This is a genomic window from Azorhizobium doebereinerae UFLA1-100 (genome assembly GCF_000473085.1).
GTDB classification, from domain to species: Bacteria; Pseudomonadota; Alphaproteobacteria; order Rhizobiales; family Xanthobacteraceae; genus Azorhizobium; species Azorhizobium doebereinerae.
This window is the reverse complement of the sequence record NZ_AXBA01000023.1, coordinates 1-56,092: the sequence shown is the minus strand read 5'-3', so window position 1 is coordinate 56,092 and position 56,092 is coordinate 1. Positions and strand designations below refer to the sequence as shown.

At 68.3% G+C, this 56,092-nt stretch carries 52 protein-coding genes (1 of these 52 cut by a window edge); 31 read left to right on the top strand and 21 right to left on the bottom strand.

The window, feature by feature from the left end:
- On the top strand, positions 1–93 hold the 3' portion of the coding sequence (locus YU1_RS34475; protein WP_051356957.1) for a hypothetical protein. Its footprint begins 1,014 nt before the window's first position; the window shows 93 of its 1,107 coding nt (coding positions 1,015–1,107); its start codon lies off the left edge, out of view; it ends in the stop codon at positions 91–93.
- Between the two features lie 41 nt (positions 94–134).
- On the opposite strand, the gene YU1_RS0116625 is transcribed toward YU1_RS34475, so the two are convergent.
- The 3 genes from YU1_RS0116625 to YU1_RS29895 form a co-directional block, all read right to left on the bottom strand.
- Entirely contained in the window at positions 135–2,315 is a 2,181-nt protein-coding gene (locus YU1_RS0116625; protein ID WP_029005030.1) for a xanthine dehydrogenase family protein molybdopterin-binding subunit, read from the bottom strand.
- A gap of 3 nt (positions 2,316–2,318) precedes the next feature.
- Entirely contained in the window at positions 2,319–2,780 is a 462-nt protein-coding gene (locus tag YU1_RS0116620) for a (2Fe-2S)-binding protein (RefSeq protein ID WP_029005029.1), read from the bottom strand.
- 124 nt (positions 2,781–2,904) lie between these two features.
- Positions 2,905–3,315 (bottom strand): winged helix-turn-helix transcriptional regulator, encoded by a 411-nt coding sequence (locus tag YU1_RS29895; protein WP_198018961.1) that lies wholly within the window; start codon positions 3,313–3,315, stop codon positions 2,905–2,907.
- Positions 3,316–3,434: 119 nt separating this feature from the next.
- On the opposite strand from YU1_RS29895, the gene YU1_RS0116610 reads away from it, so the two are divergent.
- Both YU1_RS0116610 and YU1_RS29890 read left to right on the top strand, forming a co-directional pair.
- Positions 3,435–4,046, top strand: a complete 612-nt coding sequence (locus YU1_RS0116610) for an NAD(P)-dependent oxidoreductase (protein ID WP_029005028.1) — start codon at positions 3,435–3,437, stop codon at positions 4,044–4,046.
- A gap of 21 nt (positions 4,047–4,067) precedes the next feature.
- Entirely contained in the window at positions 4,068–4,691 is a 624-nt protein-coding gene (locus YU1_RS29890) for a DsbA family protein (protein ID WP_035715634.1), read from the top strand.
- A 211-nt stretch (positions 4,692–4,902) separates the two neighbouring features.
- Here YU1_RS29890 and groL read toward each other — a convergent pair whose 3' ends face one another.
- Together groL and groES are read right to left on the bottom strand one after the other, a co-directional pair.
- A complete protein-coding gene (gene groL, locus YU1_RS0116600) occupies positions 4,903–6,537 on the bottom strand; it encodes a chaperonin GroEL (RefSeq protein ID WP_029005027.1) in 1,635 nt (544 codons plus the stop codon).
- 44 nt (positions 6,538–6,581) lie between these two features.
- Positions 6,582–6,869 (bottom strand): co-chaperone GroES, encoded by a 288-nt coding sequence (gene groES, locus YU1_RS0116595; RefSeq protein WP_029005026.1) that lies wholly within the window; start codon positions 6,867–6,869, stop codon positions 6,582–6,584.
- 346 nt (positions 6,870–7,215) lie between these two features.
- Here groES and YU1_RS0116590 point away from each other — a divergent pair, with 346 nt between their 5' ends.
- Together YU1_RS0116590 and cytX are read left to right on the top strand one after the other, a co-directional pair.
- Entirely contained in the window at positions 7,216–7,737 is a 522-nt protein-coding gene (locus YU1_RS0116590; RefSeq protein ID WP_245263359.1) for a hypothetical protein, read from the top strand.
- Between the two features lie 209 nt (positions 7,738–7,946).
- Positions 7,947–9,239 carry a putative hydroxymethylpyrimidine transporter CytX gene (gene cytX, locus YU1_RS0116585; protein WP_029005024.1) on the top strand — a complete coding sequence of 431 codons (1,293 nt, stop codon included), beginning with the start codon at positions 7,947–7,949 and terminating at the stop codon, positions 9,237–9,239.
- Positions 9,240–9,272: 33 nt separating this feature from the next.
- Here cytX and YU1_RS0116580 read toward each other — a convergent pair whose 3' ends face one another.
- Both YU1_RS0116580 and YU1_RS29885 read right to left on the bottom strand, forming a co-directional pair.
- Positions 9,273–9,731: a VOC family protein gene (locus YU1_RS0116580; protein ID WP_029005023.1), complete on the bottom strand. Its 459-nt coding sequence runs from the start codon at positions 9,729–9,731 to the stop codon at positions 9,273–9,275.
- Positions 9,732–9,739: 8 nt separating this feature from the next.
- Entirely contained in the window at positions 9,740–11,077 is a 1,338-nt protein-coding gene (locus YU1_RS29885; RefSeq protein ID WP_084539926.1) for a PA0069 family radical SAM protein, read from the bottom strand.
- A gap of 172 nt (positions 11,078–11,249) precedes the next feature.
- Between YU1_RS29885 and YU1_RS0116570 the strand changes: the two genes are divergently transcribed.
- The 4 genes from YU1_RS0116570 to YU1_RS0116555 are packed head-to-tail and all read left to right on the top strand — an operon-like array spanning position 11,250 to position 14,443.
- Entirely contained in the window at positions 11,250–11,402 is a 153-nt protein-coding gene (locus tag YU1_RS0116570) for an aa3-type cytochrome c oxidase subunit IV (protein WP_029005022.1), read from the top strand.
- Positions 11,403–11,431: 29 nt separating this feature from the next.
- Positions 11,432–12,583 (top strand): Re/Si-specific NAD(P)(+) transhydrogenase subunit alpha, encoded by a 1,152-nt coding sequence (locus YU1_RS0116565; RefSeq protein ID WP_029005021.1) that lies wholly within the window; start codon positions 11,432–11,434, stop codon positions 12,581–12,583.
- Positions 12,580–13,035 (top strand): proton-translocating transhydrogenase family protein, encoded by a 456-nt coding sequence (locus tag YU1_RS0116560; protein ID WP_029005020.1) that lies wholly within the window; start codon positions 12,580–12,582, stop codon positions 13,033–13,035. Before YU1_RS0116565 ends, YU1_RS0116560 begins: the two co-directional genes overlap by 4 nt.
- A 10-nt stretch (positions 13,036–13,045) precedes the next feature.
- On the top strand, positions 13,046–14,443 hold the full coding sequence (locus YU1_RS0116555) for an NAD(P)(+) transhydrogenase (Re/Si-specific) subunit beta (protein WP_029005019.1): 1,398 nt from the start codon (positions 13,046–13,048) through the stop codon (positions 14,441–14,443).
- A gap of 78 nt (positions 14,444–14,521) precedes the next feature.
- Here YU1_RS0116555 and YU1_RS32100 read toward each other — a convergent pair whose 3' ends face one another.
- Both YU1_RS32100 and YU1_RS0116545 read right to left on the bottom strand, forming a co-directional pair.
- Positions 14,522–14,914 (bottom strand): GIY-YIG nuclease family protein, encoded by a 393-nt coding sequence (locus YU1_RS32100; RefSeq protein ID WP_051356955.1) that lies wholly within the window; start codon positions 14,912–14,914, stop codon positions 14,522–14,524.
- Positions 14,911–16,746, bottom strand: coding sequence for a M3 family oligoendopeptidase (locus YU1_RS0116545; RefSeq protein ID WP_029005018.1), 1,836 nt, complete (start codon positions 16,744–16,746; stop codon positions 14,911–14,913). The genes YU1_RS32100 and YU1_RS0116545 overlap by 4 nt, the downstream gene beginning before the upstream one ends.
- A 222-nt stretch (positions 16,747–16,968) precedes the next feature.
- Between YU1_RS0116545 and YU1_RS0116540 the strand changes: the two genes are divergently transcribed.
- From YU1_RS0116540 to mepK, 3 genes are all read left to right on the top strand, one after another.
- Positions 16,969–17,682 (top strand): response regulator transcription factor, encoded by a 714-nt coding sequence (locus YU1_RS0116540; protein WP_029005017.1) that lies wholly within the window; start codon positions 16,969–16,971, stop codon positions 17,680–17,682.
- A gap of 171 nt (positions 17,683–17,853) precedes the next feature.
- Positions 17,854–19,797: a L,D-transpeptidase family protein gene (locus YU1_RS29875; protein WP_051356954.1), complete on the top strand. Its 1,944-nt coding sequence runs from the start codon at positions 17,854–17,856 to the stop codon at positions 19,795–19,797.
- 442 nt (positions 19,798–20,239) lie between these two features.
- Positions 20,240–21,679: a peptidoglycan L,D-endopeptidase MepK gene (gene mepK, locus YU1_RS29870; protein WP_051356953.1), complete on the top strand. Its 1,440-nt coding sequence runs from the start codon at positions 20,240–20,242 to the stop codon at positions 21,677–21,679.
- 96 nt (positions 21,680–21,775) lie between these two features.
- Here mepK and YU1_RS0116525 read toward each other — a convergent pair whose 3' ends face one another.
- Both YU1_RS0116525 and YU1_RS0116520 read right to left on the bottom strand, forming a co-directional pair.
- A complete protein-coding gene (locus YU1_RS0116525; RefSeq protein WP_029005016.1) occupies positions 21,776–22,030 on the bottom strand; it encodes a DUF2312 domain-containing protein in 255 nt (84 codons plus the stop codon).
- 286 nt (positions 22,031–22,316) lie between these two features.
- A complete protein-coding gene (locus tag YU1_RS0116520) occupies positions 22,317–22,622 on the bottom strand; it encodes a DUF1244 domain-containing protein (protein WP_029005015.1) in 306 nt (101 codons plus the stop codon).
- 210 nt (positions 22,623–22,832) lie between these two features.
- On the opposite strand from YU1_RS0116520, the gene YU1_RS0116515 reads away from it, so the two are divergent.
- Together YU1_RS0116515 and YU1_RS29865 are read left to right on the top strand one after the other, a co-directional pair.
- The gene (locus YU1_RS0116515; RefSeq protein ID WP_245263358.1) at positions 22,833–23,732 is read left to right on the top strand and encodes a DMT family transporter; all 900 of its coding nucleotides are present in this window, start codon (positions 22,833–22,835) and stop codon (positions 23,730–23,732) included.
- A 116-nt stretch (positions 23,733–23,848) separates the two neighbouring features.
- A complete protein-coding gene (locus tag YU1_RS29865; protein ID WP_084539922.1) occupies positions 23,849–24,412 on the top strand; it encodes a DUF1036 domain-containing protein in 564 nt (187 codons plus the stop codon).
- 55 nt (positions 24,413–24,467) lie between these two features.
- Here YU1_RS29865 and YU1_RS0116505 read toward each other — a convergent pair whose 3' ends face one another.
- The 4 genes from YU1_RS0116505 to YU1_RS0116490 all read right to left on the bottom strand — a co-directional run bounded on the left by YU1_RS0116505 (position 24,468) and on the right by YU1_RS0116490 (position 27,456).
- Positions 24,468–25,187, bottom strand: a complete 720-nt coding sequence (locus YU1_RS0116505) for a tetratricopeptide repeat protein (protein ID WP_245263363.1) — start codon at positions 25,185–25,187, stop codon at positions 24,468–24,470.
- 120 nt (positions 25,188–25,307) lie between these two features.
- Entirely contained in the window at positions 25,308–25,433 is a 126-nt protein-coding gene (gene ykgO, locus YU1_RS0116500; protein WP_029005012.1) for a type B 50S ribosomal protein L36, read from the bottom strand.
- A gap of 141 nt (positions 25,434–25,574) precedes the next feature.
- On the bottom strand, positions 25,575–26,933 hold the full coding sequence (locus YU1_RS0116495) for an ABC1 kinase family protein (RefSeq protein ID WP_029005011.1): 1,359 nt from the start codon (positions 26,931–26,933) through the stop codon (positions 25,575–25,577).
- Between the two features lie 34 nt (positions 26,934–26,967).
- Positions 26,968–27,456, bottom strand: a complete 489-nt coding sequence (locus YU1_RS0116490; protein ID WP_029005010.1) for a DUF6790 family protein — start codon at positions 27,454–27,456, stop codon at positions 26,968–26,970.
- A 197-nt stretch (positions 27,457–27,653) separates the two neighbouring features.
- On the opposite strand from YU1_RS0116490, the gene YU1_RS0116485 reads away from it, so the two are divergent.
- Together YU1_RS0116485 and YU1_RS0116480 are read left to right on the top strand one after the other, a co-directional pair.
- Positions 27,654–28,010, top strand: coding sequence for a hypothetical protein (locus tag YU1_RS0116485; protein WP_156922205.1), 357 nt, complete (start codon positions 27,654–27,656; stop codon positions 28,008–28,010).
- 47 nt (positions 28,011–28,057) lie between these two features.
- On the top strand, positions 28,058–29,032 hold the full coding sequence (locus tag YU1_RS0116480; protein ID WP_084539921.1) for a DUF1775 domain-containing protein: 975 nt from the start codon (positions 28,058–28,060) through the stop codon (positions 29,030–29,032).
- 17 nt (positions 29,033–29,049) lie between these two features.
- On the opposite strand, the gene YU1_RS0116475 is transcribed toward YU1_RS0116480, so the two are convergent.
- Complete coding sequence (locus tag YU1_RS0116475) at positions 29,050–29,928, bottom strand: LysR substrate-binding domain-containing protein (RefSeq protein ID WP_029005007.1); 879 nt, start codon at positions 29,926–29,928, stop codon at positions 29,050–29,052.
- Positions 29,929–30,022: 94 nt separating this feature from the next.
- On the opposite strand from YU1_RS0116475, the gene YU1_RS0116470 reads away from it, so the two are divergent.
- Positions 30,023–30,430, top strand: coding sequence for a tautomerase family protein (locus YU1_RS0116470; protein WP_029005006.1), 408 nt, complete (start codon positions 30,023–30,025; stop codon positions 30,428–30,430).
- A 100-nt stretch (positions 30,431–30,530) separates the two neighbouring features.
- Positions 30,531–31,709, top strand: a complete 1,179-nt coding sequence (locus YU1_RS0116465; protein WP_029005005.1) for a site-specific DNA-methyltransferase — start codon at positions 30,531–30,533, stop codon at positions 31,707–31,709.
- Between the two features lie 106 nt (positions 31,710–31,815).
- Here the strand turns inward: YU1_RS0116465 and YU1_RS0116460 are convergent, their stop codons facing one another.
- Positions 31,816–32,124 (bottom strand): hypothetical protein, encoded by a 309-nt coding sequence (locus YU1_RS0116460; protein WP_029005004.1) that lies wholly within the window; start codon positions 32,122–32,124, stop codon positions 31,816–31,818.
- A gap of 216 nt (positions 32,125–32,340) precedes the next feature.
- Positions 32,341–33,426 carry an A/G-specific adenine glycosylase gene (gene mutY / locus YU1_RS0116455; protein ID WP_029005003.1) on the bottom strand — a complete coding sequence of 362 codons (1,086 nt, stop codon included), beginning with the start codon at positions 33,424–33,426 and terminating at the stop codon, positions 32,341–32,343.
- Between the two features lie 130 nt (positions 33,427–33,556).
- Here mutY and YU1_RS0116450 point away from each other — a divergent pair, with 130 nt between their 5' ends.
- Positions 33,557–34,036, top strand: a complete 480-nt coding sequence (locus YU1_RS0116450) for a DUF721 domain-containing protein (protein ID WP_029005002.1) — start codon at positions 33,557–33,559, stop codon at positions 34,034–34,036.
- Between the two features lie 128 nt (positions 34,037–34,164).
- Complete coding sequence (locus tag YU1_RS0116445) at positions 34,165–34,851, top strand: DsbA family protein (protein WP_035715646.1); 687 nt, start codon at positions 34,165–34,167, stop codon at positions 34,849–34,851.
- A 58-nt stretch (positions 34,852–34,909) separates the two neighbouring features.
- Here the strand turns inward: YU1_RS0116445 and YU1_RS0116440 are convergent, their stop codons facing one another.
- On the bottom strand, positions 34,910–35,545 hold the full coding sequence (locus tag YU1_RS0116440; protein WP_029005000.1) for a hypothetical protein: 636 nt from the start codon (positions 35,543–35,545) through the stop codon (positions 34,910–34,912).
- 416 nt (positions 35,546–35,961) lie between these two features.
- Between YU1_RS0116440 and gltB the strand changes: the two genes are divergently transcribed.
- Together gltB and YU1_RS0116430 are read left to right on the top strand one after the other, a co-directional pair.
- Positions 35,962–40,659 (top strand): glutamate synthase large subunit, encoded by a 4,698-nt coding sequence (gene gltB, locus YU1_RS29860; RefSeq protein WP_035715630.1) that lies wholly within the window; start codon positions 35,962–35,964, stop codon positions 40,657–40,659.
- A gap of 225 nt (positions 40,660–40,884) precedes the next feature.
- Complete coding sequence (locus YU1_RS0116430; RefSeq protein ID WP_029004999.1) at positions 40,885–42,309, top strand: glutamate synthase subunit beta; 1,425 nt, start codon at positions 40,885–40,887, stop codon at positions 42,307–42,309.
- A gap of 85 nt (positions 42,310–42,394) precedes the next feature.
- Here the strand turns inward: YU1_RS0116430 and YU1_RS0116425 are convergent, their stop codons facing one another.
- Both YU1_RS0116425 and YU1_RS29855 read right to left on the bottom strand, forming a co-directional pair.
- A complete protein-coding gene (locus YU1_RS0116425; protein WP_029004998.1) occupies positions 42,395–42,976 on the bottom strand; it encodes a YqaA family protein in 582 nt (193 codons plus the stop codon).
- Between the two features lie 568 nt (positions 42,977–43,544).
- Entirely contained in the window at positions 43,545–44,606 is a 1,062-nt protein-coding gene (locus YU1_RS29855; RefSeq protein ID WP_051356951.1) for a 2-dehydropantoate 2-reductase, read from the bottom strand.
- A gap of 309 nt (positions 44,607–44,915) precedes the next feature.
- On the opposite strand from YU1_RS29855, the gene YU1_RS0116410 reads away from it, so the two are divergent.
- The 9 genes from YU1_RS0116410 to YU1_RS29850 form a co-directional block, all read left to right on the top strand.
- Positions 44,916–45,767: an IclR family transcriptional regulator gene (locus YU1_RS0116410; protein ID WP_029004997.1), complete on the top strand. Its 852-nt coding sequence runs from the start codon at positions 44,916–44,918 to the stop codon at positions 45,765–45,767.
- Between the two features lie 365 nt (positions 45,768–46,132).
- Positions 46,133–47,146: a Bug family tripartite tricarboxylate transporter substrate binding protein gene (locus YU1_RS0116405; protein WP_029004996.1), complete on the top strand. Its 1,014-nt coding sequence runs from the start codon at positions 46,133–46,135 to the stop codon at positions 47,144–47,146.
- A gap of 322 nt (positions 47,147–47,468) precedes the next feature.
- Positions 47,469–47,975, top strand: coding sequence for a tripartite tricarboxylate transporter TctB family protein (locus YU1_RS0116400; RefSeq protein WP_029004995.1), 507 nt, complete (start codon positions 47,469–47,471; stop codon positions 47,973–47,975).
- 105 nt (positions 47,976–48,080) lie between these two features.
- Positions 48,081–49,598, top strand: coding sequence for a tripartite tricarboxylate transporter permease (locus YU1_RS0116395; protein WP_029004994.1), 1,518 nt, complete (start codon positions 48,081–48,083; stop codon positions 49,596–49,598).
- 236 nt (positions 49,599–49,834) lie between these two features.
- Positions 49,835–50,536, top strand: coding sequence for a GntR family transcriptional regulator (locus YU1_RS0116390; protein WP_029004993.1), 702 nt, complete (start codon positions 49,835–49,837; stop codon positions 50,534–50,536).
- 113 nt (positions 50,537–50,649) lie between these two features.
- Positions 50,650–52,389: an oxalyl-CoA decarboxylase gene (gene oxc, locus YU1_RS0116385; protein WP_029004992.1), complete on the top strand. Its 1,740-nt coding sequence runs from the start codon at positions 50,650–50,652 to the stop codon at positions 52,387–52,389.
- 133 nt (positions 52,390–52,522) lie between these two features.
- Positions 52,523–53,803: a formyl-CoA transferase gene (frc, locus tag YU1_RS0116380; protein ID WP_029004991.1), complete on the top strand. Its 1,281-nt coding sequence runs from the start codon at positions 52,523–52,525 to the stop codon at positions 53,801–53,803.
- 437 nt (positions 53,804–54,240) lie between these two features.
- A complete protein-coding gene (gene frc / locus YU1_RS0116375) occupies positions 54,241–55,491 on the top strand; it encodes a formyl-CoA transferase (RefSeq protein WP_029004990.1) in 1,251 nt (416 codons plus the stop codon).
- Between the two features lie 311 nt (positions 55,492–55,802).
- A partial coding sequence (locus YU1_RS29850; protein WP_029005525.1) for an ATP-grasp domain-containing protein occupies positions 55,803–56,092 on the top strand: 290 nt, incomplete at its 3' end.

Below are 56,092 nucleotides of genomic sequence, written 5' to 3'. Positions count from 1 at the left end.
GTGAATACGTCGGTCCGCTTCCTGAACGGCTTCGACTATCTCTATGATGCCGACGCCGGCTACGTGGGCTTCCGCGCGCTCAACGCGAGATAGGCGGGGGCGTACCCCCGCCTTGATGCGTCTGCCGTCTTGCGTCAGGAGCCGATGGTCTGCCGGTTGAACGGCAGGTTGAGGATCGGCTTGCCGGTGGCGGCGAACAGGGCGTTCGCCACCGCCGGGGCGATGGGCGGCACGCCCGGCTCGCCGATGCCGGTGGGCGGCTGGGTGGAGGGCATGATGTGCACCTCCACCTTGGGCATCTGCGACATGCGCAGCGGCTCGTAGGTGTCGAAATTGGCCTGGTCCACCACGCCGTCGGTGAGGGTGATGGCGTCCTGCATGGCATGGCCGAGGCCGAAACCGACGCCGCCTTCCACCTGCGCCCGCACCACGTCGGGATTGACCACGAAGCCGCAGTCCACCGCCGCCACCACGCGGTCCACGCGGTAGCCCTTGTCCAGCAGGGTGATCTCCGCCACCTCCGCCACATAGGTGTTGAAGCTCTTGTGCGCGGCGACGCCCCGGAAGCGGCCGGGTTCCAGGCTGGTGCCCCAGCGGGCCTTCTCCGCCACCAGGGCGAGGACGGCCTTGAGGCGCGGGTCCTTGATGATGTCCATGCGGAAGGCGACCGGGTCCTTGCCCGCCGCCTTGGCGAGCTGGTCGATCATCGTCTCCACCGCATAGGCGGTGTGGGTGTGGCCCACCGAGCGCCACCACAGCACCGGAACGCCGGTCTTCGGGCTAGTCAGTTCCACGTGCCGGTTGGGAACCTCGTAGCCCATCTCGGTCGCACCCTCGACGGAGGTGGCGTCGATATTGTTCACCACCATCATCTTCTCGAAGAAGGTGCCGGAGAGGATGGACTGGCCGACCACATGGTGCTGCCAGGCGACGGGCTTACCGGCGGCATCCACCGCCGCCTTCACCCGGTGCAGGTACATGGGGCGGTAGTAGCCCGCCTTCATGTCATCCTCGCGGGTCCACACCAGCTTCACCGGCACGCCCTTGCCGTGGGCCTTGGCGATGCTCACCGCCTCCACCACGAAGTCGGCGGTGGCCACCGCGCGGCGGCCGAAGCTGCCGCCGGCCCAGAGCGAGTTGATGGTCACCTTGTCGGGGCTGGTGCCGGCAGCCGCCGCCGCCCCCGGCGCATCCGCCGAGGGGAATTGCGAGGCGGTCCACACCGTCACGCGGTCGCCGGTGATTTGCGCCACTGCGTTCATCGGCTCCATGGGGGCATGGGCGAGATAGGGGAATTCGAAATCCGCCTCCACCACCTTCACACCGGGGTGGGCGAAGGCGGCATCCACATTGCCCTCGCTCTCGGCCACATTTCCCTTCTGGCCCAGCAGCGCACGATATTCCGCGCGCAGGGCATCGGTGCCGCGCTTTTCCGCGCCGGCCTCGTTCCATTCCACCTTCAGGGCATCGCGGCCCTTCATGGCGGCGTGGGTGGTCCTGGCGAGCACGGCGACGCCCTGGGGCACCACCACCACCGCCTCGACGCCCTTCACCGCGCGGGCGGCGGCGTCATCCACCTTGCCCGCCTTGGCGCCGAAACGCGGCGGATGGGCCACCACCGCCACCAGCATGCCGGGCAGCTTGACGTCCTGGGTATAGGTGGCCGTGCCGCTGGTCTTGGCGACATTGTCCACCCGGTGCGTGCCGTCCTTTCCGACCAGGGCGTAATTGGCGGCCTGCTTCAGCGGCGGGTCCTGCGGCACCTTCTCCTTGGCGGCGGCTTCCGCCAGTTCGCCGAAGGTGACGCTCTTGGGGCCGGCGATCAGCGTGCCGGAGGTGATGGTGATGGCATCCGCAGGCACGTTCAGCGCCTTGGCGCCGGCCTCCAGCAGCATGGCCCGGGCGGTGGCACCGGCGCGGCGGTAGACGTCGAAGCTGGCGGCCATGGCGGTGGAGCCGCCGGTGCCCTGGGCGCCGCCGAAGATCTTGTTGCCGTAGAGCTGGGGATTGAGGGGCGCGAACTCGGTGCGGATCTTCGCCCAGTCGGCGTCCATCTCCTCCGCCACCAGGGTGGCAAGGCCGGTGGCCGTGCCCTGGCCGAGATCGAGATGCTTGATGATGACCGTCACCGTGCCGTCGGGGCCGATGCGGACGAAGGGATTGAAGGCGGCGGGCTCGGGCGTCGCGGCCAGCGCGGCCGAGCCGAGCGGGGCGAGGTCGGCGCCGATGACGAGGCCGATGCCGATGCCGCCCATGGCGCGCAGCAGCGAGCGGCGGGACAGGGCCGCGTCGGAGGCTTTGAAAATGGCGTTCATGGCTCAGGCCTCCAGTCGGCGGGCGGCATCGTGGATGGCGGCGCGGACGCGCTGGTAGGTGGCACAGCGGCAGACATTGCCGTCCATGGCGGCATCGATGTCGCTGTCGGACGGCTTCTTGTTGTCGGTGAGCAGGGCGACGGCGGACATGATCTGCCCGGACTGACAGTAGCCGCACTGCACCACGTCGAGCGCGCGCCACGCGGCCTGCACCGCCTGCGCCTCCCGGCTGTTGATGCCCTCGATGGTGGTGATCTTGCCGGCGCCCACGTCGCCGACCGCAGTTTGGCAGGAGCGCACGGCGGTGCCGTCCACATGCACGGTGCAGGCGCCGCAGAGCGCCTGGCCGCAGCCGAACTTGGTTCCAGTGAGGTCCAGTTCGTCGCGCAGCACCCACAGCAGGGGTGTGTCGGGATCGGCCTCCACCGCGCGCGGCTGGCCGTTGATGGAAAGAGTGATGGGCATGGAAGGGGCTCCCTGGCCCGCCGGCGGCCGGCAGGCGAAAAACCCCTTTCAGCTAATCATTCCTTTGAACCGTTACAGAGTGGAATCCGAAACGCTGTGTTCACGAAGCCAAGCTTATGCGGGTTCAGGCGAGGAACGCGCGGGCCCCGTCGGCGGCGACGCGCGGCGGGGTGGCGGCGCGGCCGTCGAATTGCGCGCGGGCGGCCTCAACCGCTTCCATGTGCGTCTCCGCCCAGTGGGTGAGCGGGCTGAGCGTCGCGGCCAGCGACCGGCCGAGCGGCGTGAGCGCATACTCCACGGTCACGGGCACGGTGGGAAAGGCCGAGCGGGTGACGAAGCCGTCCCGCTCAAGCGATTTCAGCGTCTGCGACAGCACCTTCTGCGACAGGCCCTGCACCTCGCGCCGCAAGGCGTTGAAGCGCCAGGGGCGCTCGCTGAGCAGGCCGAGGATGAGCACGGTCCATTTGTCGGCGATGCGGTCGAGGATCTGCCGGGTGGGGCAGTTCGCGGCATAGGTGTTGGGCTGCTGGTCCATGGGCCTTGCTTTCCATCCCGCCGGTTTCCAGGCGGTGACCTGATGAGTTCCAGGTGCGTTCTTTACAGCAGGTACTATAAAGAGCATCTGGTTTCTATCAGAAACTAGCAGGTGCCAAAATGAAGATCGCCGTCATCGGAGCCTCGGGCAACGCCGGGGCCTGCATCACCGCCGAACTGTCCCGCCGCGGCCACCAGGTCACCGCCGTCGCGCGCGACCCCGCGAAGATCGCCACGCTCCCCGGCGTGACCGCCAAGGCGGGCGACGCGGCCGACCCGGCCGCGCTCGCCGCGCTGATCTCCGGCCATGACGCCGTGGTCAGCGCCATCCATTTCACCGCCAGCGATCCCGATCTCCTGATCTCGGCGGTGAAGACGGCGGCCGTGCCGCGCTATCTGGTGGTGGGCGGCGCCGGCAGCCTGGAGGTCGCGCCCGGCCTCAAGGTGTTCGATACGCCGGACTTCCCGGCGGCCTATCTGGCGGAAGCCAAGGCCGGCGGCGTGTTCCTCGACAAGCTGAAGGCCGAGCCCACGCTGAACTGGACCTTCCTCTCGCCTTCGGCCCTGTTCTTCCACGGCCCCCGCACCGGCACCTTCCGGCTCGGCACCGATCAGCTTCTGGTGGCGGCGGGCGGCAGCAGCTCGATTTCGTTCGAGGACTATGCCATCGCGCTGGTGGACGAGATCGAAACCCCGCGCCATGTCCGGGCGCGCTTCACCGTCGGCTATTGAGCCGCGCAGCGAGGACCCGGCATGACCATCCGCCTCCATTACATCTACGATCCCCTGTGCGGATGGTGCTATGCGGCGGCCCCGCTGGTGGCCGCCGCGGCGGCGGCGCCGGACGTCGAGCTGGTGCCGCACGCGGGCGGCCTGTTTCCCGGCCCGCAGTCCCTGCCGCCCGGGATGCACCAGCATATCAAGGCCGCCGACGCGCGCATCGCGGTCATGACGGGGCAGGTGTTCGGCCCGGCCTATCTGGAGGGGCTGCTGCCCGACCCCGGCCTTGTGCTGAACTCCCTCCCGCCCATCGCCGCCATCCTCGCCGCCGAGGCGCTGGAGGCGGGCGGGGGGCTGCGCATGCTCGCCGCCATCCAGCGGGCGCATTATGTGGACGGGCGGCGGGTGGCCGAGGACGGCGTGCTGCGGGATCTGGCGCGGGAGATGGGGCTCGATACCGAGGCCTTCGGCGCGGCGATGGCAGCCCAGCCGGTGGCGGCGCATCTGGGCGACACCCGGCGGCGGATGGCGCAGTCCGGCATCGGCGGCTTTCCCGGCTTCGTGCGGGAGCAGGACGGGACCATGTCGGTGTTGCCCCACGCCGCATTCTATGGGCAGCCGGCCGCCTTCCTCGATCACCTGCGGGCGGCGGCCTGACGGCGGCCGCTTTCGCGCTCATTCAGCCAATAAAAAAGCGCGGCCTGGGCCGCGCTTTTCCTTTGCTATCCGTACCGCCACTGAAGCCGGCGCCGCCGGCTTCAGCTTTGAGGACGCGTTGGGCGACTGGATGTCCTCGGAAATCCATGCCGCCACTGAAGCCGGCGCCGCCGGTTTCAGCCTCAAGGACGTGTTGGGCGAATGGATTTCCTCAGAAATCCATGCCGCCCATGCCGCCGCCCGGCATCGGGGGCATCGGGGCGTCCTTCTTCGGCAGCTCGGCGATGAGCGCCTCGGTGGTCACCAGCAGGCCGGCCACGGAAGAGGCGTCCTGCAGGGCGGTGCGCACGACCTTCGCCGGATCCACGACGCCGGCGGCGACGAGGTCCACATACTGCTCGGTCTGGGCGTTGAAGCCGAAGTTGCCTTCGCTCTCCAGCACCTTGCCCACCACGATGGAGCCTTCCACGCCGGAGTTCTCGGCGATCTGGCGGATCGGGGCCTCAAGCGCGCGCAGCACGATCTTGATGCCGGCGGCGATGTCGGCATTGTCGGAGGAGAGGCCTTCGACCGCCTTCTTGGCGCGCAGCAGGGCCACGCCGCCGCCGGGGACGATGCCTTCTTCCACCGCGGCGCGGGTGGCGTTCAGGGCGTCGTCGACGCGATCCTTCTTCTCCTTGACTTCCACTTCCGTGGAGCCGCCGACGCGGATCACCGCGACGCCGCCGGCCAGCTTGGCCAGGCGCTCCTGGAGCTTCTCACGGTCGTAGTCCGAGGAGGTCTCCTCGATCTGCGCCTTGATCTGCGCCACGCGGGCTTCGATGTCGGCCTTCTCGCCGACGCCGTCCACGATGGTGGTCTTTTCCTTCTCGAGGATGACCTTCTTGGCGCGGCCGAGCTGGGCCAGCGTCACGTTCTCGAGCTTGATGCCGAGGTCTTCCGAGATCACCTGGCCGCCGGTGAGGATCGCGATGTCCTCCAGCATGGCCTTGCGGCGATCGCCGAAGCCGGGGGCCTTCACCGCCGCGACCTTCAGGCCGCCGCGCAGCTTGTTGACCACCAGGGTGGCGAGGGCCTCGCCTTCCACGTCCTCGGCCACGATCACCAGCGGCTTGCCGGACTGCACCACGGCCTCAAGGACCGGAAGGATCGGCTGGAGGCCGGAGAGCTTCTTCTCGAAGATCAGCAGGAAGGGATCTTCCAGGTCGGCGATCATCTTCTCCGCATTGGTGATGAAGTACGGGGAGAGATAGCCGCGGTCGAACTGCATGCCTTCGACCACTTCGAGCTCGGTCTCGGCGGTCTTGGCTTCCTCGACGGTGATGACGCCCTCGTTGCCGACCTTCTGCATGGCGGCGGCGATCATCTCGCCGATGGACGAATCGCCGTTGGCGGAGATGGTGCCGACCTGCGCCACTTCGGCGGAGGAGGAGACCTTCTTGGCGCGGCCCTGGATGTCGGCGATGGCGGAGGCCACGGCGAGGTCGATGCCGCGCTTCAGGTCCATCGGGTTCATGCCGGCGGCAACCGCCTTGGAGCCTTCCTTGACGATGGCCTGGGCCAGCACCGTGGCGGTGGTGGTGCCGTCGCCGGCGAGGTCATTGGTCTTGGAGGCGACTTCGCGCAGCAGCTGCGCGCCGAGGTTCTCGAACTTGTCCTCGAGCTCGATCTCCTTGGCGACGGTGACGCCGTCCTTGGTGATGCGCGGGGCGCCGAACGACTTCTCGATCACCACGTTGCGGCCCTTGGGACCGAGGGTGACCTTCACGGCGTTGGCGAGGATGTCGACGCCGCGCAGCAGCTTCTCGCGGGCGTCAGCGGAAAATTTTACGTCTTTGGCAGCCATGTGGCCTCTCCTGACTAGAAGAAATCTGCGGTCTTAAGGCGGGCTCAGCCGATCACGCCCAGGATGTCGCTCTCCTTCATGATGAGGAGATCCTGGCCGTCGACCTTCACTTCCGTGCCGGACCACTTGCCGAACAGCACGCGGTCGCCGGCCTTCACGTCGAGGGCCACGATCTTGCCGCTCTCGTCGCGGGCGCCGGGACCCACCGCCACGACCTCGCCCTCCTGGGGCTTTTCCTTGACGGTGTCGGGAATGATGATGCCGCCGGCAGTCTTCTGCTCGGCTTCGATGCGCTTCACGACCACGCGGTCATGCAGGGGACGGAAGGACATGGGACCTGATCCTCTCGGGCATTAAGAGCGAGCCGGGCTCGCAGACGCTGGCACTCCCTGAGCGAGAGTGCCAAACTCGCGCCGGAGATAAGATCGCGGCGGAGCGGCGTCAAGGCATGGGGGCCGCGTTTGCCGCCACGGCAGGAACCAAGTGGTAACCAGCAGCGTCTAATGTCCTTCCCCAGCCGCGCCGGGGCGCGGTGGCAGCCGTTCCCCTCACCCGTTCAAGCCAGGATCGACGCCGCGCCCTCCACGTTTTATGGTCCGCACGCTGTGGTCTCCGCCGGAGGCGGCAGGTGTCCGGCCCCGCGGCACGTCAGGGCCTATCCGCCTCGGAGTTATGTGCATGCCTCAGTCGTCCGTCCGTCCGGTTCCCGCGGATCTCTCGCCCAAGCGCTCTCGCGGTCCGATCGGCGCCGTGGCGGTCGCCAGCCTGGCCGGGCTGCTGCTGGCCGCCTGCGCGACGACGGAGCCCACCGCACCGCCGCCGCCCCCGCCGCCGCAGTACACCAGCCCCATTCCGGCCGCGAGCCTCGTCGGCCGCTACGGCCTTGCCGCCTACCACCGGCCCGAGGACGCCGGCCGCACCGAGGCCCAGGCGCGCGGCCAGTGCAGCAATCCCTACATCATCACCGCCGGCCCGAACGGCGGCGTGCTGATGTATCTGGCGGACGACAACAAGCTGACCGAGGTCATCTCCAAGGCGGCCGGAGGCCCGACCTTCATCGGCCCGGCGGAAGACCCGGCCGGCGGCGACCGCGACCGGCAGGTGCTGCGCTGGGACGGCAAGGTGCTGGTGCTGAAGTGGATGGATCCGGAAGTGAACAAGCGCTACGGCACCATGGTCTACGTGCGCTGCGGCTCCTGAGCGCCCGTTCCCTCGCCTGAACCGAGAGTTGCCGCCGGCCCGCTGCGGGCCGGCGCTGTTGCCGGGGCTTGGGCGCCGACGGGCGGCCCGCCGGCGTCGTTCCGGGCGCTTCCTCGGGCGGCGGCACAAAAGCGTTTCCCCTCACGGGCATTTGGCTCTAGAGGCAGCGCGATCCCCCTTGTGCCCACACCCGCCCCGTGGACCCCGACATGAGCTCGACCGACGCCCGTTACGATCCGCTGGTCCCGGTGCCGGCGGACCGCCGCGCCTTTGCCCCGCGCGATGCCTTCGCCCTGTGGTTCAGCCTGGGCATCGGCCTCCTGGTGCTCCAGGCCGGCGCGCTGCTGGTGCCGGCCCTGAGCCTGGGCGCGGCGTTCGCGGCCATCCTGGTCGGATCGCTCGTGGGCGTGCTGCTGCTGGCCAGCGTGGGGGTCATCGGCGCCGACACCGGCCTTGCCTCCATGGCGCTGCTGCGGCCGAGCCTCGGCCTGCGCGGCGCGGGCCTGCCCACCATCCTCAACGTCGTGCAGTTGGTGGGGTGGGGAGCGTTCGAGATCATCGTCATGGGCGAGGCGGCGGACGCGCTGGCGAAAGGCGCCTTCGGCGTCTCCTGGCCCTATGCCTGGACGTTGCTGTTCGGCGCGCTGGCCACCGCCATCGCCATGGCCGGGCCGGTCTCCTTCGTGCGCCGCTTCCTGCGCGCCTGGGGGCTCTATCTCATCCTCGCCGCCGCCCTCTGGCTCACCTGGCGGCTGCTGGCGGACCACGACCTGAAGGCGCTGTTCGCCCGCCCCGGCTCCGGCGACATGAGCTTCGGCGGCGCGGTGGACCTGGTGGCGGCCATGCCGTTGTCCTGGCTGCCGCTGATCTGCGACTACACCCGCTTCGGCCGCTCGTCCGGCGGCATGTTCCGGGGCACCGCGCTCGGCTATCTGCTGGCCAACATCTGGTTCTACGGACTGGGCGCCGCCTATGCGCTCGCCTCCAACGGCGAAGGCACGCTGGTGGTGGCGCTGGCTACGGCGGGCGGCGGGCTGGCGCTGCTGCTGATCCTGCTGGACGAGACCGACAACGCCTTCGCCGACATCCATTCCGCGGCGGTGTCGAGCGGCACGCTGGCGCGGGTGCCGGTGCGCGGGCTCTCGCTCGGCTTCGGCGCGCTCTGCACGCTGATCGCGCTGCTGGTGCCCATGGCGCGCTACGAGAACTTCCTGCTGCTGATCGGCTCGGTGTTCGCGCCGCTGTTCGGCGTGGTGCTGGCGGACCATTTCGTCGTCCGCCGCCGGGCCCTGAAGCTGGAGGAGATCGATCGCGCCGGCGGGGCCTATTGGTTCTCGGGCGGCTGGCGCGTCGGCGGCCTCGCGGCCTGGGCGGTGGGCATCGCCGCCTACCACCTTGTGGTCGCGTATCTGCCCGACCTCGGCGCCACGCTGCCGGCCCTGGTCGTGTCCGGCCTCGTCTTCATCGCTCTGGCGCGGGGAGCGGCGGCGCGGGCCGCCTGATCCGCCCGCGCCCGGCCGGCCAGGCGGCGCGGCTCAGTCCGGCAGGGTGGGGCGGCCCCTGTCGTCCAAGGGCCAGAACGGATTGTGCGCCACCTCCCAGATGTGGCCGTCGAGATCGGCGAAATAGCCGCTGTACCCACCCCAGAAGGCGCGCTGCGGGGCCTTGAGCACCTTGGCGCCCCGGTGCGCGGCGCTGGCGATGACATCTTCCACCGCCGCCTCCCCCGCCACGTTGAAGGCGAGCGCGATGCCGCAGCCGTCCCGTGCGGCGCCGTCCGGTGCAGTCCCGTCCGGGGCCGGCGGCAGCCCCGCGTCGGCGGTGAGTGCCGCGCGGGGAAAGAGCGACAGCACCACGCCTCCGGCATCGAAGAAGGCGACCGCGTCGCTCTGCGCGTCGCGCCGCTTGAGGCCCATGCCCTCATAGAAAGCGGTGGCGCGGGCAAGATCCGCCACGCCCAGCGTGACGAGGTGGAGGCCGAAGGCTGGCGTCATGGTGTCCCTCAGTCGAACAGGCTCAGTTGCTCGCCGGCCTTGGCGGGACGGCGGAAATGGGCGGTGGTGAGCTTCACGTTCCGCCCGTTGAGCCCGAGGCGGCGGGCGGCGATCTCGAAGCGGCGGCCGATGGTCCAGGCATAGGGCCCGTCGCCGCGCCCGCGCTTGCCGAAGGTGGAAACGTAATCCTTGCCGCCGTGCATCTCGCGCACCAGCGCCATGACGTGCCGGGCCTTGTCGGGGAAATGGGTCACCAGCCATTCCTTGAACAAATCGGAGATTTCCAGCGGCAGGCGCAGCGTGACATAGCCGGCCTCGGTCGCGCCCATGTGCTTGGCGGCATCGAGGATGCGCTCCACCTCATTATCGTTCAGCGCCGGGATCAGCGGCGCGGTGAGCACGGCGGTGGGGATGCCGGCGTCGGCGAGGCGCTGGATGGTGGCGAGGCGGCGGTGCGGCGCGGCGGCGCGCGGCTCCATCAGCCGCGCCAGATTGGGATCGAGCGTGGTGATCGAGATGGCCACCTTGGCGAGGCCGCGCGCGGCCATGGGGCCGAGGATGTCGATGTCGCGCGCCACCAGCGCCGACTTGGTGACGATGCCCACCGGATGGCCGAAGTCCGCCAGCACTTCGAGAATGCGCCGCGTCACCTCGTAGCGCCGCTCGATGGGCTGGTAGGGGTCGGTATTGGTGCCCATGGCGATGGTGCGCGGCTGGTAGCGCGGCTGCGCCAGTTCCCGCGCCAGCAGTTCCGGCGCGTCCGGCTTCACGAACAGCTTGGTCTCGAAGTCGAGCCCGGCGGAGAGCCCCTGGTAGGCGTGGGTGGGCCGGGCGAAGCAATAGATGCAGCCGTGCTCGCAGCCGCGATAGGCGTTGATCGAGCGGTCGAAGCCGATGTCGGGCGACTGGTTGCGGGTGATGATGGTGCGGGCGCGTTCCTCCGTCACCTCGGTGCGGAAGGGCGGCAAATCGTCCAGGCTCTGCCAGCCGTCGTCGAACAGGATGCGCGCGGCGGGCTCGTAGCGGCCGGCGGCGTTGGAGGTGGCGCCGCGGCCCCGGCGGGTGTCCGCATCCACCTGGGTGCCGGCTTCACCGGCCTGCCGGTCCTGCGCCGCGGCGCGCGGGGCGGGCAGCGGCGTCTCCCGCTCGGCCTTCAGCCGGCCGAGGATCCGTTCGCCCTTGGTCTTCCGTGGGGACTCATTGATCTTGCGCGCGTTTTCAACCGCCTCCGCGCCCCGCGCGCGCGCCGCCTCAAGGCGGCGATGGGCCTCAGTCCAGCGGTCGTCCGGGAGCGTGGGAAGGTCCTGGGGCAGGGCGGGCAGGTCTGTGTGGCGGTGCAGATCCATGCCGCAGAAGATAGGGAAGGGTGGAGAACAAATCAAGAACAAGAAAATACGGCGAGGCTGGGATTTCGCCTTGATCGCGCCTGATTCTGGTATATTGTCCACCACCACGAAGTTGCCATAGAAGCCCTTCTCAGCTAAAGGGCCAAGGCTACCATCCGCCAGGGGGAAACCGATGTCCGAGCACGGTGCGATTGAATACGCCACCGCTGACGGCAACGATTATGCCGAGCATCAGCGCACCTACGAGCTTTTCACTGGGCTGACGAAATGGGGCACCGTGGCTCTGGCCGTGCTCATGGTTGGCATGTGGATCTTCCTCCTCTGAGCGTGGCTCGGAACTCGTAGAGGTTTCAGATGAAAATCGCTGTCCCCGCCGAGGTGGATCTCGGCGAGCCGAGGGTCGCTGCGACCCCCGATACGGTCAAGCGCCTGGTCGGCCTTGGCGCGGAAGTGGCCGTGGAGGCCGGTGCCGGCGTGAAGTCGGGCATCGTGGATGCGGACTACCAGGCCGCCGGCGCCACCATCGCCGCGAGCGCGGCCGATGCCGCCAGCGGCGCCGACGTGGTGCTGAAGGTGCGCCGCCCGACGTCCGCGGAGATCGCCACCTACAAGCGCGGCGCGCTCGTCATCGGCGTCATGGACCCCTATGGCAATGACGACGCCCTGCGCCAGCTGGCCGAGGCCGGCCTTGCCGCCTTCTCCATGGAGCTGATGCCCCGCATCACCCGTGCGCAGGTGATGGACGTGCTGTCCTCGCAGGCCAACCTCGCCGGCTATCGCGCGGTGATCGACGCCGCGGCGGAGTTCGGCCGTGCGCTGCCGATGATGATGACCGCCGCCGGCACCGTCCCGGCCGCGCGCACCTTCGTCATGGGTGCCGGCGTCGCCGGCCTCCAGGCCATCGCCACCGCCCGCCGCCTCGGCGCCGTGGTGACGGCGACCGACGTGCGCCCTGCCTCCAAGGAACAGGTCGAATCCCTCGGCGCCAAGTTCGTGGCGGTGGAGGACGACGAGTTCAAGCAGGCCGAGACCTCGGGCGGCTATGCCAAGCCCATGTCGGCCGAATACCAGGCCAAGCAGGCCGCGCTCGTCGCCGAGCACATCAAGAAGCAGGACATCGTCATCACCACGGCGCTGATCCCCGGCCGGCCCGCGCCGCGCCTGATCACCGCCGCCATGGTGGCTTCCATGAAGCCGGGTTCCGTGCTCGTCGACCTCGCGGTTGAGCGCGGCGGCAACGTGGAAGGCGCGGTCGCCGGCCAGGTCGTCGACGTGAACGGCGTGAAGATCGTCGGCTATCTCAACGTGGCCGGCCGCATCGCCGCATCCGCCTCGCAACTCTATGCCAAGAACCTGTTCGCTTTCCTCGAGACCCTCGTGGACAAGCAGGCGAAGGCGCTGGCGGTGAAGTGGGACGACGAACTGGTCAAGGCCACGCTTCTCACCCGCGACGGCGCCGTGGTGCATCCCAATTTCGCCCCCAAGGTTGAGGGAGCCGCCCAATGAACCCGATCACCGCACAAGTCGCGGCGGATGCCGCCGCCCAGGCGCAGGCCGCCGCCGAGGTGGCGCGCCAGGCTGCGACCGCCGCCCAGCTCTATGCCGACCAGGCCGCCACCGCGCTCGGCGCGGCCGCCCATGCGGCCACCGGCGGGGCCATCGACCCCTTCGTGTTCCGCCTCTCCATCTTCGTGCTGGCGGTGTTCGTCGGCTATTACGTGGTGTGGTCGGTGACCCCGGCGCTGCACACCCCGCTCATGTCGGTCACCAATGCCATCTCGTCGGTGATCGTGGTCGGCGCGCTGCTCGCGGTCGGCGTGTCCACGGTGGGCGATCCCGGACACACCTGGTGGGCGCGCGGCTTCGGCTTCATCGCGCTGATCTTCGCCTCGGTGAACATCTTCGGCGGGTTCCTCGTGACCAGCCGGATGCTCGCCATGTACCAGAAGAAGAAGTGAGGGCGCACCGATGACTGCCAATCTGGCCGCCCTTCTGTACCTGGTCGCAGGTATTCTGTTCATCCTGGCGCTGCGTGGGCTTTCGCATCCCACCACCTCCCGCCAGGGCAATCTGTTCGGCATGGTGGGCATGGGCATCGCCGTGCTCACCACGCTGGCCCTCTCGCCCCCCGCCGACATCTTCGGCTGGGTGCTGGTGATCGCGGGCATCGCCATCGGCGGCGGCATCGGCGCCGTGGTCGCCCGCCGCATCGCCATGACGCAGATGCCGCAGCTCGTCGCCGCCTTCCATTCGCTGGTCGGCCTCGCGGCGGTGCTGGTCGCGGCCGCGGCGCTCTATGCGCCGGCCGCCTTCGGCATCGGTGACTACGGCCACATCCACGGGGCGAGCCTCGTGGAGATGGTGCTCGGCGTCGCCATCGGCGCCGTCACCTTCACCGGCTCGATCATCGCCTTCGCCAAGCTCAACGGCAACATGTCGGGCAAGCCGATCATGCTGCCGGGCCGGCACTTCATCAACGGCGGCCTCGCGCTTCTGCTGCTGGTGCTGATCGTCGCTTTCGTGATGACCGGCTCCTCGGTGCTGTTCTGGCTCATCACCATCCTGTCGCTGGTGCTCGGCGGCCTGCTGATCATCCCGATCGGCGGCGCCGACATGCCGGTGGTGGTGTCCATGCTCAACTCCTATTCGGGTTGGGCGGCGGCCGGCATCGGCTTCACGCTGGGCAACACGGCGCTGATCATCACCGGCGCGCTGGTGGGTTCTTCGGGCGCGATCCTGTCCTACATCATGTGCAAGGGCATGAACCGCTCCTTCATCTCGGTCATCCTCGGCGGCTTCGGCGGCGAGACGGCCGGCGGCCCCGCGGGCGTGGCGGAAACCCGCCCGGTAAAGCAGGGCTCGGCGGACGATGCCGCCTACATCATGAAGAACGCCCAGAAGGTCATCATCGTGCCGGGCTACGGCATGGCGGTGGCCCAGGCCCAGCACGCCCTGCGCGAGATGGCCGACAAGCTGAAGGAAGAGGGCGTCGAGGTGAAGTACGCCATCCATCCGGTGGCGGGCCGCATGCCGGGGCACATGAACGTGCTGCTGGCGGAAGCCCAGGTGCCCTACGACGAGGTGTTCGAGCTGGAGGACATCAACTCCGAGTTCGCGCAGGCGGACGTCGCCTTCGTCATCGGCGCCAACGACGTCACCAACCCGGCGGCGAAGACCGACCCCACATCGGCCATCTACGGCATGCCGATCCTGGACGTGGAGAAGGCCAAGACCGTTCTCTTCATCAAGCGCGGCATGGGCTCGGGCTATGCCGGCGTCGAGAACGAGCTGTTCTTCCGCGACAACACGATGATGCTGTTCGGCGACGCCAAGAAGGTCACCGAGGAGATCGTGAAGAACCTCTGAGGACCGATCGGCCCAGACGCAAAGCCGCGTACAAAAGGCCCCGGAGCGATGCTTCGGGGCCTTTTCATTTGGGGGGCCTCACACTGAACCGGGTCTGCGTGGAGCCGCGCCGGCCAGCCAAGCGGCCGGAAGCTCGGCGCGCTCCATAATGGCCAGCTTCTGTGCCCGGCTCGCCCGCTTCAGATGATATTCCACCCGCTGCGCCACGGTCCGCGAGGGCAGTTCAGCGGACCACAGCAGGCGGGCGACGCCGCCATGCCCGCGCACATAGCGCGAGCCTTTCGGCGTGGCGTGGTCCTGCATGCGGCGGGAGACGTCGACGGCGACACCGCAATAGAGCGTGCCGTCGCCGCATTCGAGGATATAGGCGCTCCACGGGACTGGCGCCTTCGGCCCACGCGCCTTGGGTGCCGGGGCGGCGTCAGGCGCCCCGGCCTCCGGTTCCGAAAGGCTGGCCGACGGCGCGGTCACGCCGCTTCCATCTGCTCCAGCTCGGTGATCATGCGGTCGATCAGGCCGAGGCCGGTCTGCCAGAAGGCGGGGTCGCGGGCATCGAGGCCGAAGGGCGCGAGCAGCTCCGCATGGTGCTTGGTGCCGCCGGCGGAGAGCATCTCCAGATAGCGCTCGGCGAAGCCGTCGGCGGCCTTCTCATAGACCGCGTAGAGCGAGTTCACGAGGCAGTCGCCGAAAGCGTAGGCGTAGACGTAGAACGGCGAATGGATGAAGTGCGGGATGTAGGTCCAGAAGGTCTCGTAGCCGGCGCCGAGATTGATCGCCGGGCCGAGGCTTTCCGCCTGCACCTCCATCCAGATGCCGCCGATGCGCTCGGCGGTCAGTTCGCCCTGGCGCCGCTCGGTGTGGACCTTGCGCTCGAACGTGTAGAAGGCGGTCTGGCGGACCACGGTGTTGATCATGTCCTCCACCTTCTGGGCGAGCATGATCTTGCGGGCCTGCAGGGTCTCTGCCGCCGCCAGCAGCCGGCGGAAGGTCAGCATCTCGCCGAACACGGAGGCGGTCTCCGCCAGCGTCAGCGGGGTCGGCGCCATCAGCGCGCCCTGGCCGCCGGCCAGCACCTGGTGGACGCCGTGGCCGAGCTCGTGGGCGAGCGTCATCACGTCCCGCGGCTTGCCCTGGTAGTTCAGCAGCACATAGGGGTGCGCGGAGGGCACGGTGGGGTGGGCGAAGGCGCCCGGCGACTTGCCCGGCCGCACCGGCGCGTCGATCCAGTTCTTGTCGAAGAACACCTTCGCGATGTCGGCCATCCGGGGAGAGAAGGTGCCATAGGCGCCGAGGACGGTATCGCGCGCCTCGTCCCAGCCGATGTCGCGGGTCGCGACCTTGGGCAGCGGCGCGTTGCGATCCCAGAACTCCAGCTTCTCGCGGCCGAACCAGCGGGCTTTGAGGGCATAATAGCGATGCGACAGGCGCGGGTAGGCGCCCTGGATCGCAGCCACCATGGCATCCACCACCTCGCGCTCGACGCGGTTGGCGAGGTGGCGGCTGTCGGCCACATCCTCGAAGCCGCGCCAGCGGTCGGAGATTTCCTTGTCCTTGGCCAGCGTGTTGGTGATGAGGCTGAACAGCCGCAGGTTTTCCGAGAAGGTCTCGGCCAGCGCGAGGCCCGCGCCCTTGCGCACGTCCTCGCTCGGATCCTGCATCAGGTTCAGCGTCGGCTCGATGGCCAGTTCCTTGCCGTCCACCTTGAAGCGCAGCGAGGACATGGTCTCGTCGAACAGCCGGCTCCAGGCGCCGCGCGAGGGACTGGACTTCTCATGGAACAGCTGCTCCACGCGGTCTTCGAGCTGGTAGGGCTTGTCCTTGCGCAGGTCCTCCACCCAGGGGCGGTAGTGGCCAAACGCCGGGTCGGCCAGGGCCGCCTCCACCTGGGCGTCCTCCAGCCGGTTCATCTCCAGGGTGAAGAACAGCAGATGGGTGGAGCTGTCGGTCAGCTTCTCCTGGATGTCGCTGAAGAATTTCGCCCGCGCCGGGTCCGCGGTATCGCCCGCATAGACCAGGCTGCCATAGGAGGCGCTCCGGCCCATCAGGTCGTCGATGGCCTCGTAGCGCTTCACCGCCGCGCCAAGTTTGGCACCTGCGTCGGGGCCGGCGGCGATGTCGGCGAGCTTGCCCTTGTAGTCCGCTTCGAACGCCTTGGAGAGGACGTCCGCCTCTTCCAGATCGGCGGTGAGCCGCGGGTCGTCCATGCCGGCATAGAGATCGGCGAGGTTCCACTCGGGCAGGCGTTCGGGACCGGCGGTCGTGGTCGCGGCTTCGGGGGTCAGGAACGAGACGGGACCGAACATGGAGCCTCCAAAGCGTCGGATGCGACTGTGCCGGTCATACCGCGCAATCACCCGCCGCTTCAACGGTTCTGCACGGGCTTCGGCGGGCGTTGGTATCGAACGCTCGCAAAAGTTGCGTTGCGGGCAAGGGCCTGCGGCGTGGTCGAGTACCGCGCCGCGAGGTGCCCCTTTCGTTAACCTCATCTGGCGAAGCTTGTGGGATTCGTGCGTGACCGGATTCCCATGACAGCCCGTATCCTCCTGGTAGAAGACGATTTTCTGGAACGCAGCCGGCTCGAATCGGCGCTCGTCCATCTCGGCTACGAGGTGGTGGGCGTGGGTGACGGCGACGGCGCGCTCGCCCGTCTGGCGAGCGAGCGGTTCGACCTGATGCTGCTCGACCTGGTGCTGCCCGGTCTCGACGGCATGGGCGTGCTCGGCGCGCTGAAGGCGCGAGGAGAGACCTTGCCGGTGGTCGCGGCGGTGACGTCCGCCGGCCTCGATGCGGCAGCTTCCGCCCTGCGGGCCGGCGCGCGCGACTTCGTGGTGAAGCCCGCGGGCACGCTGCGCCTGCGGGTGGCGATCACAAATGCGTTGGCGCTGGCGGCCGCCGCCGCGCCGCGAGAGCCCGCATCCGAGCCGCAGCGGGGCGAAGTGCCCCACCTGCGCCTCGCCCACGATGCCGATCGCACGCCGCCGGCGGCAGCGACGCAAGCCCTTGAGGCGCCGGCCTCCGCGGCATCCCATCTGCCGCTGCTCGACGCGCTCGGCCATGTCCGGTCGCTGGAGCAGGTGGAAGCGGAGGTGATTCGCGCCGCGGTGTCCCTGTATGGCGGGCGCATGAGCGAGGTCGCCCGTCGCCTCGGCATGGGCCGCTCGACGCTTTACCGAAAGCTAAGTGCTTTGGGATTGCCTGTTCAGGAACCTATTCCCGCCCTGGCTGTTGCCGCCGAGTGACAGCTTGGCTGCGTCGTGGCGTAGCAAGCAGGATTGATTTTCCTTTTCGGCCGAGGGTGGCAATGCTCCCGTCATCGGCCGGTTCGAACGCATAGTCGGCAGGACTGACGTTGGCGGTCTCATGAGGCGGACCTCGCTGGGGCGCGGGGCAGGCGGAGAGAAGTTGGTGTGATGAAGCGTGCCTTGCAGCGTCCCCTTCCCTGGCCCTCGGCTGGCCGGGCCTTCACCCGCCTGATGCTGGCGGCCGTCCTGGCCGGCGGCGCATTGCCGGCGGTGTTTCCCGCCGCGGCGTCGGGCACCGATGCGCCCGCGGGCCATGCCATGCCCTGGCCGCCGGAGCATGTGAGCATTTCCCCGGCCGTCGACATGCCGGCCGCCGCGCCGCGCCACACGGCGGCGGCAACCCCGAACGCGGCTGACCCCGCCGCGCCCCATCCGGAGGATCCGCAGGAGAAGGCGGCGGCCGCGGCTCCCGCCGTGCCGGCGCCGGACGCGGCCGCGAAAGTCTCCGCCCCATCGGTGCCCGCACCGTCCGAGACGGCCGCGCCCGCCGTTCCGGCGACGGTGGCGCTCAGCCCGCTGGCAGAGCAGGTGCGCCAGGTACTGGCGGTGCCGGCTCTCGAAGGGCTCGGCATCACCCGTCGCGAGCAGGACGCGATCCAGGCCTTCTATGCCGCCCGGCAGGATGCCCCGGTGTTCGTGGATGAGGCCGGCCTCAACGCCACCGGGCGCGGCGCGGCCGCACGCTTCGCCGCCGCCGGCGAGGATGGCCTCGACCCGGCCGACTATGCGGTGCCCAAGCTCGCCGCCCATGCCGACCTGCCGGCTCTGGCGCGGGCCGAGGTCCGCCTCGCGGCCTCGACGCTGCTCTATGCGCGCCATGCCCAGGCGGGCCGCTTCGATCCCTCGCGCATCTCGCCCCAGGTGACGCCGCTGCGCACCTTCCCCGACCCGGCTGCGGTGCTGGGCGGTCTGGCGTCGACCTCGGATGCGAGCGCGGTGCTGGTGGCCTACAACCCGACCCACAAGGGCTATCTCGCCCTGAAGGCGAAGCTGGCCCAGTCCCAGTCCCATTCGGGGGCGGTGCCGGTGCATGTGCCGGCCGGGCCGACGCTGCGGCCGGGCGACGTGGACGCCCGCGTTCCCGCCCTGCGGGCGCGCCTCGGCGTGAAGGGGGCGGCGGCGGGCGACCGGCTCTATGACGCCAGCCTCGCCAGTGCGGTGATGACCTTCCAGGCGTCGGCCGGTCTCAATGCGGACGGGGTGATCGGCCCGGCGACGCTGGAGACGCTCAACCGGGTGGACAATCCGGCGGACCGCCATGCGGACATCATCGCCAACATGGAGCGCTGGCGCTGGCTGCCGCGCGACCTCGGCGGCACCTACGTGATGGTCAACATCCCGGAATATCTGGTGCGCGTGGTCCAGGACGGCGCCACCATCCACCAGACCCGGGTGGTGGTCGGAAAGCCGGAGAACCAGACCCCTCTGCTGACCCACGACATGGAATATGTCGTGCTCAACCCGTACTGGAACATCCCGCCCTCCATCGCCCGCAAGGAGATGCTGCCGAACCTCCAGCGCGACCCCTATTTCCTCGCCCGCCAGGGCATGGAGGTGGTGCGCAACGGGCGGGTGGTGGATCCCGGCACGGTCAATTGGGCGCAGGGCGTCGGCGGCTATTCCTTCCGCCAACCCCCGGGCGAGCGCAACGCGCTGGGCCGCATCAAGTTCATGTTCCCCAACGACCATTCGGTCTATCTGCACGACACCCCGTCGAAGGCATTGTTCGCCAACGACAAGCGGGCTTATAGCCACGGCTGCATCCGGGTGCAGGACCCGCTGAAGTTCGCCGAGGTGATCTTCAACATCGGCATGCCGGGGCAGAACTGGACCGACGAGAAGATCGGCAAGATGCTCGGCGGCGCCGAGCGCTACCTGACGCTGAAGCAGCGCATTCCCGTGCACCTCGTCTATTTCACCACCTTCGTGGATGACGCCGGGCGCCTCGTCTCGCGGGACGACGTCTATGGCACCAATGCCAAGGTGAAGGAGATGCTGCATCTCGACGGCGAGCAGAAGGTGGCTGGCCGGTCGCTCGCTCTGCCGCGCTGATCCGCTTCGCCAGCCGCTGCGAAAACCTGAAAGGGCCTCTCTTGGAGAGGCCCTTTTTCGTTGGGCTGGAATGTTTTTTGTGGACGAATGCGGCCACCAAGTCGCCATATTCGGCCCCGGCAATCCTCATTTTTCCCGCGACGCTCAAGAATCTCCTGTGAAATCCAAGCGGTAAGGCTTGCGTGTAACTTGCGCGCCACAGGGAACTGGCACGATTCTGCCATAGTGGCTGGGTACTCACGGCAGCGTGACTGGGGGGCGAAAGCTGTCAACGCGGCCTTAACCCAACCCGACAAGACTCTACGAGCTTCGCACCGCGCGTACGCGCGCGGCACAGATAGACCTGAGCCTCGGGTTCGAGATTTTGCCAACTGTCAAAACCCCTCATCTCCCGCGTCGCGCGCGCCTTGATGCCTGGACTGCTTCCGGGTTCGGCGCGGCGATGCTGAAGGCCAGCCGTTCTGTTGCGATCGCCGCCTCGCTGACCATCTGCGGCACCGGGACCCTCCAGAACGCCGTCGCCAACGGCGACACACGCTCCCTCACCTTCACCAATGCCCATACGGGAGAGAGCGGCACCTTCACCTTCAAGCGGGAAGGCCGCTACGACCCCGAGGTCCTCACCAAGCTCAACTGGATTCTGCGCGACTGGCGCAAGGAGGAGCCGACGGAGATGGACCCCCATCTCTTCGACGTGATCTGGGAAGTCTATCGCGACGTCGGCGCCACCGCCCCCATCACCATCCTGTGCGGCTACCGTTCGCCCTCCACCAACGCCATGCTCCGTGCCCGCTCCAAGGCGGTGGCCGAGACCAGCCAGCACATGCGCGGCAAGGCGATGGATTTCTACATTCCCGGCGTGCAGCTATCCGAGCTCAGGGCCGCCGGCCTTCGGCTACAGCGCGGCGGCGTCGGCTTCTACCCGTCCTCGAACTTCGTCCACATGGACACGGGCGGCGTGCGCATGTGGCCGCGCATGAGCTACGACGAGCTGGCCCGGTTGTTCCCGGACGGCAAGACGGTGCTGGTGCCCAGCAACGGCAAGCCGCTGCCCGGCTATCAGCAGGCTCTCGCGGAGCTTGAATCCCGCGGCAATACGGCCGCCGACGTGCCGCAGTCCGATGGCCTGAAGGGCATCCGCAATTTCTTCGCCTCGCTGTTCAGCAAGCCGGCGCCGGAAGAGAGCGACGCCGGCGAGGAAGAGGGCGTCCGTCCGGCGCGCGCTTCGCGCCAGACGCAGGTGGCGAGCGCGGCGCCTGCCGCCAAGCCCGCCCCGGCTCCCGAGCCTCAGCCCGCCAAGCCGGTCGTGACGGCGGTGTCGACCACCCCGCTGCCCTCCGCCCGCCCGGCGCAGATCGCCGCCGCCACCATGCTGACCGCCCAGGCGGTGAACGCGCCGCTCGCGCCGCTGCCGATCAAGCGGCCGCAGGCCCCGGCGCAGCAGGTGGCGAGCCTCCAGACCGCCGGCGCCCCGGTGCCGCTGCCCGCCGTCATCATGCGCGGCACCAGCGAGCAGCCGGTCGGGCCGGCCGCCGCGCTGGGCTATGCCGCCGCCGGCGACGTGGTCGGCAGCCTGCCGTCCAACACCTTCGTCTCGGCGACGCCGCAGCCTAAGCTCCGCACCGCCGGGCGCATGGCTGAGATCCCGTTCGGCCGCCTGTTCCGCGCGCCGGGCCTGACCGGCGAGGCGTATCTGAAGATGCCGGAGACCCGCGTCTTCACCGCCTTCGTGACCGCGCCGCGTGAAGTGGTGGCGGCGGGCTTCGGCTCGGACCCGATGGGCGGCCTCTCGACCGCGCATTTCAGCGGCGAGGCGATCGTCTCGCTGCCGACCTATGTATTCCAGCCGCAGGCGGTCCGCGTCAGCCAACGGATGCCGTGAGCCAGCGGATGCCGTGAGTAACGACAAAAGCCCGCCGCGCGATCACCGCGCGGCGGGCTTTTTCATGCGTGCGGGACGGCGAAGAGGCCGGCGCGGTCAGGCGAGGCCGAGGGCCTGCATGTAGAGTTCGAGGATGGCTTCCTGCTCCTGGCGCTCCTGGGCGTCCTGGCGGCGGATCTGCACGATCTTGCGCACGGCCTTGGAATCGAACCCGCGTGCCTTGAGCTCGGCATAGACATCCTTGATGTCGTCCGCGATCGCCTTCTTTTCCTCCTCGAGGCGCTCGATGCGCTCGACGAACTGCTTGAGCTCGTCGGCGGCGACCCCGGTATCAGCCACGTCTGCCGTCATTCATCTCACTCCTGCTCGTCGCTGTGCGAGCCATGCGCACCGGGCCCGGTGCAAATTCGTCCTGCGCTCCTCCGTCGAGAACGGTGCGGGCGGTCTGCTGGGCAGACCGGCCGGCATGTGCGCCACCAGGGACCGCGCGCCGCCAGAGCAGCCGCGTCCCTCCACCTGGGAAAGGGGCGAGGATAGAGGCGGCATTGCGCCGCCCACGTCAAGGAACCATCCCCGCAATCCACCTGTGCACAGGGAGCGGGCCCCGTGTCTTGTGGATCCTGGCGGTCGAGCGGCCTCAGTGGTCGGGCTTGGCCAGCTCGAACGCCGCCTTCTGCTCCGGGCTCGCCTCGCGCTGGTGGAGGGATTTCCAGGTGTCGTACGGCATGCCGTAGACGACTTCGCGGCTTTCGCCCTTGCTCAGCGGCAGGCCGGCCTCGTTGGCGGCGTCCAGATACCAGTTGGAGAGGCAGTTGCGGCAGAAGCCCGCCAGATTCATCAGGTCGATGTTCTGCACATCGGTCCGCGCCGCCAGATGCGCCACCAGCCGCCGGAACACGGCCGCTTCGAGCCTGGTGCGCTCGTCCTGCGATAGGGATGTCATGGTGCCTGCCTCCTCACACGCTGCTGTCGCCCGCGGCTCCGCGCTGCCATTCACCGAGACGATACGACTTTGCGCCCATGTGGCGCCGACTGCACTTTCGTGCAAGCCTTGCCGCCGTGTGCGGCATGTCCGCGCCGCCGCCCGCCCATAGACTGCCCTCCCATCCATGGCGCTCATGCCTCTTCATGCCCAGCGGGCCGGATCGCGCCCGTGACCGCCCGTCCCGCCGACCAGATCAAGCTCGTTGCCGGCATCCTGGCGCTCGTGGCCGGCGCCCTCGCCATGGGGGCGTCGGTGCTGTTCGTGCGGCTCGCGGATGTGGGGCCGTTCGCCAGCGCCTTCTGGCGCACCGCGCTAGCCTTGCCCTTCCTGCTGGCCTGGGCGATGGCGGAGCAGGGGCCGCGGCTGCCTTTGCCGGACCGGGCCTCGCTGCTGGCCGGCGTGTTCTTCGCCGGCGACCTCATCTTCTGGCATCTCGCCATTCTCGGCACCACGGTGGCCAATGCGGCGGTGCTGGCCACCACCTCGCCCATCTGGGTGGCGCTCTATGCCTTCCTGGTGCTGAAGGAGAAGGTCACCTGGCCGCTGGCCGCCGGCCTTCTCCTGTGCGTGGCCGGCACGCTGGCGCTGATCGGCGGCAGCTGGCATTTCGCCCCTGAGAAGCTGCCGGGGGATACGGCGGGGCTGATCACCGCCATGTTCTTCGCCGCCTATTTCCTCTCCGTGCGGGCCGCGCGCCGGCATTTCGGCGCCGGCCTCGTCACCTTCCTGTCCACCGCCGTCACCAGCGCCGTGCTGCTCGTGGTGGCGCTGGTGATGGAGCCGACCCTGATGCCGGCCAGCCTTGCCGGGGCTGCCGCGCTGCTGGCGCTGGCCATCGTCAGCCAGGTGGGCGGGCAGGGGCTGATGGCGGTGGGTTTGTCGGTCGTGCCGCCGGTATTCGGGGCGCTGGTGTTCTTCCTGGAGGTGGTGTCCGCCGCCGCGCTCGGCTGGCTGGTGCTGGGCGAGCATCTCGGCCTGCTGCAGGGCCTCGGCGCGGCGCTCATCGTGTTGGGCCTGTTCCTGGCGCGCCCGCGGCCGGAGCCGTCCGCCGAGGTGGGGCTGCCATGAGCCGCCTCGCTCATGCCGCGATCCCCCCCGACAAGGGCGGCCGGACGCATGGCCAATGCGGCACGCCGTGCCGGCGTGTTGACGGCCGCGTCGCGCAAAGGCACACACACGACCTCATGCTGTCAGCCGACCCGACGCTCCTTCCCGGCATCATCCGGCCGCTTGCCCGCCCTCTCCTGCGCGGCCTGCTCGCGCTGCTCGCGGTCGCCGGCACCACGGGGCTGTTGTCCGTTGCCTCAGCCACGCCCGCCGCGGCGGACTTCCGCCTGTGCAACCGCACGCAGAGCCGCGTCGGCGTCGCCATCGGCTACAAGGAGGGCGACAGCTGGGCCACCGAGGGGTGGTGGAACGTCTCGGCCAACAGCTGCGAGACGCTGCTGCGCGGGGATCTCGTGGCCCGCTTCTATTATCTGTACGCCGTCGATTACGACCAGGGCGGCGAATGGTCCGGCAAGGCCTTCATGTGCACGCGGGACAAGGAATTCACCATTCGCGGCGTCGAGGACTGCCTGGCGCGCGGCTTCGACCGGACCGGCTTCCTGGAGGTGGACACCCGGGAGCAGAAGGGCTGGACGGTGCAACTGACCGAGGGCAACCAGAGCGCCCGCGTTTCCGCCGGTGGCGCAGGTCCCATCCCCATGCCGATGCCGGCCCCTCCGGCGCGTTCCAAGACACCCTAGACAGGGTTCTCTACACAGGGTCTTCGGTCACGGCGGCCGGCACGCGGTGGCGGTGTCAGATGCCCCGGCCGTCCACCTTGGTGGCGAGCTGGGATTCCAGCTCCTTGGCTGGGGCAAGGTGCGGGTTGACCGCCAGCGCCCGCCGGGCCGCCTCCAGCGCCCGGGCGTCGTCGCCCAATTCGCGCAGGATCATGGCAAGGCCCATGAGCATGGTGAAATGGCGCGGCTCGCGGGCCAGCACCTCGCGGATGTCGGCGAGCGCGCCGGCATAGTCGTCCTGTAGATAGAGCACGGTAGCCCGGCGGCTGAAGCCGGCCAGCGAATCCGGCTCGATCTCCACCACCTCGTCCAGCAGCGCCAGGGACAGGTCATATTGCTTGGCTTCCGCCGCCGCATTGGCGCGCGCGACCAGGAGGTCGCCAGCGGTGCTGCTGGTTTCCGACAGCAATGCGTCCAGGCGGTCTGAGAGGGCGGTGGCGCTCGCGTCGTCCGGGGCGAGGCGCAGGGCTTCGAACAGGGCGTCGAGCTGGGCGCGCTTGTCGCGGGGCGGCTTGGGGCGGGGTGCGGCGTCGGTGGCGGCCGGAGGCTCGCGGTTCGCCGTGCCGGGCACGGGGCCGGTGGTCTGCGCGGCGAGCGGCGCGGCGAGGGCCAGCGTCAGGGCGAGCGCGATGACGGGCCGTGCGGCAGCACTGGCAAGGGAAGGGCGGCGCAGCAGCGGACGGCTCGCAAGGCTGCGCCATCCAATCCGGCTGATGTGGCCCACCGGGACGGGCACTGCGCGCAAAGGGATCATCGGCGGAGTGTCGGGCGCACCGTGGCGCCCGTCAATCGTTCCGTTGCGTTCGGCACGCAACGGTGATCGCGCCGCGTGCGCGGCGCGAAACCTCAGGCGAACTCAGCCCTGGCGGGCCTTGTAGCGCTTCTGGGTCTTGTTGATGATGTACATGCGGCCCTTGCGACGCACGAGGCGGTTGTCGCGGTGACGGCCGAGCAGGGACTTGAGCGAGTTGCGGATCTTCATGACACTTGCCTTCGGCCGACCGCGGCGCGCTGGTCCGCGCGGCTCATCGGGCCATTTGAATGGAACAGAGCGCGCCTGATACGGGCCGCGGGGCCGGATGTCAATTCCCAAGCGCCCGCGAAGCGCCGCTCAGGCGCCTTTTCACAGCCCCGCGCGCGCCAGCGCGGCCGCCTGTCGCTCGGCGACGCCAGCCTCGGAAAAGCCCTGGACGGCGTCCTCGAACAGGCGATGGAAATTCAGCTCCGCCCGGAGATGCAGGAACACCGCGCCGAGGCCGATGGCCGCCCGATCCATGAACACGAACTCGCGCGGCACCGTCACCGGCCCGAGGCGCTTCAGCGCGCTGTGGACCTGGAAGGCCTCGCGCCGGCCGTACTGCCCCGGCTCGACGCCGTCGGCGATGGTGCGTACCCGGTCGTCCAGCAGCGGCCCGTAGATGAAGCGCGCCCAGATGTTCAGCACGTCGATCAGCTCGCGGGTCAGGCCCTTGAAGCCCCAGGTCTCGTAGGCATGGACCACGCGGGCCTCGTCCCCCGCGCCGAGACCCCGGTAGAGGTCCATGACACCGGCGACGAAGCGCGGCGGGAAGATGCGGATGCAGCCATAGTCCAACAGGTTGATGCCCTGCGGCGCGCCGGCCTCGTCCAGAAACACGGTGTAGTTGCCCAGGTGGGGGTCGCCATGGATGACGCCGAACTGGCTGAACGGCAGCCACCAGGCGGTGAACATGGCCTCGGCCAGCCGGTTGCGCTCTTCCAGGCCATGATCTGTGAAACCCAGGATCTTGGCGCCCTCCAGCCATTGCAGGGAGAGCAGGCGCCCGGTGGAGAGGTCCGCACGCACGCGCGGCACCCGGACCTTGGATTGACCGGCGAGCATCTCGGCATAGAGCGCGGCGTGCTTGGCTTCGCGGCGGTAGTCCAGTTCCTCGCGGACCCGCGCGCCGATTTCGGTGGCGATCTCGCGGGTGTCGATGGCCGGGTCCATGCGGCGGTGCAGGGAGAACAGTATGTCCAGCTGCTTGAGATCCGCCTCCACGGCCGCCTGCATATCCGGATATTGCAGCTTGCAGGCCAGGGCCTCGCCGTCGAGCGCCACCGCCCTGTGCACCTGGCCGAGGGACGCGGCGGCGGCCGGTTTGTGATCGAAGGAGGTGAAGCGGCTTTCCCAGTCGCGGCCCAGCTCGGCCATCATGCGCCGGCGCACGAAGGCCCAGCCCATGGGCGGAGCGTCGCTCTGGAGCTTCTGCAATTCCGCCGCATAATCCGGCGGCAGCACGTCCGGGATGGTGGCCATGAGTTGGGCCACCTTCATCAGCGGCCCCTTCAGCGAGCCCAGCGCCGCCGAAAGCGCCGCCGCATTGCCGGCGCCCGCTCCGCCGATGAGCCGCGCCCCGGCGATGCGGGCGGCGACCCCGCCGACATTGGCGCCCACCCGCGCATAGCGCGCGGCGCGGGCGGAGAAGCGGTTGCGTTCGGCATCGTCGGGGGGATTGGGCATGGAGTGCCTTTGCTGTCCCTCTCCGAGGAGCGGCTCAGTCCCGCGCGGAGCGCCAGGTCGCGGCCAGGAGGATGAACAGCGAGAGAGGGGTCAGGACATCGGTATAGAGAATGGGGCCGGCATTGCCGGCCGCAAGGTTGTCGGTGGTCAATATCTGGACCACGTGGCCCACGGCGGCGCCACCGAGGAAGCCGCAGGTCATGACGGCGACCGCCAGCCGGTACCCCCAGTCGCGATAGACGACGCCCACCAGCCCGGCGAGGCCGATGCCCAGGTTGGCGACGCCCACCTCGAACTGGAACGGGCTCGGCGCCCAGCCGATGCTCGCCGCAGCCTGGGCGGGGAAGACGATATGCCCCAGCGCCGCCCACAATCCCATGAGCCCGACCGGAAACAGCAGGATGTCCGCGAGCAGGCGGTCGGCCATGAAGGAGAAGGTGCGCGGCCCCTCGGCGCGGGCCACGGCGAAGGCGGTGAAGATGAGCGCCAGGACCCAGGCGAGCACGGGAAACCAGAAGACCATATCCACCCCCGTTTCGGACGCGGGCCGGTACCCGCGCCCTACCATTGGTGCACCTTGGCGGCTCGCGCAACGGGCTGCGGCGCCCGCGCGCTTGCGCCGCCGCGGGCCGCGCCCTACACCAAAATCGGGATCCGCCCGCGGATGCGGGCCGGCGGCACGAAACGGATGCCATGGCACGGCGGCAGACAGGCATGGGCATGATGGCGAGGTGGGCGCTCCACCTCGTGCTCGCCTATGTCCTGCTGGCGCAGACGGTGCTCGCCGGCATCGCCGCGACCCAGCATGAACTGGCCGCTGCGACCGGCGTCTTCTGCGAAGGCCAGGTCCAGGACGGATCGCACCCCTCGGGCGACGGCGGGCGGCATGATGGGCTGTGCTGCCAGCTCGGCTGCGTCGCTGCGGCCGGCCCTGCGCTGCTCGATCCGCCGGCCGGCGCGCAGCTTGATCCGCCGCTGGCGCAGTCCGTGCGCATCGACCGGCCGTCCGCCGACACGGCGGCACCGGCGCGCATCCACCTCTCCTTTGCGGCACGGGGACCTCCGGCGCGCGGCTGATGCCGCCGTTCGCCAGGAAAATCCCTATCCCGTTCAGGAGACGACCCATGTCCCATCTGCTCTCGTGCGCGCGGCCGCTGGCCGCTGTCGCGCTGTTCTCGCTGTTCGCCGGTTCCGCTTCCGCCCATATCGTGCTCGGGCAGAAGGAGGCGCAGCCGGGCTCCTATCAAGGCACGCTACGTGTCGGCCACGGCTGCGACGGCAGCGCCACCACCGCCGTGAAGGTGACGATCCCGGAAGGCGTCGTCGGCGTGAAGCCCATGCCAAAGCCGGGCTGGACGGTGACGCTGGAAACCGGCCCCTACGCCAAGGCCTATCCCATGATGCACGGCAAGCCGGCCACCGAGGGGGTGAAGTCCATCACCTGGTCCGGCGGCAACCTGCCGGACGCCTATTATGACGAGTTCGTCTTCGTCTCCGCGCTCTCCGGCGACGTGGCGGGCAAGACGATCTATTTCCCCGTGCTCCAGACCTGCGAGCGGGGCTCCACCGATTGGGCTGAGATCCCGGTCTCCGGCCAGCCGGTGCCGCCTCATCCCGCCGCCATGCTGAAGGTGGCGCAGGCGAGCGCGCAGGCGCAGCCCGCCGCCCCGGTGAAGGTCGGCGACCTCCAGATCGAGGCGCCTTGGGCGCGGGCGACGCCGGGCGGGGCCAAGGTGGCCGGCGGCTATGTCCGGATCACCAATACCGGCACCGCCGCCGACAAGCTGGTCTCGGCCAGCGTCGATGCGGCGGGCAAGGTGGAAGTGCATGAGATGAGCATGGCCAACGGCGTCATGACCATGCGCCCGCTGGCGGGCGGCCTGGAGATCGCGCCGGGGCAGAGCGTGCAACTGGCGCCCGGCGGCTACCATCTGATGATGATGGACCTGAAAGCCCCGCTGAAGGAAGGCGACAAGGTGAAGGGCGTGCTGGTGTTCGAGAAGGCCGGCAAGGTCGATGTCACTTTCGAGGTGCGGGGCATCGGCGCCGGCGCCCCGATGCCCGGGGGCATGGGTCCCGCAGGCGGCCACATGCACTGACGGCCGGCGGGGGAATGTCAGGCGGCCGCGAACAGCGGCCGTTCCCGGCGCAATTCCTCCGCGATGACCTGTTCCACCTGGGCGAGAGCCGGCGGCCGGCTCTCCGCCCGTCCATAGAGCGCGTATTCGAACTGCGGCAGCGGTGCGGTGCCGAGATCGCTCACCATCACGAGGTCGGGCCTCAGCGCGCGGGCGGAGCGCACCGTGATGCCGAGGCCCGCCCCCACCGCCGCCATCACGCCCGGCAGGCTGGGGCTGGTGAGCGCGATGCGGAAGGCGCGTCCCGCCGAGGTGAGCGCCGAGATGCCGGCGCTGCGGAAGATGCACGGGCTCTCGAACATCAGCAGCGGCACCGGCTCGTCCGGGTCGAGGCGCAGATGGCGGGCGCCGATCCAGCACATCTGTTCGCGCAGGACCGGGCGCACCGGCAGGTCCGTCTCCACCCGGTAGCCGGCGGCGAGGTCGAGGTCTCCGGCGCGCAGCTTCTCGATCATGGTGGCGGTGGAGCAGACCCGCACGGTGATGGGCGCGCCGGGAAAGGCGCTGCCGAGCCGGCCGAGAATGCGCTGGAGGGCGAACTCACCCACGTCCTGGACGAAGCCGAGGCGCAGCGGCTGGGAGAAGCTGCCGTGCACATGCTGGCCCAGCACGCGGTCGTTGAGGTCCAGCAGCCGGCGGGCATCGTCGAGGAAGCCGGCGCCGCGCGGGGTCATGGCCACGCCGCGCCCCTTGCGCTCCACCACCGGAAAGCCGAGCTGCTCCGCCAGCCGGTCCATTTGCAGGCTGACCGCCGATTGCGTGCGGCCGACGCGCTGGGCGGCTGCGGAGATAGAGCCCAGCTCCGCTACGGCGGCAAAGCTGCGCAGCAGGTCGAGATCAAGGTTGCGAATGCTCATTTCATGAGTCTTCCAAAATCCTCGATCAAGATCATTCAATTTTTCTCATGATGCAAGCGTGGCTACGGTGCGGCTCACATCACAGGAGGCACCCATGCCCATTCTCAACGTCAAGCTGTCCTCGCCCCGGATGGCGGCCGGCATCCCCCAGGTGGCCGCGACCCTCACCCGCCTTACCCACCAGATCCTGCGCAAGGACCCGGCGCTGACGGCGGTGGCCATTGACCAGGTGCCGGCGGAGCAGTGGTTCATCGCCGGCACCAGCCTGGCGGAGGCGCAGCTCGCCAGCTTCTGGCTCGACATCGTCGTGGTGGACGGCACCAACACCAAGGACGAGAAGGCGGCCTATGTGGCAGCCGTATTCGAGGCGATGTCCGCGCTGCTCGGCCCGCTGCACCCGGAGAGCTACGTGCTGGTCCGCGAGGTGAAGGCGGATGCCTACGGCTACGGTGGCCAGACGCAGGAGCGGCGCTATGTGGAAAGAAAGATGAACGCAGCGTAAACGCAGAACAATAAATAAAAACGCTCGCCGCTAACTTCGCTTTTACCAGTATAACGCCACAGTCCTGCCCATAGTAAGTGTTGCGTATGGGTAGCGTCTTATGAGTGTGGTGCGTAGAGGGGCGCCCCGACGGGCGCCCCGCCTTTCCGGCGAGACCTTCGGGGCCGAGGCCATCCGGCAGGTCGTGCATGACCGCATCCTGGTGGGCGACTGCGTCGAGCAACTCGCCGCGCTGCCGCCGCACAGCGTGGACGTCGTCTTCGCCGACCCCCCCTACAATCTGCAATTGCAAGGCGAACTGAAGCGCCCCGACGAGAGCCGCGTGGACGCGGTGGACGACGCCTGGGACCAGTTCGACAGCTTCGAGGCCTATGACGCCTTCACCCGCGCCTGGCTGCTGGCGGTCAAGAGGGTGATGAAGCCGAACGCCACCATCTGGGTGATCGGCTCCTATCACAACATCTTCCGCGTCGGCGCGCTGATGCAGGACCTCGGCTTCTGGATTCTCAACGACGTGGTGTGGCGCAAGGCCAACCCCATGCCGAATTTCCGCGGCCGCCGCTTCACCAATGCCCACGAGACGCTGATCTGGGCCGCGCGCGATCAAGGCGCCAAGGGCTACCAGTTCAATTACGAGGCGCTGAAGGGCGGCAATGAGGATGTGCAGGTGCGCTCCGACTGGCTGCTGCCCATCTGCACCGGCGCGGAACGGCTGAAGGATGCGGAGGGCCGCAAGGTCCATCCCACCCAGAAGCCGGAATCGCTGCTCGCCCGCGTGCTGCTGTCGGCCTCCAAGCCGGGCGATGTGGTGCTGGACCCGTTCCTGGGCACCGGCACCAGCGCGGCCGTGGCCAAGCGCCTGCGTCGCCACTTTATCGGCGTCGAGCGGGACGAGGGGTATGCGGCCGCTGCCGCGGCGCGCATCGCCGCCATCGAGCCGCTGCCGGAAGCCGCGCTCGTTGCTCCCCCCAGCGCCCGCGAGGCGCCGCGCGTGGCCTTCTCGGCGCTGGTGGACAGCGGCCTGGTGACGCCCGGCGTCGAACTCACCGACGCGAAGGGGAATGTCCGCGCCATCGTGCGGGCGGACGGCACCATCGCCTTGGTCAATGCGGCGACTGCCGCCGTCGGCTCCATCCATCGCATGGGCGCGCTGGCCCAGGGGGCGGAGGCCTGCAACGGCTGGACCTTCTGGCACGTGGAGCAGGAAGGCCGCCGCCATCCCATCGACATGCTGCGCGCCCGCCTGCGCGCCGAAATGGGCATCCGCTCGCAGGAGTGAGCGGGTCGCAAGACGAAGGGTCCCATGGCAAAGGGGCGGGCGGATCACTCCGCTCGCCCCTTTTGCATTCAACCTGAGGACTGGAACCTGTGGCCATCGGCCTCCGTCACAGACGGGACGGGATGCCGCTGTGCGCCGGGCCGGAGTGGGGATCCTTGTCGGAGAACGGGCCGACGATCTCGTCCTGGCTGTTGGTCGCGGGCGCCTGCTGCTGGGCGGCGGTGGCGTGCACGCGGGCCGTGGCCTGTGCCGCGGTCGGCAGAAGCTGTTCGGTGGCCGTGTTGGGCAGGAAGCCCTGGGCGCTCACCGCATACTGCTCGCGATTGGCGGCGGAGACATATTCGTCAGCCTGAGCGGCGCCCGAAAGGGCAAGGCCGGCGGTCAGGGCAAGGGCGGCATAAGAGATCGTACGCATGGGAGTTTTCCTTTTCTCGGTCCAAGGCGTTCGGAAGCGCCTCGTTGTCGAGAGCTGAAATAGTCCCTGCAGCGTCCGGGATAATCTGCCTAAAGAGAAACTGATTGTCCCGAAACCAGCAGTAATCCAAATGCGCCCTTCCGGCGTTCACGCGCCCGCCCGGATGATGGCTCGTGGATTTCCAGGTGTTGCGATCCCCCCCCGGGCGGAAAAATATCAGGCGCCGTCCACCCGTCCGTGGGCCAGCACCTTGCGCATCAGGCTGGGCAGGGCCTCGCGCTCGAAATCCTTCGGATCGACCCAGCGATGGCCGTCCGGCGCTGGCGTCCGCAGCGGCAGGTCGGCGCGGCGCACCGACAGGGTCAGCGCGAAATGCGTGAAGACATGCTCCACGCTGCCGGGCAGGGGGCGCCAGCTTCCTGCCAGTGGCGCATGGGCCTCGGGTGCTGCCGGCACCGGGCCCCAGGGGGTGGAGGGCACTTCCGTCATCTTCGCCAGCAGCCCCTTGTCCGGCCGCGTACGCAGAAGGACGGCCCCATCCGCCCGCACCGCCAGGAAGGCGACTCCGGCGCGGGCGGGCCTGGCGGCCTTGGGCGCCTTGACCGGATAGCGCGCCGGATCGCCCTCGGCGCGCGCGGCGCAGGGCTCCATCCAAGGACAGAGCGGGCAGGCGGGGGAGCGCGGCGTGCAGATGGTGGCGCCGAGGTCCATCATCGCCTGGGCGAAGTCGCCGGGACGCTTGGCCGGAGTGAGCGCCGCCGCCAATGCCTTGATGTGCGGCTTGGACTTCGGCAGCGGTTCCTCCACCCGGTAGAGCCGGCTCACCACACGCTCGATATTGCCGTCCACCGGGCTGGCCTTGAGATCGAAGGCGATGGCGGCGATGGCGGCGGCGGTATAGGGGCCGATGCCGGGCAGTTCGAGCAACGCCTCCTCGTCCGCCGGAAAACGCCCGCCATGGCGCGCGACCACCGCCTTGGCGCAGGCGTGCAGGTTGCGGGCGCGGGCATAATAGCCAAGGCCCGCCCAGGCGGAGAGCACCTCCTCCAGCGGGGCGGCCGCCAGATCCGCGACCTCGGGCCAGCGCTGGAGGAATTGCCCGAAATAGGGCCCCACCGCCTTCACCGTGGTCTGCTGGAGCATGATTTCGGAGAGGAAGACATGGTAGGGATCGGCGCGCCGGCCGGCCTCGGCCCGCCAGGGTAGCCGGCGGCGGTGGCGGTCGTACCAGGCGAGAAGAGCGGCGGGGTCCGGGGTCCCCTTCAGGTCGGGGCTGCGGGCTGATAGGCTGGTCGCAATCATGGCGCCACCGTGCCGGGCGATGGCGGCTCGGGCAAGGCCCGTGTCGGACCGCTCCGCATCGCTGCCGCAGCGGCAGGGCCCAGGGGCGGGAAAGCCCCGAAGCCGATCAGACCAAGGACCGATCGTTTCCATGAAGAAGCCGAGGCAGGTCCGCCTGCTCGCCGATCTTGTCGGGCCCAGCATCTCCGATGCTTTGGGGCGGGCTGGTTTCTCCGTGGTGGAGATCGTCACCCATTGGGACGACATCGTCGGGCCCGACCTCGCCCGCCGGACCATGCCGCTGAAGATGCAATGGCCGAACCGGCAGAACAACGAACCGGCGACCCTGGTGGTGCGGGTGGAAGGGCCCTACGCCATCGAGCTGCAATATGCCGCGCCGGTGGTGGTGGAACGGATCAACGCCTATTTCGGCTGGCGCTGCGTCGGGCGCCTCACCCTGCGCCAGGGGCCGGTGCCGCCCCGGCAAGGGCCGCCGCCCAAGCCGGTCGAGCCGTCCGGGGCCGAACTGGCGGACATTCGCGCCGGCCTCGGCCCCATGGAGGACGAGGCGCTCGCCACGTCGCTGGCGCGCCTGGGAGCCCTGGTGCGGCGCGAGCGCCGCGGGAACTGACCCCCGGTCATGCGTTCGTGTTCGCTTCGCGACGGCCCGCGCCGGAAAAGGTGATCGTGAGGGGTTTGCCGCCGCATCCCTGCCATGATAGCGCGATGCTGTCTGCGCCGAACGTTCCGGAGACTTTCATGTTGCTTCATCGTCGCCGTTTCCTCGAAGGGATCGGCCTGCTCGCTCTGGCCGGCGGCGTCGGTGCGCCTTTGGCGCGCCTGCTGGGCTTTTCCCCGGATTTCATCACCCCCGCCGCGGCGCAGACGGCCGACGCCGCCAAGCTGATGGCGCCCGGCGCGAGCCCGCTGCCGGTCAAGGCCCTCGGCGACCCCAAGGCGCCGGTCACGATCGTCGAATATGCCTCGATGACGTGCAGCCACTGCGCGGCCTTCGCGACGCAGACCTGGCCGACGCTGAAGACGAAATATGTGGACACCGGCAAGGTGTACTACATCCTGCGCGAGTTCCCGTTCGATCCGGTGGCCACCGCCGCCTTCATGCTGGCGCGCTGCGTGCCGGACGACAAATATTTCCCCATGGTGGACACGCTGTTCGAGACCCAGCGCGCCTGGGCCTTCGGCAACAACCCGGCCGCCGGCCTCCTCACCGTCGCCAAGCAGGCGGGCATGAGCGAGGCGGATTTCGAGAAGTGCCTGTCCGACAAGGACCTGGCCGAGAAGGTCCAGGCCAGCGCGCAGTATGGCAACAAGGAACTGGGCGTGGATTCCACCCCGACCTTCTTCATCAACGGCAAGAAGATTTCCGGCGCCATCTCGGTCGCCGATCTGGACAAGGAACTGGCGCCCCTGCTTCAGGGCAAGTGACGCCGTCCATTGGCTCGCGGAACGAGGCGGGTGCCCTGGCACCCGCCTTTTTCATGCGCTATTCGCCATCGGGATTGTTGGGGTCCGGTGCCAGCGGGCCGCGCGGCACGGTGGGCGGCGGGGTGCCGATCAGCGATCCGCTGCCGATGAGCGACCCGCTGCCCACGGTGGGGGGGCGCGGCGTGGATGCCACGGGCCGGGACGAGACCACCTGTCCGGAATAGGCGTCCACCGCCAGCAGCACCTGCCCCTCGGCCGAACTGGCCTGCACATAATAGAAGCCCTGCGAGAATTGCGGCGTCGAGACGCGGGCGTAGCCGGCGCTGCTGACGATCGCCTGGATCTGGTCCGCCGGGATCATGGGCGCGCCGGGCGGCATGGGCGTCTGCTGCGGGCTGAGCGGGATGTTGATGTAGGGCTGGACATAGACGCCCGGAGGTCCGGGCGGGCCGGGAGGCCCCGGGGGGGTGCCCTGGCCGCCGCCGCTCCAGCCGCCGCCATAGCCACCGTAGCCGCCCGAATTGCCGCTGGGCGTGCCGAACGTCACGCCGCGCTCGGCGCCGTGCGCGAGGGAGGCGGCCGCCGCCAGCGCCACCAGCAGGCCGAAGGCCAGGATGAAGCGGGTGCGTCCCGCCGTCAGGCGGGACGTGCGGGCAATGGCACGTGGCCGGCGAGGATCCGTATGGGACGTCATGGCAATTCCGTGCGGGTGCGTTTGAACGGCACAAGTCTGGCGGAGGAAGATTGCCGGAGGCTGGCCCGGGCTCCGTTCCGTCAGCCTCGACGGATCGTCGCGCTGATGGTCCCGCATGGCGGAACCGTTCCTGGCGTGTTCGCAATAGCGTTGCGTGGAAGGGGGGTTCCCCGTACCGTTGTTTCGCACAGGAGGGTGGATGCGCAATATATGCAGCATCGGCATGGCTCATGCGCATCAGCGTGCTTGTGGTTGTGCCGCTTTTCTGTCATCTTTCGAGAGATAGGGCAGTCCTGCTGCCCTATCGGCGTCCCCTCCAGCGTGTTCGAGCGTGCGTTCTAGCGAGCGTGCGCTTTCGTGCGCGAGGGTGAGGGAGTGGCGGATCGGCGGCAGGCCGGCGACAGGAGAGACCGAAGATGACCAGCATGGATCGCAACATCGGGACCGGAAGCGTGGCTCATGGCGCCGCTACCGCCAAAGACCCGGCGATCTTCGGTCGTCCGGAAGCGTTCGGCCTGTTCGACCCGGCGCAGGAGAAGGATTCCTGCGGCGTCGGCTTCATCGCCGACATCAAGGGCCGCAAGTCCCACAAGATCATCCAGGACGGCATCCAGATCCTGCTCAATCTCGAGCATCGCGGCGCGGTGGGCGCGGACCCGCGCGCCGGCGACGGCGCGGGCATGCTGGTGCAGATCCCGCATCGCTTCTTCGCCAAGGAGGCCGAGAAGCTCGGCTTCACCCTGCCCGAGCCCGGCCATTATGCGGTGGGCCACATCTTCATGCCCCGCGACGCGGAAGGCCGGGAGATCGTGCGCGCCGCGTTCGAGCGCGTGGTGGCTGAAGAGGGGCTCGTCCTGCTCGGCTGGCGCCACGTGCCCACCGACAATTCCTCGCTGGGCGAGAGCGTGCTGCCCACCGAGCCGAACCATGAGCAGATTTTCGTCGGCCGGGGCGAGAGCCAGGGCGACGAGGACTATTTCGAGCGCCGCCTGTTCGTGCTGCGCAAGGTGATTTCCAACGTCATCTATGACGCCAAGGACCCGCGCACCGCCGGCTATTATCCGGTGTCGCTGTCCTGCCGCACGCTCGTCTACAAGGGCATGTTCCTCGCCGACCAGCTGGGCGCCTATTATCCGGACCTGCACGATCCGGATTTCGAGAGCGCGCTCGCCCTCGTCCATCAGCGCTTCTCCACCAACACCTTCCCGGCCTGGCCGCTGGCCCATCCCTACCGGATGGTCGCCCACAACGGCGAGATCAACACGCTGCGCGGCAACGTGAACTGGATGGCCGCCCGCCAGGCGTCGGTGGACAGCGAGCTGTTCGGCGCCGACATCTCCAAGCTCTGGCCGATCTCCTACGAGGGCCAGTCGGACACCGCCTGCTTCGACAATGCGCTCGAATTCCTGACCCAGGGCGGCTACGGCCTTGCCCATGCGGCCATGATGCTGGTGCCGGAGGCCTGGGCGGGCAACCCGCTCATGGATGAGGAGCGGCGCGCCTTCTACGAATATCACGCCGCCCTCATGGAGCCCTGGGACGGCCCGGCCGCCATCGTGGCCACCGACGGTCGCCAGATCGTGGCGACGCTGGACCGCAACGGCCTGCGCCCGGCGCGCTATCTCGTCACCAGCGACGACACCATCGTGCTCGCCTCGGAAGCCGGCGTGCTCACCGTGCCGGAAGAGAAGATCGTCACCAAGTGGCGCCTCCAGCCGGGCAAGATGCTGCTGGTGGACCTGAAGGAAGGCCGCCTCGTCCCCGACGAGGAGATCAAAACCGAGCTGGCCCGCGCCAATCCCTACAAGGACTGGCTCAAGCACACCCAGCTCGTGCTCGAGGACCTGCGTCCCGTGGAGGCGCGCGAGGTGCGCACCGACGTGTCGCTGCTCGATCGCCAGCAGGCCTTCGGCTACACCCAGGAAGACGTGAAGCTGCTGATGGCCCCCATGGCCATCACCGGCCAGGAAGCCGTGGGTTCCATGGGCACCGACACGCCCATCCCCGTGCTCTCCGACAAGTCGAAGCTGCTCTACAATTATTTCCAGCAGAACTTCGCCCAGGTGACGAACCCGCCCATCGATCCGATCCGCGAGGAGATGGTCATGAGCCTCGTCTCCTTCATCGGGCCGCGGCCGAACATCTTCGACCTGGAGGGCACCGCCCGCCGCAAGCGGCTGGAGGTGCGCCAGCCCATCCTCACCAATGAGGACCTGGAGAAGATCCGCTCCATCGGCTTCATGGAAGAGCGGTTCGACACCCGCACGCTGGACATCACCTATCCGTCCGACAAGGGCGCGGCGGGCCTGGAAGGCGCGCTGGAGCGGCTGTGCGAACGCGCCGACGCGGCGGTGCACGGCGGCTACAACATCATCATCCTGTCCGACCGCATGGTCGGCCCGGATCGCATCCCGATCCCGGCGCTGCTGGCCACCGCCGCCGTGCACCATCACCTGATCCGCAAGGGCCTGCGCACCTCCGTGGGCCTCGTGGTGGAGACGGGCGAAGCGCGCGAGATCCACCATTTCGCCTGCCTCGCCGGCTATGGCGCGGAGGCGATCAACCCCTACCTCGCGTTCGAGACGCTGCTCGCTTTGGGTGACATCCCGAAGGAGGTGGACGACTACGAGATCGTCAAGCGCTTCATCAAGTCCATCGACAAGGGCCTGCTGAAGGTGATGTCCAAGATGGGCATCTCCACCTACCAGTCCTATTGCGGCGCGCAGATCTTCGACGCCGTCGGTCTGTCGTCGGCGGTGATCGAGCGCTATTTCTTCGGCACCGCCTCGACCATCGAGGGTGTCGGCCTCGCCGAGATCGCCGAAGAGACGGTGCGCCGCCACCAGCTCGCCTTCTCGGACGCGCCGGTCTACCGCCTGTCGCTGGATGTGGGCGGCGAGTATGGCTACCGCATGCGCGGGGAGGATCACGCCTGGACGCCGGATTCGGTCGCGACCCTGCAGCATGCCGTGCGCGGCAACGCCCAGGACCGCTACCGCGCCTTCTCCGCCATGATCAACGAGCAGGACAGGCGCCACCTCACCATCCGCTCGCTGTTCCGCCTGCGCGAGCCGGAGGAATACGGCCGCGCGCCGGTGCCGCTGTCTGAGGTCGAGCATCCCCGGGAGATCGTGAAGCGCTTTTCCACCGGCGCCATGTCCTTCGGCTCCATCTCGCGAGAGGCACACACCACGCTCGCCATCGCCATGAACCGGATCGGCGGCAAGTCGAACACCGGCGAGGGCGGCGAGGAATCCGAGCGCTACAAGCCGCTGCCCAATGGCGACAGTGCCCGTTCCGCCATCAAGCAGGTGGCGTCCGGCCGCTTTGGCGTGACGGCGGAATATCTCGTCAATTCCGACGTGATGCAGATCAAGGTGGCCCAGGGCGCCAAGCCCGGCGAGGGCGGCCAGCTGCCCGGCCACAAGGTGGATGCGGTGATCGCCAAGGTGCGCCACTCCACCCCGGGCGTCGGCCTCATTTCTCCGCCGCCGCATCACGACATCTATTCCATCGAGGATCTGGCGCAGCTCATCTATGACCTGAAGAACGTCAATCCCGATGCGGACGTATCGGTGAAGCTGGTGTCGGAAGTGGGCGTCGGCACGGTGGCCGCGGGCGTCGCCAAGGCGCGCGCCGACCACATCACCATCTCCGGCTTCGAGGGCGGTACCGGCGCCTCGCCGCTCACCTCCATCAAGCATGCGGGCTCGCCCTGGGAGATGGGCCTCGCCGAGACCCAGCAGACGCTGGTGGCCAACCGCCTGCGCGGGCGCATCGCCCTGCAGGTGGACGGCGGCCTGCGCACCGGCCGGGATGTGGTCATCGGCGCGCTGCTCGGCGCCGACGAGTTCGGCTTCTCCACCGCCCCCCTGATCGCGGCGGGCTGCATCATGATGCGCAAGTGCCACCTCAACACCTGCCCGGTCGGCGTCGCCACCCAGGATCCGGTGCTGCGCAAGCGCTTCAAGGGCACGCCCGAGCACATCATCAACTACTTCTTCTTCGTGGCCGAGGACGTCCGCGAGATCATGGCCCAGCTCGGCTTCCGCACGGTGGACGAGATGATCGGCCGGTCCGACGTGCTGGACCGGAAGGAGGCCATCGACCACTGGAAGGCGAAGGGCCTGGACTTCAGCCGCATCTTCGCCCAGCCGCAGGTGCCGCCGACGGTCTCCGTGCGCCACACCGAGCGCCAGCACCATCCCATCGAGAAGGTGCTGGACCGCGCCCTCATCGCCAAGGCCGAGCCGGCGCTCGAACGCGGCGAGAAGGTGGTCATCGACAGCGCGATCCGCAGCGTCGACCGCTCCGCGGGCGCCATGCTCTCCGGCGCGGTGGCCAAGCGCTACGGCCATGCCGGCCTGCCGGACGGCACTATCGAAGTGAACCTCAAGGGCACCGCCGGCCAGGCCTTCGGCGCCTTCCTCGCGGCGGGCGTGACGCTGAACCTGGAGGGCGAGGCCAACGACTACGTGGGCAAGGGGCTGTCGGGTGGACGCATCATCGTGCGGCCGCCGGAGGCCACGGGCATCGTCGCGGAGAACTCGATCATCGTCGGCAACACCGTCATGTACGGCGCGACCGAGGGCGAGTGCTACTTCCGGGGCGTCGCCGGCGAGCGCTTCGCCGTGCGCAATTCCGGGGCAATCGCCGTGGTTGAAGGCACTGGCGACCATGGCTGCGAGTACATGACCGGCGGCGTGGTCGTGGTCATCGGCCAGACCGGGCGCAATTTCGCGGCCGGCATGTCCGGCGGCGTGGCCTATGTGCTGGACGAGGACAAGACCTTCGCCAAGCGCTGTAACCTCTCCATGGTGGACCTGGAGCCGGTGGAAGAGGAGGAAGACCTCCTGGAGCGCCTCCACCACCATGGCGGCGACCTGGAGTTCAAGGGCCGCATCGACGTGCAGGGCGACATGTCCCGCCACGACGAGGAGCGCCTGCACCAGTTGATCGTCAAGCACCTGCACTACACAGGCTCGCAGCGGGCCAAGATGATCCTCGACAATTGGGCCGACTACCGCTCCAAGTTCGTCAAGGTGATGCCGGTCGAATACCGGCGGGCCCTGCGCGAGATGGAAAAACGCAACGGCCTGCAGGCGGCCGAATAGGCTGCGCGCGGACCAAACGGGGCAAAAGCCTGCGGCGGTCCGGAAAGGACCGCCGCCGTCCCACGCGAGACGGCGGTATGGCGGGGCAGGGAGCCGGCTCACGCATGCCGGCTCTGCGGGCGCTGCGCGCAAAAAGCGCCGGGTCGAGAGTCCCCAAGCTGGAACAATTCTTGTAATGGAGCTTCCGCGCGGCGAGCGCGACGCGGCTCCGCGGAGGGGTGTCTGATGGGTAAGGTCACGGGGTTTCTGGAGATCGATCGGCACGATCAGAAGTATCAGCCGGCCTCCGATCGCATTCGCCATTTCCGCGAATTCACCTTGCCGCTGCCGGAAACCGAGGTGGGCAACCAGGCGGCGCGCTGCATGGATTGCGGCGTTCCCTTCTGCCATGGCGATACCGGCTGCCCGGTCCACAACCAGATCCCGGACTGGAACGACCTCGTCTACAATGGCGATTGGGAGGAGGCGGCGCGCAACCTGCACTCCACCAACAATTTCCCCGAGTTCACCGGCCGCGTGTGCCCCGCCCCGTGCGAGGAGGCCTGCACGCTGAACCTTGAGGACGTGCCGGTCACTATCAAGACGGTGGAGCAGGCGCTCGCCGACAAGGCGTGGAAGATGGGCTGGATCAAGCCCGAATTGCCGGCGCAGCGCACCGGGCGCTCCGTGGCGGTGGTCGGCTCCGGTCCCGCCGGCATGGCGGCGGCCCAGCAGCTCGCCCGCGCCGGGCATGACGTCCATGTCTTCGAGCGCGAGCCGAAGGCCGGCGGCCTGCTGCGCTACGGCATCCCCGACTTCAAGATGGAAAAGCACCACATCGACCGCCGCGTGGCGCAGATGGAGGCCGAAGGCGTCACCTTCCACTACGGCGTGAACGTGGGCGTGACCAAGCCGCTGCAGGAACTGCTCGACAATTATGACGCGGTGCTGCTGGCCGGCGGCGCGGAGACCCCGCGCGACCCGAAGCTGCCCGGCCAGGAACTGGAAGGCGTGCATTTCGCCATGCCCTATCTGGTGCAGCAGAACCGCCGCGTCGGCCATGAGGATACCGGCCGCGAGCACCCGCTGCTGGCGGCGGGCCGCCATGTGGTGGTGGTGGGCGGCGGCGATACGGCGTCCGACTGCGTCGGCACGGCGTTCCGTCAGGGCGCGTTGTCGGTGACCCAGCTCGACATCCGCCCAGTGCCGCCCATGAAGGAGAACAAGCTGGCGGTGTGGCCCTACTGGCCGACCAAGTTCCGCACCTCGTCCTCGCAGGCCGAGGGCGCCGACCGCGAGTTCGCCTGCGCCACGCTCGGCATCGAGGGCCGCAACGGCCGCGTGACCGGCGTGAAGTGCGCGCGTGTGGACCATCACCGCAAGCCGGTGCTCGGCACCGAGTTCGTGCTGCGCGCCGATCTGGTCTTCCTCGCCATCGGCTTCGCCGCCCCGCTGCACGCGGGCATGATTGAGCAGTCCGGCGCGGCGCTGGACGGGCGTGGCAACGTGAAGGCCGACGAGACCGACTACCTCACTTCGATCCCCAAGCTCTATGCGGCGGGCGACATGCGGCGCGGCCAGTCGCTGGTGGTGTGGGCGATCCGCGAGGGCCGGCAGGCGGCGCACGCCATCGATAAGGCGCTGATGGGCGCGACCACGCTGCCGCGCTGAGGCGAGCGGCGTTTCATTCCTCCAAACGCGAAACGGCCGGGCGCTTGCCCGGCCGTATTGTTTTGCGCCGGTGCGGGGGCGGCGGTCAGATCAGATAGGCCGCCGCCACGAGGCCGATGACCACGATGGCCAACAGGCCAAGGGTCACGAGGCCGAGGCGCTTCTCGATGAATTCCCGGGCGGCCGGGCCGAAATAATGCAGCAGCGCCGCGAGGATGAAGAAGCGCAGGCCGCGCGTGATGACCGACAGGACGAAGAACCAGAACAGATTGTAGTTGGCGAAGCCCGAGGTGATGGTCACCAGCTTGTAAGGGATGGGAGTAAGTCCCTTGAGCAGGATCACCCAATGACCGTAATGGGCATAGGCGGCGCGGAACGTGTCCACCTTCTGCCCGTAGCCGTAGAGGTTGATGAGCCAGAGCCCCAGGCTGTCATAGAGCAGCGCGCCGATGGCATAGCCCACCAGGCCGCCGAGCACGGAGGCGATGGTGGCGATGAGTGCGTAGCGCCAGGCCTTGTCCGGCCGGGCCAACGTCATCGGCACCTGGAGCACGTCCGGCGGCACGGGGAAGATCGAGCTTTCCGCAAAGGCGACGACGGCGAGCGCCCAGGGGGCCGAGGGGCGCGCGGAATAGGCGATCACCCAGTCATAGAGCTTGCGGATCATGGATGTCTTCGGGCTCGAGGGACTTGCAGGTGCGTCCCGGCCCGCCCCTGTGGCGGGCTTTGACACCTTGTGCGCACCGGCTCTAGACGGGCCGCGCGTGGCTGTCCAGCACCGGGGAGAGGGCAATCCGCCTCGCCGTTCACCCTTCGTGAAGCTTAATGGCGGAAGCGTGGGAACTGTGTGGCGGGAGTGGGCATTAACCGTCGCGAAGGTGAGACACGTTCCGCCCCATCTCTGAAGGAGGAATTAACGTCTTGCCAACGGATCCGTGGGACTTTGCCGCTTTCCGCGCCAGGCCTGCGTGCCGGTTCCACTTCTGGAAGAGACTCGCCATGTTGAAGCGTATCGCCGTGTTTGCAGTGCTGGTGCTGAGCTATGCGGTCACCGGCATCGCCTTGAGCTCGGGCCCCAACCACGCCGGGCCTGCCGTCGCCTCCGCCGCCGAGTGAGGTCGTCCTCCGGCCAAAAAAGCGCCGGCACCCCTTGGGGAATGCCGGCGCAGTTGGCTTGGAGGTGGTGAACGATGTGTCCGCCAGCCCGCGCTCATGGGCGGCGGGCCGGTGTTCCGTCAGTGCCGTGCCGCGACCTTCTGCTGGGATGCGTGCAGATCCGCTGCCCGTAGGTCGGCGGCGGTCAGGGGCGGGGTGGCGAGGTGGTCGCCGAGGCCTGCCATGGCGGCGCGCTGACGTACCAGGGCCAAGACCACGTCGAGCGTCGGCGTCGGCACGTCCACCAGACGGCCCATTTCCTGCACCACGGTGACCAGCGGGTCGATCTCCATCGGCCGTCCGCGCTCCATGTCCTGGAGCATGGAGGTCTTGTGTGCGCCGACCGCGCCCGCGCCGTTGATGCGCCGTTCCACGTCCACCCGGAACGTGACGCCGAGGCGGGTGGCGATCATCTGGGCTTCCAGCATCATCGCCTTGGCCACCGCGCGGGTGTCGGGATCGCCGGCGATCACGTCGAGCGTAGCGTGGGTCAGCGCACTGATGGGGTTGAAGCAGAGGTTGCCCCACAGCTTCAGCCACATCTCGTCGCGGATATGCGCGGTGATCGGCGCCCGCAGGCCGGAAGCGTTCATCAGGGCGCTGAGACGCTCGATGCGGTCGGTGTGCTCGCCGGAGGGCTCACCCAGGGGGAATTTGTCGCCGTAGACGTGCTGGATCACGCCGGGCTCCACCACTTCCGTGGCCGGATAGACGATACAGCCGATGGCGCGCTCGGGGCGCAGCACGTCCCACTGTTTTCCGCCCGGATCGATGCTCTCCAGGGTGCGGCCTTCCAGCGGCCCGCCGTGCTTGTAGAAGTACCAGTAGGGGACGCCGTTCACGGCGGTGACGACGCTGGTGTCGTTGCCGAGCAGCGGGCGCATGCGCTCCACCACGCCCGGAACGGAATGGGCCTTCAGCGAGATGAAGACGTAGTCCTGTGGTCCCAGGTCCGCCGGGTTGTCACTGGCCCGCACGCGGGCGACCCGCTCCTCGCCATCGATGAGCAACTTCACGCCGTTCTCGCGCATGGCCTCCAGATGGGCACCCCTGGCCACCAGGCTCACATCGGCACCGGCTCGGGCCATTTGCACGCCGAGATAACCACCGATGGCGCCAGCCCCGTAGATGCACACCTTCATGCTGCGTCTCCTCGTACCGTGAATGACGTATTATGTATGCCAGCACTGAGGGCAGGCTTCGCCGTGGAGGGCGGATGAAAAGACAATAACGATGAGAAATATTTCCGTCACGTGGAAAAATGCCGCGGGGTCGCTAAAATCGATTTAGGCGCGCCCGAGGCGCTGTGCCGCCACGGCATCGGGACCTGAGGACAAATCTGTCGCGCCGGTGGTTGAGCCACGGGCGGCGCCTTGCCAAAGATGGCGGGGAGGACTGAAGTGCGCAGGCGCGTCGGCACCGGCTGGCGGCTTGGCTGTGGAGTGTCGTTCATGCCGGATACGGACCTCTTGCCGCGACGTCGCGGCCGCCCGGCTTCCGCCTCGCCGGAAGGGGGCTCGGAGGTTCAGTCCCTCGATCGGGCCATCGCGCTGCTGCGGGTTCTGGCCGAGGCCGACGGCATGAGCCTGACCGACATCGCCCGCACCGCCGATCTGCCCGCCTCCACCGTGCATCGGCTGCTGGCCACGCTGCAGAAGCGCCAGCTCGTCAATCACGAGGCGGAAACCGGCCTGTGGACCGTGGGGCTTGGCCTGTTCCGCATCGGCGCCGCCTATCTGCGCATCCGCAAGCTGCCGGACATCGGCCGGCCGGTGATCCGCCGCCTGCTGCACGAGACCGACGAGACCGTCAATCTCGCCATGTTCGACGGCAGCGAACTGGTGGTGGTGGCCCAGGCGGAAGGCCATGCCAGCGTGCGGGCCTTCTTCCGCCTCGGCCTGCGCCTGCCGCTGCATGCCAGCGCCGCCGGCAAGAGCGTCCTGGCGGCTGCGAGCCCTGCATTCCGCGGCGCATTGCTGGCCCAGGTGCGCTACGAGGCGCTGGCGGTGCGCACCCATCGCACCGAGCGGGCGCTGATGGATGATGTCACCGCCATCCTCGAGCGGGGCTATGCCGTTGACGACGAGGAACACACCACCGGCATGCGCGCGGTGGCGGCGGCCATCTTCAATGAATGGCGCGAGCCCATCGGCGCGGTCTCCGTCTCCGGGCCTTCTGTCCGCATGAGCGATGACCGTCTGGCCCGGCTGGGGCGGCGGGTGGCGGCCGCGGCGGACCAGATGACGCGGCTTTATTCCGGCGCCGACGAGACGCTGCCCCCGGATTTCGCCGCCTATCGCTGAGCGTTCGGCCGGGCGGCGGTTCTCTGCCGGTAACTTGACTACCGGAACATCCGTCCGCTCCGCGCGGAAGAGGGCGCGCGGAAGAGGAGGAGCGTGTCATCGCCAACGGCTTGGGTGGCTTGCGTGAGGGCTGTTGTGCGCGAGTTGTCTCGCTGTTTTGTCTGAAATAATGAATGCAGTATTCAAAGTATTTAATGCAGTGCACAAGATGTGAAACACTTAATTGTCGTTGCGTCATGTGCGGGGTCGGCATAGGCTGATCCATGTCGTACATCAAGGCATGCGCCGCGTGTCGCAATGTCTCAGGTGGGCGGCGAACGATCCGCCACGGAAAAACGGCGGACGATTCGGGAGGATCAGATCCGATGCAGCTCGCACATGCGCGCACGTTGAAGACATGGGCCGCCGGCCTTCTGGCCGCTGCGTTCCTTGCGCCCGTTTCCGCTCTCGCCTGGGAGCCGACCAAGACGGTGGAGTTCATCGTCCCGGCCGGCACTGGCGGTGGCGCCGACCAGATGGCGCGGATGGTTCAGGGCATCATCCAGAAGCACAGCCTGATGTCCCAGCCGCTGGTCGTGATCAACAAGGCTGGCGGTGCCGGCGCCGAAGGCTTTCTGGACATGAAGGCCTCTAGCGGAAACCCGCACAAGATCGTCATTACACTATCGAACCTCTTCACCACGCCGCTCGCCACCGGCGTTCCGTTCAAGTGGGACGAGCTGACCCCCATCTCCATGCTCGCGCTCGACGAATTCATCCTCTGGGTGAATGCCAAGGCGCCGTATGACGATGTGAAAGGCTATCTGGCTGCGCTGAAGGCCGCGACGCCCGGCAGCGAGTTCAAGATGGGTGGCACCGGCTCGAAGCAGGAAGACCAGATCATCACCGCCGCCATTGAGCAGAAGACCGGCACCAAGTTCATCTACGTTCCCTACAAGGGCGGCGGAGATGTTGCCGCACAACTGGTGGGCGGGCACGTCACGTCCTCGGTCAACAATCCGATCGAGGCCGTGTCGCAGTGGCGGGCCGGCGAGCTGAAGCCGCTCTGCGTGTTCGATACGGTGCGGTTGCCCTACAAGGAGCCGGTGGCGGGCGAGAAGTCGTGGGCCGACATTCCCACCTGCAAGGAAGCCGGGCTCGACATCGAGTATCTGATGCTGCGCGGCATCTTCGGCGCCCCCCGGATCACGGCGGATCAGGTGGGATATTATGTGGATCTCTTCCGCCGCGTCCGTGAGACGCCGGAATGGAAGGACTTCATGCAGAAGGGCGCGTTCAACACCAGCGCGCTGACCGGAGCCGAATACAAGACCTGGCTCGGCAAGGCCGCCGACAGCCATCGGACGCTGATGGAGACCGCCGGCTTCATCGCCAAATAGGCCGTGGCGTCAGCGGCGACCTGAGCCGCCGGGTAAAGGCCCGCGTCGCATGCCGGCGCGGCCCATCGGGGCGGCCGGCATGTGCAGGCGCCAGGGTGCCCGGCAGGACCGGGCCCCGGCGGGATGGATGGCCGGCCGCGTGCCCGGTTTCGAGAGCGACGTTCCTGCGGCCCCCGGGGCCAGGGCGCGCTCCTGATGAGCGCCGGCGCAGCGGGGTCACGAACGCCGATCGGACATGCCGGAGCGCGCCGCCCCGGCAGTTGTTCCCGCCTCGCCTTGCGCGGGGCGGTCCTTAGGCCTTGTCGATCTGGGGAGAAACTGCATGGAATCCCACAACGCCGCGTCCGAGCACACCGTCACACGCCGGACCATGGACATCGTCGTGGCGCTCGCCTTCATGGCGGTCGCGACGCTGGTCATGGTCGATAGCTGGCGGATCGGGGCGCGCTGGGCGAGCGATGGCCCGCAGGCGGGCTATTTCCCCTTCTATGTCGGCGCCATCATGATGGTGGCCAGCATCGGCACGCTGCTCAAATGTGTCCTCGCCTCGCATCCGGACCGATCCAACTTCGTTGATCGCTCGCAATTGCGCTCGGTGCTCCAGGTCCTCGTGCCCACCACTGCTTATGTGGTGCTCATCAACCTGCTGGGACTTTACGTGTCCTCGGCCATCTTCATCGCCTTCTTCATGTGGTGGCTGGGCAAGTACAAGCTGCCGCTGATCCTGCCGGTGGCGATCGGGGTGCCCCTGGTCCTTTTCGTGATGTTCGAGATCTGGTTCCTCGTGCCGCTGCCCAAGGGGCCGATCGAGACCGCCCTCGGCTACTGACGCCTCGCGCCCGGCCGGCAAAGCCACGCCGGGCGTCCGTGACGCTCACATCCCGTTTGCACGTGCCAGGAAACGCATCCGGCGTCCGGCACAGGGGAGGACATCGTGGAAGCGCTTTCATCTCTGATTGCCGGGTTCGGCGTCCTCGCCGACCCCATGAACATCGTCTACATGTTCGTGGGCATCATGCTCGGCGTGCTCATCGGCGTGCTGCCGGGCCTCGGCGGGGCCAATGGCGTCGCCATCCTGCTGCCGCTCACCTTCTCCATGTCGCCGGTCTCCGCGATCATCATGCTCTCCTCCATCTATTGGGGAGCGCTGTTCGGCGGCGCCATCACCTCGATCCTGTTCAATATTCCAGGCGAGCCATGGTCGGTGGCGACGACATTCGACGGCCATCCCATGGCGCAGAAGGGGCGGGCCGGCGAGGCGCTGACCGCCGCCTTCACCGGCTCCTTCATCGGCGCCTTCATCGCCGTGCTGCTCATCACCTTTCTGGCGCCGGTCATCGCCAAGTTCGCCTTGCAGTTCGGGCCGGCGGAGTTCTTCGCGGTCTATCTCCTCACCTTCTGTTCCTTCGTGGGCATGGGGCGCGAGCCGCCCACCAAGGTGCTGGCGGCCATGACATTGGGCTTCGCCCTGGCGGCGGTGGGCATCGACACGGTGACCGGGCAATTGCGCATGACCTTCGGCTCGGTCGAGCTGTTGCGCGGCTTCGACTTCCTGGTGGCGGTCATCGGCCTGTTCGGCGTCGGTGAGATCCTGCTCACCATGGAGGAGGGGCTGGCCTTCAAGGGCAAGAGCGCCGCCATCAATGCCAGGGTGGTGTTCGAGACCTGGAAGCAGCTGCCGAGATTCTGGCTGGGCTGCCTGCGCTCGGCGGCGGTGGGCTGCTGGATGGGCATCACGCCCGGCGGCGCCACGCCCGCCTCCTTCATGAGCTACGGCCTCGCCAAGCGGTTCTCGAAGCGGGGCCGGGAGTTCGGCAAGGGCGAGTTGGAAGGCGTGGTGATGCCGGAAGTGGCCGCCCATGCCGCCGGCACCAGCGCGCTGCTGCCCATGCTGACGCTGGGCATTCCCGGATCGCCCACTGCCGCCGTGCTGCTGGGCGGCCTGCTGATCTGGGGGCTCCAGCCCGGGCCGCTGCTGTTCGTGGAGCAGAAGGACTTCGTCTGGGGCCTGATCGCCTCCATCTATCTGGGCAACATCGCCGGCCTGCTGGTGGTGCTGACCACGGTGCCGCTGTTCGCGGCCATCCTGCGGGTGCCGTTCAGCGTCATCGCGCCCATCATCCTGGTGGTCTGCGCGGTCGGTGCCTACACCGTGCACAACGCCACCATGGACATCGCGGTGATGCTGGTGTTCGGCGTCATCGGCTATCTGTTCAAGAAGCTGGACTATCCGCTGGCGCCGCTGGTGCTGGCGCTGGTGCTGGGCGACATGGCGGAGAGCTCGTTCCGCCAGGCCATGCTGGTCTCGCAGGGCAACCTCGGCATCTTCTGGTCGAACCCCCTGGTGGGCAGCATCGTGACGCTGGCCCTGGTGATGCTGTTCTGGCCGCTGATCGGCGCGGTGCTGCATCGCCTGCGCGGCGACCGGGCCAAAGCGGCTGCCGCCGAATGACGCCGCGCGGGGGCTGCTTTGCCGCAGCCCTCGCCTGCGTTCAGCGGCCCCACCACACCCTCCGCGGCCGGTGGTGACCCAGCGCAAAGCCGCACAGCAGCAGGATTTTTGCTGCACCGCGGAAATTTTTCCGCGAGGCACGGGGATTGCGCGGAGTCGTCGCATACAGTACGCAGTATTTCACCGACGGCATGCGCCCGCCAGAAGGCGCTGCCACAGGGAAGGGGACAGGCCTCGTGGATCAGGTCGCAGATACACCAAAGCTCAATGTCGAGCCCCTCGGGGCGAGTTCGAGCCTGCGCGCCCTGGCCTACGACGCTCTCAAGCGGGCCATCACGGAAATGGACATCTACGGCAGCAGCACCGATTTCCGTCTGGATGAGCGTCAGCTCTCCGAGGATCTCGGCGTGAGCCGCACCCCCATCCGTGAAGCGATGACGGTGCTGGAGCAAGAAGGCTTTGTCCGCTCCGTGCCCCGGCGCGGCATCTTCGTGGTGCGCAAGACCAAGCGGCAGCTGGTCGAGATGATCACCGTGTGGGCGGCGCTGGAAAGCATGGCTGCCCGGCTGGCCGCGACCCACGCCAGCTCCGCCGACCTCAAGGGGCTGCGGCGGCTGTTCAACGAATTCGAGCAGGAGCCTCCTGCGGCTCATGTCCATGACTATTCGAAGGCCAATATCGCCTTCCATCAGGCGATCATCCGCATGGGTGGCAGCGGCCTGATCGTGGACATGACGGAAAATCTCTTCCTGCACATGCGGGCCATCCGGGCGGTGTCGATCCGGCAGGACAACCGCTCCCAGGTGTCCATGCAGGAGCACATGGCGATCATCGACGCGCTCGAGGCGCGGGATCCGGAACGCGCCGAGCGCCTTGTGCGCGAGCACACGATGGCCCTCGCCGCGCTGGTGGAGAAGCACGGACAATTTCCTGAATAGGCGGCGCCGAGGGGCCCGCCGGGGTCTGGGCCTTCCGGGCAGACCGGAAGCCCATGGCTCATCTAAGACGCAAGATCGCCGGTACAGCCAAAGAACTTTCGGGAGGACGGGTTATGTCCGCAGTTGCACAGAGAATTGACGCCAACGACGCCGAGGCCCAGGAGCTGACCGATGGCTTCCATCTGGTCATCGATGCGCTGAAGCTGAACGGCGTCGACACGATCTATGGCGTGCCGGGCATCCCGATCACCGATTTCGGGCGCATGGCGCAGGCCGAAGGCATTCGCGTCATCTCCTTCCGCCACGAGCAGAACGCCGGCAACGCGGCGGCCATCGCCGGCTTCCTCACCAAGAAGCCCGGCATCTGCCTCACCGTCTCCGCGCCGGGCTTCCTCAACGGCCTGACGGCGCTGGCCAACGCCACCACCAACTGCTTCCCGATGATCCTGATCAGCGGCTCGTCCGAGCGCGAGATCGTGGATCTCCAGCAGGGCGACTATGAGGAGATGGACCAACTGGCCATCGCCAAGCCGCTGTGCAAGGCCGCTTTCCGCGTGCTGCACGCGGCCGACATCGGCATCGGCGTGGCCCGCGCCATCCGTGCGGCCGTCTCCGGCCGTCCCGGCGGCGTCTATCTCGACCTGCCCGCCAAGCTGTTCTCGCAGGTGATGGATGCGGCCGCCGGCGAGAAGTCGCTGGTGAAGGTCATTGATGCCGCGCCGGAACAGATCCCCGGCACGAAGGCGGTGGATCGCGCCATCGACCTGCTGAAGAGTGCAAAGCGGCCGCTGATCATTCTGGGCAAGGGTGCGGCTTACGCCCAGGCGGACGACGACATCCGTGCGCTGGTCGAGAAGAGCGGCATTCCCTTCCTGCCCATGAGCATGGCCAAGGGCCTGCTGCCCGATACCCATCCGCAGTCCGCGGGCGCCGCGCGCTCCACGGCGCTGAAGGATTCGGACGTGGTGCTGCTGCTTGGCGCCCGCCTCAACTGGCTGCTCTCGCACGGCAAGGGCAAGACCTGGGGCGAGCCCGGCTCGAAGAAGTTCATCCAGGTGGACATCGAGCCGAAGGAGATGGACTCCAACGTCGAGATCGCCGCGCCGCTGGTGGGTGACATCGGCTCCGTGGTGTCCGCCCTGCTGGCGCGCATCGACGGCGATTGGCAGGCCCCGCCGGCCGACTGGGTGGAATCGATCCGCTCCAAGAAGGAAGCCAATATCGCCAAGATGGCGCCGAAGCTCCTGAAGAACTCCTCGCCCATGGACTTCCATGGCGCGCTCGGCGCGCTGAAGAACGTCATCAAGGAACGCCCCGACGCGATCCTGGTGAACGAGGGCGCCAATACGCTCGATCTCGCCCGCGGCATCATCGACATGTATCAGCCGCGCAAGCGCCTGGACGTGGGCACCTGGGGCGTGATGGGCATCGGCATGGGCTTCGCCATCGCCGCGGCTGTTGAAAGCGGCAAGCCGGTGCTGGCGGTGGAAGGCGACAGCGCCTTCGGCTTCTCCGGCATGGAGGTGGAGACGATCTGCCGCTACAACCTGCCGGTCTGCATCGTCATCTTCAACAACAACGGCATCTACCGCGGCACGGACACCGATCCGACCGGCCGCGATCCGGGCACCACGGTGTTCGTGAAGGACAGCCGCTACGACAAGATGATGGAAGCCTTCGGCGGGGTGGGCGTGAATGTCACCACCCCGGACGCGCTCTACCGCGCGGTGAGCGATGCCATGGACAGCGGCAAGCCGACCCTCATCAACGCCGTCATCGATCCGGCGGCGGGCAGCGAGAGCGGCAACATCGGCAGCCTCAATCCGCAGAGCGTGGTGGTGCGCAAGAAATAGCATCACGGCGATTGCGGCCGGACTTCAAGTCAGCCGGGCGGAGCCAAGGCCCCGCCCTCCTTCTCCACCCGCGTTGATCAACGAGACACCAAGCGTTGCTTAAGGCGCGTGCGGAAAGGACATGAGGGATCCCATGGGAAAGGCCTTGGACGGCGTCCGCATCCTGGATTTCACCCACGTTCAGTCGGGGCCGACCTGCACGCAGTTGCTGGCTTGGTTCGGCGCCGACGTGATCAAGGTGGAGCGCCCCGGCGAGGGCGATGTCACGCGCACCCAACTGCGTGACGTCCCCAATGCCGACAGCCTCTACTTCACCATGCTGAACTCCAACAAGCGCTCCATCACTCTCGACACCAAGAATCCCGAGGGAAAGAAGGTGCTCGAGGATCTGGTGAGAGCTTGCGACGTGCTGGTGGAGAATTTCGCGCCCGGCGCGCTCGACCGCATGGGCTTCACCTGGGAGCGTTTGCAGAGCCTCAACCCGCGCCTGATCCTCGCTTCGGTGAAGGGCTTCGGTCCCGGCCCGTTCGAGGATTGCAAGGTCTATGAGAACGTCGCCCAGTGCACCGGCGGCGCCGCCTCCACCACCGGCTTCCGCGATGGCCTGCCCATGGTGACGGGCGCGCAGATCGGCGACAGCGGCACGGGGCTGCATCTGGCGCTCGGCATCGTCACCGCTTTGTACCAGCGCGAGCACACCGGGCGCGGCCAGAAGGTGCTCGCTGCCATGCAGGACAGCGTGCTGAACCTCTGCCGGGTGAAGGTGCGCGACCAGCAGCGCCTGGAGCGCGGGCCGCTGCGCGAATATAGCCAGTTCGGTGAGGGCCTGCCGTTTGGCGACGCGGTGCCGCGCGCGGGCAATGATTCCGGCGGTGGCCAGCCGGGCCGCATCCTGAAATGCAAGGGCTGGGAACACGATCCCAACGCCTACATCTATTTCATCACCCAGGCTCCGGTGTGGGACAAGATCTGCGATGTGATCGGTGAGCCGTCCTGGAAGACGGACGCCAATTACGCGACGCCGGCGGCGCGCCTGCCGCACCTCAACGAGATCTTCACCCGCATCGAAGCGTGGACCATGGCCCACACCAAGTTCGAGGCCATGGAGGTACTCAACCGCTACGACATTCCGTGCGGGCCGATCCTCTCCATGAAGGAGATCATCGCCGACGAGTCGCTCTATGCCACCGGCACGCTGGTGGAGGTGGATCACCCGGTGCGTGGCCCCTACCTGACGGTCGGCAACCCGGTGAAGCTGTCGGACAACGACGTGCCGGTGGAGCGATCGCCGCTGCTCGGGGAACACACCGAGGAAATCCTCGCCGCCGTCCTGGGCTTCGATGCGGAGCGCATCGCCCAGGTCAAGATGTCCGGCGCCGTGGGCGCCGAGCCGGTGCGCCAGGCGGCGGAGTGAGACCATCCTTGGCGGCCGGCCTCGGGCCTGTCGCATGGCCTCGGCGCGTGCCGGGGCGGGACTTTGGGTAGCAATGCCCGGCGGGCCGGACCGGCCCGCGAAGAAGACCTTGGGATGCCGGGCCCGGCCGTCAACGCCGGATCGGGCGGGGCGCGCCCCGCCGGCATCCCGCGGAATGGCCCGGTCAGCCTGCCCCTCAAGGTCAGGCAGCGGGTCGGTCGTTCCCCGTGCGGGGGGCGGCGGACCGGCGGCGTTCGGGCCCTGATGCGTGATGAGACCTCGAGTACGGCTAAGCCAAATCAGAGTGGGCCATGTCCGGTGCGATCAGTTCTCTTCCGCAAAGGGGCGCGGTCGGCGATGCCGCCATCATGAAGTGTCGTGACCAGGCATAGCGCCTCGACTGCGGGTCGAGGCAAGTCGTTGAAAGGGAGATCCACATGACCAAGCCGCTCGAGGGTATCAAGATCATCGATTTCACGCATGTTCAGGCTGGCCCGGCCTGCACGCAGTTGCTGGCGTGGTTTGGCGCCGACGTGATCAAGGTCGAGCGCCCGGGTTCCGGCGACGTGACGCGCAATCAGCTGCGCGACATCAGCAATGCGGATGCGCTCTATTTCACCATGCTGAATTCCAACAAGCGCTCGCTGACCCTCGACACCAAGACCCCCGAGGGCAAGGAAGTCCTCACCAAGCTCATCAGGGAGAGCGACGTCCTGGTGGAGAATTTCGGCCCCGGCGCGCTGGACCGCATGGGCTTCACCTGGGAGCACATCAAGGAACTGAACCCGGGCATGATCGTCGCGTCGGTGAAGGGCTTCTCCGACGGCCATCACTATGAAGACCTGAAGGTCTATGAGAATGTGGCGCAGTGCGCCGGCGGTGCCGCCTCCACCACCGGCTTCTGGGACGGTCCCCCCACCGTGTCGGCCGCCGCGCTCGGCGACAGCAACACCGGCATGCATCTGGCCATCGGCATCCTCACGGCGCTGCATGCCAAGAACAAGACCGGCAAGGGCCAGAAGGTCGCCGTCTCCATGCAGGATTCGGTCATCAACCTGTGCCGCGTGAAGCTGCGCGACCAGCAGCGCCTCGACCGCGTCGGCTATCTCGAGGAATACCCGCAGTATCCCCACGGCACGTTCTCCGACGTGGTGCCGCGCGGCGGCAATGCGGGCGGCGGCGGCCAGCCGGGCTGGGTGCTGAAGTGCAAGGGCTGGGAGACCGATCCCAACGCCTACATCTACTTCACCATCCAGGGCCATGCCTGGGCGCCGATCTGCAAGGCGCTGGGCCGCGAGGAGTGGATCAACGATCCGGCCTACAACACCGCTGAGGCTCGCCAGGACAAGATCTTCGACATCTTCGCCACCATCGAGGCGTGGCTGGCGGACAAGACCAAGTTCGAGGCGGTGGACATCCTGCGCAAGTTCGACATCCCCTGCGCTCCGGTGCTCACCATGAAGGAGATCGCCAACGACCCGTCCCTGCGCGAGAGCGGCACGATCGTCGAGGTGGATCACAAGCAGCGCGGCAAGTATCTCACCGTCGGCTCGCCCATCAAGTTCTCGGACATGACGGTGGAGATCACCGGCTCCCCCCTGCTTGGCGAGCATACCGACGAAGTGTTGGCCGACCTCGGCTATTCCGCGGAGCAGATCAAGGCGCTGCACGAAGCTCGCGCGGTCTGATCTTCTGATCAACAGGCTCCCGGCGCCACGCGGCGCCGGGAGTTCTCCGGCGGGCGTGCCACGCGCCCGGTCGATGTCGTCGTCATCGAGCCGACGCTCAGGTTATGTGCAGGCCCTCAGGCCTGTGTCCCGTGCGACCATGCGCATGTGCCCGACCATGGGGCTGAGCCCTTCCGGACGCCATCGCGCCACGCACGGCCATTTGTCCTTTCCGCAATCTGCTGGCGCGTCACGCGGTCGGCGATCGTTCCCGCCGGGACGTCGCGCGCTGCGTGCGATGTCATGCCCGGCGATCCATCGGGGATCGTGCCATGAACATCCATGAGTATCAGGCGAAGGCTCTTCTGAAGACGTATGGAGCGCCGGTTTCGCGCGGCGTTCCGGTTCTGGCTGCGGGCGAGGCGGAAGCNGCGGCGCGTGAGCTTGGCGGCCCGCTTTGGGTGGTCAAGTCGCAGATCCACGCGGGTGGCCGCGGCAAGGGCAAGTTCAAGGAAGCGGCTGCGGGCGAGAAGGGCGGCGTGCGCCTGGCCCGTTCGGTGGAGGAGGTGAAGACCTTCGTCGAGCAGATGCTGGGCAACACGCTGGTGACGGCGCAGACCGG

Excerpts from the sequence above, each read along its gene's own strand:
- YU1_RS0116625 (WP_029005030.1), bottom strand. The coding sequence starts at position 2,315 with ATGAACGCCATTTTCAAAGCCTCCGACGCGGCCCTGTCCCGCCGCTCG.
- YU1_RS0116620 (WP_029005029.1), bottom strand. The coding sequence starts at position 2,780 with ATGCCCATCACTCTTTCCATCAACGGCCAGCCGCGCGCGGTGGAGGCC.
- YU1_RS29895 (WP_198018961.1), bottom strand. The coding sequence starts at position 3,315 with ATGGACCAGCAGCCCAACACCTATGCCGCGAACTGCCCCACCCGGCAG.
- YU1_RS0116610 (WP_029005028.1), top strand. The coding sequence starts at position 3,435 with ATGAAGATCGCCGTCATCGGAGCCTCGGGCAACGCCGGGGCCTGCATC.
- YU1_RS29890 (WP_035715634.1), top strand. The coding sequence starts at position 4,068 with ATGACCATCCGCCTCCATTACATCTACGATCCCCTGTGCGGATGGTGC.
- groL (WP_029005027.1), bottom strand. The coding sequence starts at position 6,537 with ATGGCTGCCAAAGACGTAAAATTTTCCGCTGACGCCCGCGAGAAGCTG.
- groES (WP_029005026.1), bottom strand. The coding sequence starts at position 6,869 with ATGTCCTTCCGTCCCCTGCATGACCGCGTGGTCGTGAAGCGCATCGAA.
- YU1_RS0116590 (WP_245263359.1), top strand. The coding sequence starts at position 7,216 with ATGCCTCAGTCGTCCGTCCGTCCGGTTCCCGCGGATCTCTCGCCCAAG.
- cytX (WP_029005024.1), top strand. The coding sequence starts at position 7,947 with ATGAGCTCGACCGACGCCCGTTACGATCCGCTGGTCCCGGTGCCGGCG.
- YU1_RS0116580 (WP_029005023.1), bottom strand. The coding sequence starts at position 9,731 with ATGACGCCAGCCTTCGGCCTCCACCTCGTCACGCTGGGCGTGGCGGAT.
- YU1_RS29885 (WP_084539926.1), bottom strand. The coding sequence starts at position 11,077 with ATGGATCTGCACCGCCACACAGACCTGCCCGCCCTGCCCCAGGACCTT.
- YU1_RS0116570 (WP_029005022.1), top strand. The coding sequence starts at position 11,250 with ATGTCCGAGCACGGTGCGATTGAATACGCCACCGCTGACGGCAACGAT.
- YU1_RS0116565 (WP_029005021.1), top strand. The coding sequence starts at position 11,432 with ATGAAAATCGCTGTCCCCGCCGAGGTGGATCTCGGCGAGCCGAGGGTC.
- YU1_RS0116560 (WP_029005020.1), top strand. The coding sequence starts at position 12,580 with ATGAACCCGATCACCGCACAAGTCGCGGCGGATGCCGCCGCCCAGGCG.
- YU1_RS0116555 (WP_029005019.1), top strand. The coding sequence starts at position 13,046 with ATGACTGCCAATCTGGCCGCCCTTCTGTACCTGGTCGCAGGTATTCTG.
- YU1_RS0116545 (WP_029005018.1), bottom strand. The coding sequence starts at position 16,746 with ATGTTCGGTCCCGTCTCGTTCCTGACCCCCGAAGCCGCGACCACGACC.
- YU1_RS0116540 (WP_029005017.1), top strand. The coding sequence starts at position 16,969 with ATGACAGCCCGTATCCTCCTGGTAGAAGACGATTTTCTGGAACGCAGC.
- YU1_RS29875 (WP_051356954.1), top strand. The coding sequence starts at position 17,854 with ATGAAGCGTGCCTTGCAGCGTCCCCTTCCCTGGCCCTCGGCTGGCCGG.
- mepK (WP_051356953.1), top strand. The coding sequence starts at position 20,240 with ATGCTGAAGGCCAGCCGTTCTGTTGCGATCGCCGCCTCGCTGACCATC.
- YU1_RS0116525 (WP_029005016.1), bottom strand. The coding sequence starts at position 22,030 with ATGACGGCAGACGTGGCTGATACCGGGGTCGCCGCCGACGAGCTCAAG.
- YU1_RS0116520 (WP_029005015.1), bottom strand. The coding sequence starts at position 22,622 with ATGACATCCCTATCGCAGGACGAGCGCACCAGGCTCGAAGCGGCCGTG.
- YU1_RS29865 (WP_084539922.1), top strand. The coding sequence starts at position 23,849 with ATGCTGTCAGCCGACCCGACGCTCCTTCCCGGCATCATCCGGCCGCTT.
- ykgO (WP_029005012.1), bottom strand. The coding sequence starts at position 25,433 with ATGAAGATCCGCAACTCGCTCAAGTCCCTGCTCGGCCGTCACCGCGAC.
- YU1_RS0116495 (WP_029005011.1), bottom strand. The coding sequence starts at position 26,933 with ATGCCCAATCCCCCCGACGATGCCGAACGCAACCGCTTCTCCGCCCGC.
- YU1_RS0116490 (WP_029005010.1), bottom strand. The coding sequence starts at position 27,456 with ATGGTCTTCTGGTTTCCCGTGCTCGCCTGGGTCCTGGCGCTCATCTTC.
- YU1_RS0116485 (WP_156922205.1), top strand. The coding sequence starts at position 27,654 with ATGATGGCGAGGTGGGCGCTCCACCTCGTGCTCGCCTATGTCCTGCTG.
- YU1_RS0116480 (WP_084539921.1), top strand. The coding sequence starts at position 28,058 with ATGTCCCATCTGCTCTCGTGCGCGCGGCCGCTGGCCGCTGTCGCGCTG.
- YU1_RS0116475 (WP_029005007.1), bottom strand. The coding sequence starts at position 29,928 with ATGAGCATTCGCAACCTTGATCTCGACCTGCTGCGCAGCTTTGCCGCC.
- YU1_RS0116470 (WP_029005006.1), top strand. The coding sequence starts at position 30,023 with ATGCCCATTCTCAACGTCAAGCTGTCCTCGCCCCGGATGGCGGCCGGC.
- YU1_RS0116465 (WP_029005005.1), top strand. The coding sequence starts at position 30,531 with ATGAGTGTGGTGCGTAGAGGGGCGCCCCGACGGGCGCCCCGCCTTTCC.
- YU1_RS0116460 (WP_029005004.1), bottom strand. The coding sequence starts at position 32,124 with ATGCGTACGATCTCTTATGCCGCCCTTGCCCTGACCGCCGGCCTTGCC.
- mutY (WP_029005003.1), bottom strand. The coding sequence starts at position 33,426 with ATGATTGCGACCAGCCTATCAGCCCGCAGCCCCGACCTGAAGGGGACC.
- YU1_RS0116450 (WP_029005002.1), top strand. The coding sequence starts at position 33,557 with ATGAAGAAGCCGAGGCAGGTCCGCCTGCTCGCCGATCTTGTCGGGCCC.
- YU1_RS0116445 (WP_035715646.1), top strand. The coding sequence starts at position 34,165 with ATGTTGCTTCATCGTCGCCGTTTCCTCGAAGGGATCGGCCTGCTCGCT.
- YU1_RS0116440 (WP_029005000.1), bottom strand. The coding sequence starts at position 35,545 with ATGACGTCCCATACGGATCCTCGCCGGCCACGTGCCATTGCCCGCACG.
- gltB (WP_035715630.1), top strand. The coding sequence starts at position 35,962 with ATGACCAGCATGGATCGCAACATCGGGACCGGAAGCGTGGCTCATGGC.
- YU1_RS0116430 (WP_029004999.1), top strand. The coding sequence starts at position 40,885 with ATGGGTAAGGTCACGGGGTTTCTGGAGATCGATCGGCACGATCAGAAG.
- YU1_RS0116425 (WP_029004998.1), bottom strand. The coding sequence starts at position 42,976 with ATGATCCGCAAGCTCTATGACTGGGTGATCGCCTATTCCGCGCGCCCC.
- YU1_RS29855 (WP_051356951.1), bottom strand. The coding sequence starts at position 44,606 with ATGAAGGTGTGCATCTACGGGGCTGGCGCCATCGGTGGTTATCTCGGC.
- YU1_RS0116410 (WP_029004997.1), top strand. The coding sequence starts at position 44,916 with ATGCCGGATACGGACCTCTTGCCGCGACGTCGCGGCCGCCCGGCTTCC.
- YU1_RS0116405 (WP_029004996.1), top strand. The coding sequence starts at position 46,133 with ATGCAGCTCGCACATGCGCGCACGTTGAAGACATGGGCCGCCGGCCTT.
- YU1_RS0116400 (WP_029004995.1), top strand. The coding sequence starts at position 47,469 with ATGGAATCCCACAACGCCGCGTCCGAGCACACCGTCACACGCCGGACC.
- oxc (WP_029004992.1), top strand. The coding sequence starts at position 50,650 with ATGTCCGCAGTTGCACAGAGAATTGACGCCAACGACGCCGAGGCCCAG.
- frc (WP_029004991.1), top strand. The coding sequence starts at position 52,523 with ATGGGAAAGGCCTTGGACGGCGTCCGCATCCTGGATTTCACCCACGTT.
- frc (WP_029004990.1), top strand. The coding sequence starts at position 54,241 with ATGACCAAGCCGCTCGAGGGTATCAAGATCATCGATTTCACGCATGTT.